We start from the raw sequence: 57,671 nt of genomic DNA on the forward strand, positions 1-57,671 counted from the left end.
TGATGGAATCACACTTTTGCAGCAGATTAAAAACGATAGTAGTTCAAATCATATTCCTGTGATTCTTTTGACAGCCCGTACAGCTGATCCTTATATCACAGAAGCGTTTGAAATCGGTACAGATGATTACATTACCAAGCCCTTCAGCATGCCGCATCTCATTCAGAAAATTTCAAACATCATACAGACGCGGAAACGATTGGAGGAAAAATTTGTGCAGAATTATCTTCTTGGAGCACAGGGAACAGATCTGCCTGAAAGAACTCGTTTCTTGGATCAGGTATTGAAGGTTGTCGAAGAAAATCTGGGCTGTGAAGATTTTGGAGTGCAGGATCTTACAAAAGCCATCGGCGTGAGCCGCTCTGTTTTGTACCGCAAGATTAAGCAGCAAACGGGACTGAATTTGGTTGAATTTATTAATATGGTACGTCTTAAGAAAGCAGCCTATATTTTAGTGAACGATACTGGTTTGAGTATCAGTGAGGTGGCTTATCAGGTTGGGTTCAATGATCCAAAGTATTTTAGCAAAACATTTAAGAAATTCTATAAGGAGAGTCCACGTACCTATGTTGAAAAATTCGGTATCAAGGAAAGTAGCAATTAAGAAATAAGCAAAGGTCTTCCTAATTTGGTAAGCATCAGCAGTCCTAAAAGCAGACCGAAGTTTTTTTTGCAGGCAAAAAAAAAGGTTTTCAAACGGGGAGAATGAAAACCTTCAATAACCAATTATAAACCTAAATTATGATGCAACAAATATAGTTGTTTTTAATACTATTTTAAAAATAATTCACCTTTTAAAAACTGTTTTGTGGCTAGTCAGCTACAGGTTGTTGTTGCTCTGTCGCTGGAAGAACCAGCGCATAGCTTATACGCTTTTGACCAGCTTATGAATAACGTATAAAATGGTCAATCCCAACAGCGCAAATATGCCGTAGCCTAATCCAATCTGAAACTGCGAAGAAGGGTTTACCAAGCTTACGGTAATGTAACTGAGTGAAGAGGTAAGGAGGTAGGTAATTCCGCCAACCAGTCCACCGGCAATACCTGCCGACAATGGAAACCTACCCAAACAGTAGCTAAAATAATTGTTAAAGATAAATCCTGCAGTGCAATGTACAGCAAATGCGAAAAATGTTAATGTATATAGGTTTGACAGGTAAGGTGAAACGATCAGCATACAGACAATCAGGCTGATCTGAATAAAATTGGCGATTCTCAACTTTGGGACCAAGGCTCTTTTAATAAGGGCTTTACCAATAAAACCACCACACATCCAAGCTAAGCCCATAATAAGTGAGGTATAACCGGTTGTAATCGCACTATATCCCAGTTGATGTTCAATAAAAAAGGGACCACTGAGATTGTAGAACATGACGAGACCGTAGGATATGCCGCACATGACTATACCGAACGTAAAATCGTTGCTTTTAAGCATCATTTTAAATTCGCCGATCAGGTAGTTGATATGGAGTGGTTTTTTCTGTTTGATTGTTTCGCCAGAAAAGATCAGTTCAAGGATGAAAAGTATGGCACTGTAAACGGCTAGAACCATAAAGTTAGAACGCCAACCAAATTGTGTTTGGAGATAGCCGCCAATAAAAGGAGCGACAATCGGCCCGATAGACCAGACGATGGTCATAATGCTGAGGTAGTGTTTGCGCTGCTCGCCTTCATAGACATCCACAAAATAGGCTCGTTTTGATATGACCACAAATGCCGATAAGATTCCCTGAAGGATGCGCATGAGGTAAATAACCCAAATATCTTGCGTGCTTGCTGTGATCCAGAAACTGACAATGAAAAGGAAAAGAGATATCAGGTTGATGCGATATCTTCCCCAAGCGTCAACTAATGCTCCTGTAAAGAACTGAGCAACACCATAGCTGATTAGAAAAAGCGAAAGTGTTAACTGGATTTTGCTTTCGTTCAAGCCAAGCTCCTGGGCCATTTGTGGCATCGACGGAAGATAAATGTCGGTGGCAAGTCCCGTAATCGGAACAAGTGCAAATGCTAGTATCGTCGGGATAAAAGATTGCTGTGGTTTAGTGTTTTTTTCCATCCTGTAATTTTTTAAATTTCCCGTCTCTATGGACGTTTATGCTGCCAGCCACTTTTTTCTCTTTGGCCATGTAAATATGATGTCGACAAAAGTAGCTTCATTGCCTGTTTCGAAAGATATAGAATTCAAACAAATTATTGTGAAAATCAAACAGACTTATTGCGGAAGGCTAAAGGTGGTACACCAGCATGTTTTTTGAAATAATTACTGAAGTTCGCCGGTTCTTCAAAGCCTAAGGCATAAGCGATTTCATTGATGTTCCAGCTGCTATGTTGAAGGAGTGCCTTTGCTTCCTGTGTGATGCGCAGTGCGATGAGTTCTTGCGTAGTTTTTCCTGTATTTTGTTTCAAAGCCCTGTTTAGCGAATTGACATGGATGTTGAGCTGTTGCGCGTAATCCGTTGCATTTTTAAAACGAAGTAAATTTTCGGTGTCAATCGGAAATTGACGTTCCAATAGTTCTAGGAAAAGATGGGAAATACGCTGATTTGCGTTTTGGTAAGGTGATATACCCTCATTTGGCGCTAGTTTTAACGTTTCTAAAACGAGTAACTGTAACTGATTTCGGATAATTTCATATTTGAACGAAAAATCAGATCGTAGTTCCGTATTCATACGCTGAAAAATGTGATCGAAAAGATCGACCTGCTCGTTCGTTAAGAAATAGACCGGGCTACCACTTGGGTTGAAAAAATGACTTTCGAGAATGTTATGGTTATAATGTTTGTCTTCCTGAATGAATTTTTGTGTAAAAAGACAGAACCATCCCTTTTGATCCGGATTGTCTGTTTCCCAAGAGTAGGGAACGAGCGGACTTGAAAATACAAGTGCGGGACGGTCAATAGGGATCCATTGATCGCCATAGTGCAATTGACCCTGGCCGATCATGAGGGATATTTTGAAGTAATCTTTTCTGTTGTAAGGTGATTTTAAAGGACAATGCTCACGTGAAAATACGTTAAAATGAGAAATTTGTTCGGGCGAGGAGCCAATTGGGTAATTGGATTCTCGAAATACCCGTTGATAGAAATCAATAATATTTTCGGAGGTTGCCATGATACAAAGTTATAAAAATCAAACATTTCATGCGACGTACTATTTCTCCTAATCGGTCATTGATTCGTAAAATATGAATTGGAAGAAAAAGAAAGGTCCCATCACGTCGTCAGCCATGACTAGCCCGAGTGATGAGACCTTATAAAAGGAAGCGATTATTAGGATCTCGATTTTAAAAATTCCTTGACAAATTCATCGTCGTTTAAGTCTGGGTAGTCTTTATATACACGATCAATTTCTTCTCGCTGTCCGATGGATAGATTTTCGTCGGGGTTTAGACACCAGATACCCTTCATCAGACCTTGTCTGCGGAGCACCTCATGTAAGCCTGGTATACAGCCATGGAATGCATTTGCTGGGTCAAAAAAAGCTGCATTACTGTCTGTTACAGCAATCGCTTTGCTTAGGAGATGACTCGCATGGAGGTTATTGGGGTTCTGTTTGTATGTTTTTATTTCCTGAAGGAGTTCAACAGCTTTTGCCGTCCAAACAGCCCAATGGCCTAATAGTCCACCTTTAAATTCTATGGCGACGTTTTCTCCCGCTACAGGGAAATTATACACGCTCATCAGATCGTTGACAATATTGTCATCATTGCCCGTGTACATGGCAATTTGATTTCGCCGGCTGGAGTTCGCTATAGCACGCATAACGTCTAATGTCTGGTAGCGGTTGAACGACGCACATTTGATAGCGACGACGCTGTCGATTTCGGCAAACTGCTGCCAAAAGGAATAGGAGAAAATACGGCCACCAACGGCGGGTTGAAGATAGAATCCAAAGACAGGAATAATGGCTGCTATTGCTCTGACTCGATCTAATATGGCATTTTCCGTCCAGCTCTGCAGGCCGCCCATACTCAAAAGTCCGATATCATAACCGTATTTAAGTGCAGTCGTTGCCTCCTGTACCGCTTGATCTGTGGCACCGCAGATGCCTGCAATTTTGATAAATGGTCGTTGGAGTTCCGCTTTCTCGACTTCTTCGCTAGCCCATCTCAATACAGTTTCAAAAAGGTTGATCTCGGGGTCACGGATTTCGAATTGGGTTGAATGTACAGCTACGGCGATTCCACCGGCTCCACTGGCTATGTAATATTGAGTCAGGAGCCGTTGATGTGCCTCGTCAATGCTGCGGTCCTCATTTAAGGCAAGGGGGTGTGCCGGAATTACCGTCCCTTCCCAAAGCAACTGTTGTAATTTGTTGTCTAAAGTGTTCATTAGAATTTTCCTTTTCGTTCTTGAAAATGCGTGTCCTTATTCCATAGTTCGCCGCCTTGGGTCAACCATTTGGCTGTAATGTCTATCGCTTCGCGTATGGTTGTTTTCGGATAGCCAAACAAACGATGGCATTCGGAGGCATTGTTGAGTAAAGCGGTTCCGGCGGGTTCATTTACAAATATCGGCCTGGTGTTGAAATGCTCGGCAAACCGCTCTGCGATCCATCGTGTAGAAAGGATTTCAGGTCCCGTGACATTCAGTATTTTGGCTGGAGACTGACAGTGCAGTAATGATCTTAAGGCAATTTCGTTGGCATCTCCCTGCCAGATGACGTTGACGTTTTCGGTTGTCAAATCTATCGGGAGCTGCCCTTTGACCGATTTGGCAATTTCTACGAGCACACCGTAGCGAAAATCCACCGCATAATTCAATCGGTAGATCAGGGTAGGTGTACCGTTTTTCTTCGAAAAATACTCGAATATCCGCTCTCTCCCCAAACAGGATTGCGCGTATTCGCCGACAGGCTCCGGAGTTCTTTCCTCAGAAACGCCGCCATTGCTTATCGGTACAAATGGAAGTACGTTACCCGAAGAAAAAGCAACAATGTTGGAATCTTGAAAATGAGAAGCCACCATTCCGGGAAGATACGTATTCATTGCCCAGGTAAAATCTTCATTTCCTGTAGTGCCGAATTTATGTCCTGCGAGGTAAATGACGTTCGGAACCTGCGGGATCTTTTTGAGTTCTTCCTCATTCAGTAGGTCACAGGCGATTGTCTTTATGCCTAGATCCTCCAGTTCCTGTTGAAGTTCCTTGGTTGAAAAACGCGAAACACCAATGACCTTTTTGTCTATTCCTGCAGCTTGAATGGCCCGCATGGTTAGTTTTGCCATGCTTGGCCCCATTTTTCCGCCAATACCTAGGAAAAGGATATCACCTTGTATCTTTTTTATATCTTCAATTAGATCTAATGATGGTGCAAGCAGCTGCTGTTCCAATTCCGCTAAATTGTTATGGTCCATGTCTGAATTATTTGATTAAATTATAGAGATTACTAAAAGCAAGAAAAACAAGTAATATGAGTCCGAGTATAGCCCATAATCGCGTTAAGGGGCTGTTTCTGAGTGCGCCCATAATTTCTTTGTCGTTCGCGATCAGAAAGAGGATAATACCGATAAAGGGAACCAAAAAAATGGTGATGCTTTGCGCAAAAACAATAAGCTCCAAGGGAAGATTTCCGAAGATAAGCGCGATGGCAGATCCAAAAATCATGACCAAAGAAATAAAGAGTTTCACTTTAGGGTGATTGAGATCGTTGCCGAAGCCAAAGGTGTCGCCAAGTAAGGATCCGCCTAAGACGGCATTGCCGATCAAGGAGGAAAAGGAGGCACCGAAGAGACCGATAAAAAAGAGGTGTGAAGCATAGGTTCCCAAAAGCGGGTCCAGTGCACGGCCCATCTCAGCGGCAGAATTTAACTTGATCCCTTGGGGATGAAGCGTATTTGCCGCACAGACCATAACGGCTGCACTCATGATGCCAAGAATAATAATACCTATTCGGCTACCGATTATCTGTCGTTCGGTACGCTGTTTGTTGGCCGATAATTTTCTTCTTGATTGAACAAGATAACTTTGATAAAATGCACCCACAATCGAAAAGCACGAGGCCGTAAAAGCAATTATTAAGCCTACTGATGAAGGTGGGATGCTGGGAATAAAACCTAAGAAAAAGTCCTGTGCGGGTGTCTTTATCATAATCGCGGTGGAAAGAAAGGCAAATAACATCAGGATGATAAGTCCAAGCATAAGCTTTTCCAATAGCGCGTAGAAAGACTTGAAGAACAACAGTAGGATACCGATTACATTAAAAACGATGATCCATATTTTGGGGTTTGTCCCCGTGGCTTCCGAAACGGAAATAGAGACACCTGTGGCATTCCCCGATTGAAAACAGGTTGCAACGAGGAAGATTCCAAGGCCAATGATAATGGACGTTGTTTTACCAAATTTCTGGCGAATTAAAACAAGTAAAGACTCGTCTCTCGCGATACCGATACGTGCCGCCATATTGGTGAAAACCATCATAAAAAAGATGGCGACGACGACAACCCATAATAGAGAGAAGCCATAGTCTGCGCCCATTTTTGATGTAATGGTCATTTTGCTGGGCCCGAAAACCAGGGCGGCGGTAATGATGCCGGGACCCAAGATGGATAGCCAGCTTTTCAATAAAGAGGGTTTTGGCTCGAGGTTATTTTCCATGAGATTTATCGTAATGAGGTTAAATGCTGTTGGTTGATTTTAGGTGCAGAATTTCCAAAGTGTGTGCGGATATAATTGGTGATTTCAATGACTTCTTCATTTTTCAGGAATGAAAAAGATGGCATTGCACTTTCGTATTTGACATTGCTTATTGTTTTGTCTTTCAGTCCATGGAGGATAACCTGCAATAGCGGTGCTGGGTCGCCTTTGACAAGAGATGAATTGGCTAATGGGGGAAAGGTATTTGTAAGTCCTTTTCCATCTGCTTTATGGCAAGATGCGCAATAGGCTTCGTATAATGCCTGACCACTTTTGGCAGGGGAGTTGGCCGTGTTGGCTGCAAGGGGTTTAATCATTGGTGCAGAGGCTTTATCGGTAATACGGAGACGGTAGATCACATCGTCATCGGGTTTTGGAAACCCCTTTTGCGGATTCCAGTCACGGTTGCTTGAACAGAAGTAAATGTCTCCATTGGGTAAGGTCAATACGGATCTTAGCCGGCCAAGTTGATCTTTGAATAGGATCTTCTCATCGATGATCTGTTGACCATCGGCGGATAATTTCAGGATACGTAAAGACTGATTTTTTAAAGTCGCGAGCAATAGACTATGTTGCCATTCAGGGATAACATTTGAACCGTAATACGCCATTCCGGATGGTGCAACGACTGGAGTCCACGATTTAATGGGCTCCTGTTTTGGGGAGTTTTTGGCAATAGCTTTTTCCTTTTCCGTGTCAATCATACCTTCGATCTGCGGCCAGCCATAATTTTTTAGAGGTTGGATCAGGTTGATTTCGTCCTCGATGGCATCGCCATGTTCGGATGTGTAAATTAAGCCTTTTGCATCATGGGTAAGTCCCTGCATGTTCCGAAATCCCCACGCATAGACATAGCTGTTTGCAATTGGATTGTCTTTTGGGATGCTCCCATCGAGATTGAGGCGTAAGATTTTGCCATTTAATGAGGTGCTGTCTTGCGCAAAGGTATCACTTGCGGCATCTCCTGTAGCCCAATACACTTTTTTGTCTGTCGAAACAATAACCCTGGAACCGTTGTGTCCCGTGTTTCCAGGAATCTGTAAAAGCAATTTTGGGTTTGACAACTTGCCTGTCGTATTATAATCGTAACGATATAAATTAGAGAAAATGAGACTGTCCTTTTTGCTGGTGTAAGAAAGGTAAAGATAGGCCTGTTGCTGTTCGGGTTGATACAGCGCCATTCCCAATAGTCCCAACGTGCGCTGGTGGTAAACGTCGGTGAGGCTGTCCACCAAAGTAACAGCTTTTGTTTTTGTATCCAGTCTTCGTATACTTCCTCCGATTTCAGAAAACAGAATGGCATCGTTGATCCGGTCATATTGTAAATCCCATGGCACTTGGAGTTTTGTAGCTTCTTTTGATAGCGATAGTATGCTGTGCTCCAGTTGGATGTTATTTATTGGCTTACTTTCTCTTTCCGTCTCGAAAGAACAGGAGGATAGTAGCGGGATCAGCGATACAAGCCAAATATAGGTTTGTTTTTTCATATAGGATCTACGGTTATTCCTTTGATTTATTTGGTTAGTCAAATGTAGTTGAATAAAAATAAATATACAAAAAATAAGTAAAATTGTATACAAAAATATTTTATCAGCCTAGGCTAAATACGATTTAGTTTATAATTACGCAGCTAAAAGAGCGGTGTTGTGGAATTGTCACGAACTTGTTAGCCAGCCTATTTTTGTAAAAAAGTAAAAAAAATATTGAATTGTATACAAAAAATATATATTATTGTATTCACTATGATAATTATGGAAATGCAATTTAGACCATATTAGGGTCGAGCGTTATGTTTCCTGAAAAAATACCAATAAACTAAAGAGCTTATAAATCATTTATTTAACCACTTTAACCTGAGTATTCATGATACTAAAGCAGATTAAAATCCGGGATGTAATAAACAGGAGTTGCCTTTTGGTGGGGCTACCTTTTATTTCGATGGCTGCATTGGCAAATGTACCTTCTTCCCTTAACAATGGAAAGATTCCGATCTCGGATGTTTTAAACCCTTCGTCGGGTTTAGCTAAATTTCAGCAGCAGCTTGTCGGGCAGGTGCTGGACACCAAAGGGCAGCCACTGTCCGGTGTAGAAGTGCGTAACCTTAAAAATGCAACTGTTACCGTTACGGATCAAGAAGGTCGTTTTAAATTAACGGGTTCCGTTTCAGATCAGATTCAATTTCGGTTAATCGGTTTTAATACAAAAGTGGTGTCGGGGAAAGATGTGCAGGCTTTGGTGCTTGATGCGAGTGAAAATGCATTGGATGAGGTTGTTGTGGTAGGGTATGGTAAGCAGAAAAAAGGCAACTTGACTGGTGCTGTGGCCAGTGTCAATTTTGATCAATCGACCTCGAGTCGGGGTCTTTCCAATGCCTCGCAGGCATTGCAAGGTGTTATTCCTGGTTTGGCCGTAAGTCAAAACTCCGGAATGGCCGGAAATAATGCAGCGGATCTTTTGATTCGGGGATTGGGGACGGTCAACAGTGCTGGACCGCTGATCGTGGTCGATGGAATGCCCGATGTCAATATGAACCGTGTGAATGTGAATGATATTGAAAGTGTGACCGTACTAAAAGATGCTTCTTCCGCTGCAGTATACGGTTCCAGAGCGGCCAATGGGGTTGTATTGATCACGACAAAGTCTGGTAAAAGAAACAGTAGGACGGCTATTTCCTTTAGTGCCAACAAATCGCTGGTGAAACCTACCCGCTCTTTTGATTTTGTCAATAATTATGCGAAAGCAATGACGGCTACTCAAAGGGCACAGGCCTATAATACGGCCGCATCTGCATTCAATTTTAAGAATGGAACCATCGACGAATGGTTGGCTTTAAGTATGATCGACCCGAGATTATATCCAAGTACCGATTGGTGGGATGTTATTCTCCGCAATGGTCAAAGTGGGAATTATAATGTTTCCATTAATGGAGGGACTGAAAATAATAATTACTATTTGTCTGTCGGTATGCTGGATGAGAAGGGGATACAGATCAATAATGATTTTAAACGTTATAATGCCGCATTTAACTTCGAAACCAAAGTAACCAATACCATCGGTGCTGGGGTCCGGTTCTCCGGAAACTGGTCCGATTACCGTTATAACTACGAAGACGGTATGACTGCCAACTCGACAAGTGGGATGGATTTGTTTACCTCGCCAGCAGGTATATTGCCTTATGATCCTATTACCGGTTTTTATGGCGGTGCAATGTCTTACAATGAAAGTCCGCAGGCCAATAATATTTATGCAGATTACATGACGCGCAACCAGAACCACATGAATCAAAAGCAGGCTTTGGTGAATGGTTATTTAAACTGGAAGCCATTTAAAGGATTTGAGGCTAAAGTGGATTATGCCCTAAATTATGATACGCGTTTTCAATGGAAGGCAGATATGCCGACAAAATTATATAACATCCGGACAGGATTGTCTATCCGGGATCTTGTGCCGACAAATGATGGGATATATAATACAGACCGGAACAATTACAAAACCCAGCTGAACTTCAAATTGAGTTACGATCATAAGTTTGGCGCTAACCATGATTTCTCTGCTTTGGCCGTGTATTCAGAAGAATATTGGAATAATCGTGTTTTAGCAGGTAGTCGCTTAGATCGTTTGCACCCTAGTTTACATGAAATTGATGGCGCTTCTGAAGACGTGCAAAATGTGTCGGGATCATCATCGGCAGAAGGTTTGCGTTCTTATATTGGACGATTAAATTATACGGCCTTCGGAAAGTATATGTTTGAAGGAAACTTCCGGGTAGATGGTTCTTCACGTTTCTTGCCGGGTGATCAATATGGTTTTTTCCCGTCTGCGGCAGTGGGCTGGCGGATCTCAGACGAGGTATTTATGTCGGCATTTAAGGAAAAGATCAGGATGAGTTCGGCCAAATTTAGAGCTTCTTATGGTTCTTTGGGAAATAATAGTGGTGTAGGATTGTATGAGCAGAAGCAATCTTTGGTCTCTAGTCCTTATTATTTGATTGACAATAGTACAGGAACAGGGTCTGTTGTGAAGGGGTTGATCAATAAGAAACTGATCAACTATGACCTTACCTGGGAAAAGACACGTGTGTTTAATTTGGGTTTGGATCTTGGATTCTTTAAAAATAAACTGACTGCGGAGCTGGATTATTACGAAAGAAAGACGATCGGTATGAACAGGCCTTCGGATGTATCTATGCATCTGACGGGTTTATTCACTGCCCCCCGACGTAATATTGGTGATATGATGAATAAAGGGCTGGAAGCAAATGTTACCTGGAATGACCGAAAGGGGGATGTGGGTTACATGCTGAACTTTAATGTTGGGTATAACAAGAACAAGCTGCTGTCCTGGAATGAGCAGTTGCAAAGAGGTTCGGTATTTATTGATATGCCTTATAATTTTATCTATGCTTTCGAATCGTTGGGCATTGCTCAGTCTTGGCAGGATGTTTATAATGCTGTTCCTCAGGGCGCTTCCCCGGGGGATATTTTGTTGAAAGATGTCAATGGTGATGGCAAATTGGATGCGAATGACCGTGTGGCATATCCAGCTTATCAACTGGGTAGACCAAAGGTGAATTACGGATTTAGAGGTTCGGTGGACCATAAAGGTTTTGACTTTTCTTTCCTGTTGCAGGCTGCCACAGGAAGAAAGGAATTTTGGATGAACAAAGCGAATTCGAACTTTTTAGGAACGGCAAATCAGGCTATTACTGAGGACCAGTGGAATAATATGTGGAGCCTGGACAATCGCGATGCTGATTATCCTAAGTTGCTTCCAAGTACATTAGGATCAACGAGTCCAAATGCGTATTTGAGCACATTTTGGCTGCAAAACATGTCTTATTTAAGGGTGAAAAATCTGCAGCTTGGCTATACTTTTAAGAAAGAATTACTGATGAAGCTGGGTATCCAGAAGTTACGTGTATTTGGTTCGGTAGATAATTTAGCGGTATTGACGAGCTTTAAAGGCTTAGATCCGGAGAAAAGTACCTATACCAATGATGCTTATCCGATGACGAAGAGTTTTGTAGTTGGACTGAATGTAGACTTATAATATTTGAACTTATGAAATCGATATATAACATATTGTTTATTTCTTCTTTGCTGCTTCTTGGTTTGTCCGCGTGCCGCAAAGATTTGTTGAATCAGAATCCAACAACAACGCCAAGCTCCGAAACGTTCTGGGTGGATGAAAATGATGCGCTTGCTGCTTTAATGGCGAACTATTCCATATTTAGGCCTTGTTTTGATCGCGACTATCATTTTGATGGACATGGAGATTTCCTTAAAATGTACAATACTGGAGCGGCGCCTATTTCATTAACGGTCAATAGTCCGATGAATTATGGCTCCGGTGCATCGGCAATGTATAGAGCATTGTATGGATCTATATTCAGTTCTAACTTTGTGATCGAAAATACCAATGCGCGTTTGTTGCCCGTAGCAAAAACTGATGCTGTAAAACAAACCCTGGAAACTATTGTGGCGGAGGCCAAGTTGTTGCGCGCCATTGCATACTTTAGATTGATTTCCCTATGGGGTGATGTGCCTTATTTTTATAAATCGGCGCCAGCTCCCATAGAGGCTGATACGGTGCGGAGGATGCCGATTGCACAGCTGAAGGATTCTATTATGGCTGATTTGAACTATGCGGTGGACAAATTGCCCAACAAGGGGTCTGCAATTGGTCGTGCCGGTAAGCCTGCTGCATTGGCCTTTCGTGGTAAGTTTCAACTGTATTGGGGTTCGTGGAAGAAAAATGGATGGCCTGAATTGGATGGATTTGTACAATCTGCTGCAGAGGCTAAAACGGCATATACTGCGGCCGCTGCGGATTTTAAACGTGTGATCAATGATTTTGGCATCAAAATGTTTAGAAATGGTGATCCAGGTCAATGGGGTGAATTGGGGAAGGCTGATGTGCTCCCAAATTATTACTATATGTTTATACCTTCTACGGGCAACTTGAGCCAAGATGAGGAAATGGTCATGGTACTGACGCATGGTGGTGTGGGAACAAAACAAAGTGAGGAATACCAGCGGGTATGGACGGGGCCATTGGTGTCTTTAGGACAGAATCAGGCGATTCCGCGCTATGAATTGGCCGACCGTTACCAATCTACCATTACGGGAGATTTCTTGCCAAAGATGGTTCAGCTAGATCCAGTGAAAAATCCTGCAGCACGTACTACGGCAAATTCAGCGGTGAACCCTGAATCGTACCGTAATCGCGATTATCGTATGAAAGCGACTTTGTTGTGGGATTACGAATTGATTATGAGTATGAGCCCTACGGAGACCACAGGTTATATTCCCTTTGTCTACAAAACTTGGGGAGCTGCGGTGACAGTTAACGGTGTCTCCTACAAAACTTCCTTTACCGATAATACCACAAATCTCTCGGGATTACAATCGCGTAAATTTGTGCGCAATTATGGCGGTGTGGCGCGTAGTGATGGAAATTACAATTGGCCTTTGATGCGCATTGCTGACGTATACCTGATGTATGCTGAAGCAACCAATGAGATTGGTGGTCCACAGGCGGATGCAATTGATTTGGTTAATAAGGTCAGGCGTCGTGGTAACCTACCTGCGCTTGCTGGAGCTAAAACCTCGTCTCGAGATGCATTTTTTGATGCCATAGAGCAGGAAAGAATTGTTGAGTTGTTTGGCGAAGGACAGCGCGCATTTGACTTGAGGAGATGGCGTAAACTGGAAACAGTGTTTGGCAAACCTTATGGTGACGGAAAATGGTTCCAGGATAGTTTTGGAAATAATTGGGAACGCTTTTTCTTCAATGAGTCTGAATTGACTTATCAAAAGTGTTATATCTATCAAATTCCGGAAACAGAACGTTCGCGGAATCCGAATTTAACACAAAATATACCTTGGAAATAATATGGTAACACTTGACTGTAATAAAATGAAATATACATTATTTTTAATCGGTATGCTGTTCGTTAGCTTGTCCGGTTGTAAGGATGATTATCCAATGGATGAGGATGGTTTGTTGATCACGACCAGGTCGGAATGTTATGTCAGTAGTTTTGAACTGTTGGGCGCCGATTTTCAGACGGTACGGACAAAAGCTGCGTTGGTGGATACCGTTGAGCAAACCATAAAAGTGGAGGTGCTCTTCGGTACGGATTTGAAAAATCTATACCCACAGTTTTCATTGGTCACCGATGCGGTGTTAGATCCTAAGATTTTAGGAAAACAAGATTTTTCCAATTTGGATACGCCACGTGAATGGACTGTCGTGTCTGGAAATAGAAAGGTTCGTAAGACGTATAAAGTTTATTTGACAGTACAAAAATAAGTAAGCTGATGAAAACAAATTATTTAAAAATAGGGCTGTTGTCCATCGGATTTGGGCTCTTGTTGTTAGGTTCTTGTAAAGAAGAAGCTTATGAAATTCCAACAGCAAAAGATGGTTTGCAAAACGATATTATTAAGCGCTCTTTAGGGCCAAATGTGGTTGGGGCTACCATAGACTTTGCTTATGCTGCGGCGATTTTGCCAGATCAGGGGAAACTTGCATCAATTTCTGTAGAAGCCAGTATTGCGGGTGATGAGGGTACTGTACTTGAAAACAAATCGTACTACACCAGTAGTACGGGGGCAGATATAGGTGTTGTTGTTGGCGACCCTGCTACAGTAAATGGGAATAACATGGAGGTGAAATTTACAAAAGATACCTCCGCTTCAACGCTGCGTTATAGCTACAAAATACCGGCAGCAGCAAAAGGTAAATCGGTCACTTTTACGTTCAGGGCGAGGTCCAGTAATGGGCAGGAAATTGCCTTGAAGACCGAAGCTTATGCGATTCGTAATATGGATATGGCTTTGGACTTGATCGGGAAAGATGGCGCGGCCTGCTTTTTTTCTGTGGCCGACCTAAAATGGTATACTGCTACCGAAGCGGCAGCAAACCCGGATAAGATTGATTTGGTCTATTTGTACCGGGCATTGCCAACGGTGACTTATGCACATTCTTTGGTTGCTCCCACGACGGATGCCAGTTATTTGCCGAGCTTCACCTTACCTGTGGGGTTGACAAATAAAACAAAGATCGTGAAGGCTTGGACGGTGCGCGATCAACAATTGGCACGATTGCAATACAGTGTATTTGTGGACGATGTGGATTTGAAAGATAAATCGTTCGAAGATGCGCCAGATTTTGCCATTAATTTAAAAGCTGAATCAGGAATATGGCTGCAAACGGCTGACGGTAAATACAATGCTTATGTATTTGTCAATAGCGTAAATAATACGACAAAAGAAATGAAGATCAGTGTAAAAAGGTTGCAAGTAAAATAAAGATATGGGTGTAAGGATATGGCTAAAAGTTAAAGGTACTATGCTGGGGATCGCTTTTATGGCGATCCTTGGAACGTCCTATGGGCAGCAGGCAAAGGTTACTTCGATAAAGGGAAATGGACAGCGCCTGCAGGTGCAGGTGGATGTTCCGGCGGCCGGTGTCTATACCTTGGTTTCTGAAGGTGAGGTTACCGATTTGGATAAAATTAAGGCGGCAGATAAAACAGGTATGATGACGCTGTATGCGATGATTGATGTTCGCGCTGCACGATCGACCAAACGGATCGTATTTGACAGCTTTAAAGGTGCGAAGCAAGATCTTGGTAAATTTTATTTTGAGAAAGGGAAGCAGATGGTCGGCATGCAATTGCCAGCTTATTTTAAGATTAAAGCTGTTTCGATCAATGCCTTTGTGCCTCCGGTTGCGCCAGCAGCAGCAGAAAATTATAAACCAAAGATTGTTCCTCCTGCAGGTCACCCGAGACTATGGGTTAACAAAGAATCATTGCCGGTCGTTAAGGGGCGGTTGGAAGAAGCGGAGCATCTCGAAGCTTGGGGGAAGGTGAAAACACTTGCGCAACAACCTGTTCAATTTATTTTTGATCCGAATAAGGAAATGTTTTACGATGAAAAGCTCGAGCGCGCTATTGAATCAAAAGCGTTTTATTACCTCATGTCCGGTGACGAAAAAATAGGCAGGGAAGCGGTCAGGCTGGCCGATCAATACTTGACGATGTTGGAGTTCGGGAATGTTTCCTATGGTGATATTACACGCGAGTTGGGACGTGCAATTTACACGGGTGCACTGGTGTATGACTGGTGCTACGCATTATTGGATGTGCACGTTAAGACCAGTCTGCATAAAAATATGATGCGTCTGGCGCAAGATATGGAAATTGGCTGGCCTCCCTTTTTTGGTATCGAAAGTATTATCAATGGGCATGGGAATGAGGCACAGGTGTCGCGCGATCTGCTGGCAATGAGTATTGCTTTATATGACGAGGATCCGGTACCTTACAAGTATACTTCGTATTCTATTTTGGAAGAGTTGGTACCCATGCGCAAGTTTGAGTATCAGTCTCCGCGCCATAATCAAGGTGTTGATTACGGTGGCTATCGTTTTGGGTGGGAAATGCATGGAGCCTGGTTATATTATCGCATGCTCGGTTATCCGGTTTTTGATGATAATATTAAGAATATGCCCTATTATTGGCTATATATGCGCACGCCTGACGGAAAAATGTTACGCGACGGCGATATGTTCAATGTAAAGTATAACAGCAGTGCTGATTTTTATTGGAAAAATCCACAGACCATGCTGCTTTGTTATGCCTATTCAGGCAATCCGGTAATTAAGGCTGAGTTTGTCAAGCAGGGCGGTTTGCCCGATAATCCGATCTTGTTTCTCCTCTTGGATGATCCAAAATTGAAGCCTGATTTTGACCGTGAGAAAATGCCGTTGACGAAAGATTTTGGACCTATTTTAGGGTCGATGGTTGCCCGGACAGGCTGGAGCGAAGAGAACGGAAGTTCCGATGTGGTTGCAGAGATTAAGGGGGGCGGTTATCATTTTGGCAATCATCAGCATGCCGATGCAGGTGCACTGCAGATTTATCATCATGGTATTCAGGTTGGTGATCTTGGTTTGTATCTTTCGTATGGTTCCCCTTATGATTTTAACTTTAATAAGCGTTCGGTTGCGCACAGCATGCTGTTGGTGCGTGATCCTGCGGAACCGCTTTTATTCAGGACCAAAACAAATGATGGGGGGACTCGGTTTAGTCAGCGTTTTCCGCGTACGGTTGACGAGGTGTTAAATGATTCCTGGTACCATACGGGAGAGATCAGGGCATCCGCATTTGGTAACGATCCCATTCAGCCGAGCTATAGCTATTTCAATATGGATTTAACGGCGGCATATACGGCTAAAGTGAAATCCTATGCAAAAAGTTTCCTGTTCTTGAATTTGAAAAGAAAGGATGTGCCGGCTGTCATTGTCTTATTGGATGAGCTTAAGACCAATGATAAGAAATTCGAACCCTATTGGCAGATCAATACGCTTGAAAAGCCTGTACGAAGTGAAACAGGTTTTGTGTTGACCAGTAAATTTAAAAACGCAGCCGGTTCTACTTATGTTGATTTGCTGAAGCCACAGTTAAAAGAGTGTGCGGTGAAGTTATATTCGGGTGATTCAACTGCTTTTGTTTTTGGTGATCTTTATCAGGTCAAGTCTCCATGGCCAGAAGCTAGGGGAACACGGATTATGGTTTCACCCAAGCAGGAAAGTGATCAGGCCAGTTACGCTTCGGTTTTTCAGATGACGGAGAGTGGCTCTTCAAAACTACCGGTGTATTCGGAGGAAAAAGCGAATTATTACCTCATAAGAGTGGCTGATCGTTTACTGGTGGTGGCCAAACCAAATCAATATCTTGATGAGCCCATTGAATTTGTGGTGCCGGGAGATCAACAGTATGAAGTTGTTGTGGTCGGTTTGAAAGATGGTTTCTGGAATATGAAAAGTTCATTAAAAAATAGTAGCTTTAATATAAATGTCCTGAAAGGAAATCATACCACCAGTTGGAAATCTAAAGCCGAAACTATTTATTTGTCGCCGGGAAGACAGTATGGAGCCCAAGAGGGAAAGATTAATTAAAGAATACATTGTTTAAATTTTTTTAATGATTTTGTATTCTTATTTTTGCATAAAATTGTATACAATATGAAAGAGGATTCGCTTGCCTATAAAGTTTATTTAGAAGTACGTAAGAAAATTTTGTCCAGTCAGCTGGCTGGCGGGGCAAGATTGGTGGAAAGTGCTTGGGCGGATAAGATGGCGGTGAGTAGAGTTGCTGTTCGTGAGGCTTTTATGCGTTTAGCAGGGGAGAGTCTGGTTGAGTTTGGTGAAAAAGGTGGCTGTTTTGTGAAGAAAATGACGGTCGAAGATGTGAAGGATATTCGTGAGCTGCGTGAGCTGTTGGAGATAGGTGCATTAAAGATTCTGTTTTCAAAGAAAAGTAAAGAGCTTATCGAAGATTTGGAACTGATCTGCAACGATTTTTCTGACATGGTCAGTAAAGGTTATTATGGTGGTGCTTGCGAGGCGGATGTTCGTTTTCATGAGCGGATTATTGAGGGAACCTGCAATTCAAGGTTGATTGCTATTTACAAGAATAGTAACATCCCCTTATTCCATATGAAGCTTGGCGCTATTATGGGGCAGATGGAAGATTACCTGGATACGGAGAAGGAGCATCGCGCTATTGTTGATGCGCTGAAAGCGGATGACTGGAATAAAGCTTATACCACTTTGGTTCATCATCTGGATCGGGGCGAGCAAGAAGCCTTGGAACTGGTTTAATATTTTTTGGATTTTTATAGTGGGTCTATTGTTTACAATAGACCCTTTTTTGTGTTGTCCCACTGCAACAATTGCCCTTTTTCAGCTTCTGTAATCATAAGTCCCTGAATGCCTTTTGGGTCTAAAGCACAATTTGTTGGATTCTTCCCCGGCGTGGGTATTTTCTCGGTCGTCTTGTTTTTGGTATCAATGCATAGGATATGTTGCGATCCATAAATCGCTGAAAAAAGATAATTGTCCTGCGTGAGAGCTATGCCGTCCGGACCGATACTACCGCCTGTTTCTATGAATTTTTTGATGTTTTCTACCTGTTGTGTCAAGCTGTTCCAGTGCATTTTCCAAATCCATTTTGTGCCTGTTTCAGCGACAAAAAGCGTGCAGTTGTCTGCTGCAAAGGCCAATCCGTTTGGGTAAAAAAGGCCTGTGTGGATCTTCGTAAGCGCACCATGTTTATGTAGACAGCAGATGTAGCCTGTGCCATCTTCGAGGTCATTTCCCGGGCAGGAGAATAGGAGGTTCCCTTCGGTATCAAAACATAAGTCGTTGGGCATTTTTAATGGCTTTCCTGCGATTTCCCTGACTATTGTCGTCGTGGTTTTGTCGAAGGGATCATAGCAACGGATGCTGTTTTGTTGTGAATCGCAAAACCATATTATGCCGTTTTTATCGATTGCAATTCCGTTGGGATGTCCATTCACAGCTATTCTGCTATACTGATTGTCTTTGTAATAGACCAAGTTTCCTGCTTCTTTCTCCACAAGCCATAGGCCACCCTCCCGGTCGAAAGCAGGGCCTTCTGGAAAAAGAAGTCCTTCAATGAGAATATTCATTTTTAAAAATTTTAAAATTTATTTTAAATGTATACAAAAATATTGTAATTTGGTATACATAAAATAAGGTGTATTTAAATACAAATTATTGATGACTGCAACATGTGTGGTGGTGATCGTCCAATTATAACAATAACAAATAGCAAAACTTTTAATAGGCATGCAAGAAAATGAAAAATCAGCCGCGATACTGCGGGAGAATGCAAGATGGATACCTGGTGGAGTGGTATCGTTAAATCGGAAGTCAGATCCGAATATCTGCTTCGTCAAAGGGAATGGTAGTTTGGTCGAAGATATTGATGGGAACAGCTACATCGATTATCAGGCTGGATTTGCAGCATCCTTTCTGGGGCATAATGATCCTGATGTGAACGCCGCAGTATTACAGACATTGCAGGAGCAGCAGGTATTGATGGGGGCTGGGCCCACGTTACTGGAAGGTGAGTTTGCGGAGCTTTTTTGTCAGTCTGTTCCTTCGGTGGAGAGCGTTCAGATTACAACTACAGGGTCGGAAGCGACTTACCATGCGATCCGTATTGCCCGTGCGGTAACAGGGCGTGATCATGTGATTGTTATGCAGGGGGGCTACAATGGCTGGCATAACGATGTGGCCTGCAATGTGATCAGTCAACGTGCAGATGTTGGCTCATATCAAAGTCCGGGAGAATATCCATTCGATTCATTAAGTGCTGGCGTTCCCAAAAATCACAGCGATTTAGTACACATTGTCAACTACAACGATTTGGAAAGTGTGCTGTATGTGGTTCAAAAATATGATGTTGCCTGTATTTTGTTGGAGCCTATTCTTCAGAATATCGGTATTGTAAAGCCAAAGGAAGGTTACCTGGAAGGCTTACGCGAGATGGCGGACGAGCATGGGTTTCTGTTGATCTTTGATGAAGTGAAAACTGGATTTAGACATGCGCTGGGGGGCTATCAGTCGATTTGTGGTATTCAGCCGGATCTTTCAACTTTCGGAAAGGCGGTTGCAAACGGCTACCCATTGGGTGTTATTGCAGGAAAGAAAAAATACATGGATTACTTTGTAGATCCTGATAAGTCGAAGCGGGTGATGATTGCCGGTACTTTTAATGCTTTTCCTTTAACGACTGCCGCGGCAATTGCAACATTGAAAAAATTAGGCAGCTCGGAGCATCGAGTTTATGAGCACGTAGAAGCACTTGGTGTGCGTTTGGAACAAGGATATAACGAAATATTTCCTAAATTAGGCGTACCATTTTATGTCGCACGTCAAGGATCTGCCTTCTGTACATATTTTATGGACCATGCGCCAGTCAATTTTCATGATATTTTGGATAACCACAACTTTGAACTGGATACCCAATATCGTAAAAAGCTTATTAAAGAAGGGATTTTCAATTTCCCGGCACCAATTAAACAAGGAAGTATCTCCTTTGCGCATACGGAGGATGATATTGATCGGACTTTAGAAGCAACTGAACGCGTAATAAAAAGTTTGTAAACCCTAACTATGAAAATAACCGCTATTGAAACCTTTGTGTGCCATGCGCGCATGCGAAATTGGATTTTTGTCAAAATTATTACCGATCAGCCCGGACTTTGGGGCTGGGGCGAAGCCACCTTGGAATGGCATACGCAAAGTGTGGTCGGAGCAATCAAAGATATTTCTCAATTGTTGATCGGTGAAGATCCGCGTCGTATTGAATACCTGTGGCAGATGATGTATAGACAACATTTCTGGCATGGAAACGGGATCGTTCGTGGCACGGCCATCAGTGGTATCGACATCGCCTTATGGGATATTCTAGGTAAAATTCACAATGTCCCTTGTCACGAGTTGTGGGGAGGCCGTGTGCGTGATTATATCCGTTTGTATTGTCATTTAGGTGGAGGTCGCATGGAAGATTTTTATGAGACTGCTCCGGATGATGCCAAACGATTTGGTGATCTTGCGCTAAAAGCTGTTGATGAGGGTTTTACCGCTTTTAAATCGATGGCTGTTCCAGAGACAATGTCGTTGGAAGGTCTTCGTCCAATTAAATATGCTGAAGCTTGCGTGAAGGCCATGCGTGACGCTGTCGGCGACGATATTGATATTATGGTGGATTGCCATGCACGGCCAAGCCCACGGATGGGGATGCAATTTGCGAAAGCATTGGAGCCTTATGGCCTATATTTCTTTGAAGAGCCATGTTGGCCAGAGTCCATGGAAGATATTGCCTTGATTCAACGGGCGGTGACGACACCTATTGCTTCAGGCGAACGTTTGATCGGAGTGCATGCATTTCGGGATATGCTCGAGAAGCGGGCAGTGAGTGTGATTCAACCTGACATTACCCATTGTGGCGGTCTCTCTGAAGCGCGTAAGATCGCAGCTTTGGCTGATGCTTACCGTGTATCTATGGCGCCACATAACCCTCAGGGACCTGTGAGTACGGCCGCCTCCATTGAGCTGGGATTTGCAACACCATCCTATATTATTTGCGAAAGTGTGCATAAGGACGTTGAATGGCGCCAGGACGTGGTTACCGAAGGGTTTACAGTTCAAGAGAAAGGGCGGATTGTTCTGCCGAATAAGCGCGCCGGTTTGGGTATTGAAATCAATGAAGAAGAGGTAAAGAAGCATCCTTTTCAACAGGAAATATTGCAGCGAACCTTCTATAAAGACGGTAGTGTAGGGGATTGGTAGTCTAAAAATAGCGATAATGGAGGAATATAAGAATAAAGTCGTATTGATCAGTGGGGGACTTGGTGATATCGGAAGGGCTATGGCTGAAGCATTTTTGACCCAGCAGGCAATTGTATGCATCTCGGATCGGTTTGAACCACAGGTGGCGAGAGCGCGGTGGCCCTTGTTGGATGATGCTGGAGCACGTTTGTTTTATGATCAGGTCGATGTTGCAGACGCCAGGCAGGTTGACGCCTGGGTACAACGCATAAGGCAGGAGTTGGGCGCAATATCCATCTGTATCGCGAATGCCGCATGTGTCACTATTAAAGATTTCAGCACGTTAAGCAACGAAGAATGGAAGAATGAAATGGCCGTTAATCTCGACGGTTCATTCTTCCTGGCGAATGCCTGTGCGAAGTCATTTGTGGAGACTGAGCTTGCGGGCTCGATCATTTTTATGGGTAGCTGGGCTGCACATGCTGTACATCAAAATTTACCGACCTATAGTGTCTCTAAGGCGGGCCTGCGTATGCTTTGCCAGGCCATGGCTCTTGAATATGCGGCGTACGGAATTCGTGTCAACGAAATTGCACCAGGCTATGTCAATGCCGGGTTGAGCAAAGTGGTCTGGTCATCAAACGCCGAACTTCAAATGAAAGCAAAGGCTGTGGTGCCACTTGGCCAGATTATAGAAGCCGAAGAGGTTGCTAAACAGGTGCTATGGATCTGTTCGGACAATTGTAAACATATGACTGGTACCGCAATTGTGATGGATGGTGGACTGTCTTTGATTAGACCTTAACGTATGAAACAGAAAGACCTCTTGAAAGAAACGACGGGTAGTTTGTACGGACGATTTGGACTTAGCCAATGTGATATTACTCCACCGATCGGCATCTATTCCCGTAATTGGGGGGCGGCTGCATTTGACCAGGCAACGGCTGTTCATCAGCCTTTGATGATGCATTGTCTATATATGCAATCCTGCGATGGCTTGCCTGCAATTCTGCTAACCGCTGATTTAGGCTGGTGGAAAAATGCAGCTGATGAACAGAATTTGCGATTAGCATTGCTCAGTCATTTTAATCTAGCTGAATCGCAGCTGATTTTTGCGCTATCGCATACCCATGCGGGGCCTAGCATCTGTTCGACAGATGCAGCGCAACCTGGAGGTGAACTGATTTTGCCGTACCTTGAATTCCTCAAACAACAGGCGATATCTTGTGTTGAAATGGCACAAAGTGGTTTATTTAAGGGGAGTCTAACCTGGAACTATGGTGTATGTGATTTGGCCAGCAACCGCGATCTGGAAGTGGATTCTCATTATCTGATTGGTTACAATCCATTGAAAGAAGCAGATACAACCTTGTTGGTCGGACGGCTGTATGATGAAACTGAAAGTTTAAAAGCGGTTATTTGTAATTATGCCTGCCACCCAACTAGCTTTGCTCACGAGAACGATTTGCTCTCACCCGATTTTGTGGGCGAAATGCGAAATACAGTAGAGCGCTCCTTATCCGTGCCTTGTCTTTTTTTACAGGGCGCGTCAGGTGATTTAGCTCCACGGAGACAATATGTAAAGGATCCAGCACTGGTCGAAGCCAACGGAAAGCAGTTGGGTTATGCTGTTCTCGCAACGCTGGCACAGGAACAGCATGGTCATAAAAACTGGGTTTTTAAGGAATCCTTGATTTCCGGGGCTCCACTGGCCTGTTGGGGATTTCGGGAACAGACTGCTCCAATCGATCTTAAGCAAAGGGTATTATCCGTCAAAGTGCCTTACAAAAAGCTGCCTAGTCCCGAAGCAATTTTGAGTGAATACGAACGCTGTACGGATCGTGTTATGAAAGATCGCCTTTGGCGGAAATATAATACCCGTAAATCCATTGGAGATCAACAGGAAGCTATTATTCCGGTGTGGATCTGGAAAATGGGAGATGCTGTGTTGGTGGCGCAGGCCAATGAAGCCTATTCCTGTTATCAAATCGAAGTGAGAGCCCAATTTCCAGATCATACGATCGTTTTTATCAATATCGCGAATGGCTATGTGGGGTATCTCGCACCGAAGGAGCTTTATGATAAGGATATTTATGCTGTGTGGCAAAGCCCCTATGCCAGCGGCGGTCTTGAAATACTTATTGAACAAACTAAATTAGGAATTCAAACATTATTGACCGATGAAACTCGATTGGATTGATGTCGTTATTTTTGCCGTATATATTATTGGTATAGTGGTATTGGGCTTATACGCTTCGAAAAAAAACTCCGCCTCGAAGCGGGATTATTTTCTTGCGGGTGATAAGCTGCCCTGGTGGATGATTGGCGGAAGTATCATTGCCGCAAATATCAGCAGCCATCATCTCGTTGGTGCTATGGGGGCTGCTTATAGTCGCGGTTTTGTCGCGATCACCCTGGAATGGGGAGCGATTCTAATCGGTTTTAATGCATTATTATGGATATTTCTCCCTTTTTATATCCGCAACGGTTTCTATACGATTCCTGAATACCTTGAAAAAAGATACGGCAACGCTACCCGCGTGCTTTACGCTATTTTGATCCTGTTTACCTATGTTTTTGTGGAGATTGGAGCTGTTCTTTATTTGGGCGGTCTGTCGCTGCACGCTTTATTCGGCATTCCTATTTTATACAGTATTTTTGGAATGGCAATTTTGACCGGTTTATATACCGTTTTAGGCGGTTTAAAAGCGGTGATATGGACGGAGATGGTACAGCTTGTCATTTTGGTGCTGGGCGGAATAGTATTAACTTTTGCCACCATTGATGCGGCAGGAGGTTTTCAGTCTGTGGTAGAATCCTCCAAGGATTGGAAAATGTTTTATCCCGCATCTGATCCTGACTTTCCCTGGACCATGTATTTAGGTGGACTGTTGTGTATCAGCGTGTTTTATTGTGCTACGAACCAATTTATTGTGCAGCGCGTATTGGCGGCAAAAAATGAATGGCATGGGCGCATGGGTGTCATCTTTGGTGACTATCTTAAATTTTTGGTTCCCTTGATTATTACTATTCCGGCATTGGTGGCTCCAAAATTCCTACCGCATCTCGATCAGCCCGATTTGCTATTTGCGACACTCGTGGAAACCTTATTGCCCAAAGGTTTGGTTGGTTTGGTGATGGCAGGGTTAATTTCGGCCATCATGTCCCATATTTCAGGAGCGATCAATTCCTGTACAACGATTCTGACCGTCGATATCTATAGCCAGTATATTAATAAAAATGCAAGTGACTACGAAGCAGTCCGTTTTGGTAAGCGCGCCGGAGTCGCTATTATCGTGCTCGGAATCATGAGTGCGGTTGTACTGATCAGTTATTCGGATAAACCAGTTTTCCTTTATTTGATGAATCTATACGGTCTTTTTACACCAGGCATTGCAACGATGTTTTTAATGGGGGTTTTTTGGAAAAGAACCACATCGCAGGGTGCTTTGACAGCAGGTTTACTGACAATTCCCCTTTCTTTACTTTTGGAATACACCTTACCTGAAATGCCTTTTTTTAATAGAACAGGTATTGTATTCTGGACTTGTATGATTGCTTGCGCAGTAGTCAGTTTGTTGACACCTGCGGTCTCAGAAGCAAGGTTAAAAAATCTTGTGTTGACGGGCGATTCTTTTCAGGTGCCGGATCAGGATAAAGCCGCTTACCGTGGATTTCGAAATCCGACCCTATGGTGGATAATTATAACGGTGTTGGTGCTCTATTTTTATGTACGTTATTTTTAGCTTAACTTGTTGAAGTGTTAAACTTTTAAAACTTATCCAGATGATCGAGCCAATACTGAAAGAATTAAATACCAAGATAGAGAACATTTTTCCGAAAATCGTTGCAATACGCCGACATATCCATCAGCATCCTGAATTGTCTTTCCAAGAATACGAGACAAGTGCCTATATTCAGCAACAACTCGGGGAATTGGGTATACCATTTGAGATTGTCGCTCAAACAGGAGTTGTGGCTGTGCTGACCGGTCAAAAATCGGCAAGTGATGATATTGTGGTATTACGGGCAGATATTGATGCTTTACCGATAGACGAGCAAAATGATGTGGGATATAAATCGAAGAATAGTGGTGTCATGCATGCTTGTGGCCATGATTTTCATACGGCTAATCTATTGGGGGCAGCATCTATATTAAATGATTATAAAACGGAGTTTTCCGGTAAAATTGTTTTGCTATTTCAGCCTGCTGAGGAAAAGATTCCTGGCGGAGCGATTCAGGTTTTGGAATCTGGGATTCTGGAATCTTTCGGTGGAACGATTAAAGCTGTGCTGGGTTTACATGTAAGTCCCCGTGTTTCTGTAGGAAAAGTCGGTTTACGTTCCGGGCGATTTATGGCTTCGAGCGACGAGTTCTATTTCACCATTAAGGGACGTGGTGGCCATGCTGCGGAGCCACATCGGGCTGTTGATCCCATTATGATCGGCGCGCAGTTACTCACCACCTTACAGCAAGTTGTCAGTCGGAAAGCCAACCCTGATGTACCATCTGTATTGACCTTTGGTCGTTTTATTGGAGATGGTGCTGCCAATGTTATTCCCGAGGAAGTTAAATTAGCCGGAACATTTCGTACAATGGATGAGGTATGGCGCAAGGAGGCGCTGGAAATGGTTGCTGAAATAGCGGCAACGCTTCCTGTATCGCTTGGTGCAAAGGTAGAAGTTGAAGTCCGGCATGGTTATCCCGCGCTTTATAATGATCCCGCGTTAACGCAAAAAGTCAAAACAATTATTGCAGAGACGATGGGGAATAGTGTGCCACAAGATCTCGAAATCTGGATGGCAGCCGAGGATTTTGCTTATTATTCTTATCGTTATCCTGCCTTGTTTATGTTGATAGGCACAAATAATGACGATTCTGCCACACAATATGGTCTTCATAATCCACAATTCAATCTGGATGAAAAGGCTTTCGAAACATCAATCGCTGTTTTAGTCAATGCAGCTATTTCTCTTTTGAATGAATCAAATGAATAGAAAAAAATTCTTGATGTCCTCCTTTGCATTTGGATTATCCTATGCCGTTAATGCGAATAATAAGGTGTTCTCAGAGCATGATAACGTAAAAAAGATAGGGATTATAGGGTTAGACATTACACACGCTGTTGCTTTTACAAGAGCGATTAATACGGCTGCTAACAATCATCCCTACGGAAAATTTAAGGTTGTTGCGGCTTATCCCTATGGAAGCAAAACAATCCCCTTAAGTATCGAGCGTATTCCGAAAATTACAGCGGAAGTGCAGCAGCTCGGTGTTTCGATTGTATCAAGTATTGCCGAGCTATTGAAAAAAGTGGACTATGTGTTTTTGGAGACTAATGATGGAAATCTTCATCTGGAGCAGGCACTTCAAGTAATCAAAGCTAAAAAACCTTTATTTATCGATAAACCAATAGCGAATTCCTATAAGGACGCTTTCCAAATTTTTCAATCAGCAAAAAGCTATGGTTGTCCTGTTTTTTCATCAAGCTCCTTGCGTTATATTACCGGTCTTCAGGAATTAGATAGGACTAAGGTAATAGGTGCAGATGTCTATTGTCCGGCAGTAACGGAACCTTCACATAAGGATCTGTATTGGTATGGCATCCATGGGGTCGAAATGTTATTTGCATTGATGGGACCGGGATGCCGCTCAGTAAAGACTATTCAGGAAGAGGGTACCTCGTTTTATGTTGGGGAGTGGGCGGATGGAAGAATTGCCTCACTTCGGGGTATTCGCGAGGGAAAGGATGATTTTGGAGGAACGGTTTTTTTGAAGGATCAGATTGTCCATTTGGGACAATTTATGGGATACGGCCCATTGTTGGATAAGATCCTTCCGTTTTTCGAAACGGGTGTAAGTCCGGTTGACGAAAAGGAAACCCTGGCAATATGCGCATTTATAGATGCAGCCGAAGAAAGTAAATTAAATGGCGGAAATGTTGTTCAACTTCAAAAATAGGGGGCGAGCCTGCTTAATAATTACTCATCACCGTAATCAACAATGGACTATTAAAAATTGAGGCGGGTGATATGACCGTTTCATTCAGCGGAACGCTGTTACCATAACGCTCTTTCAGCTTAGCTTTCACTTCGGGGCTGCTTAAATCAAAATCTTTTAGTTTCTCAAGTTTCCCAACTTCGATGCCTGCTCCACGCTGGTATATTTTCCAGATCAATTCCGAGCAATAGATCTTATCGTCTGACCATTCGAATGTCGCGTCGTAATTTTTGCCGATAAAATCTTTGCCGATTGCTTTCATTTTGGCCAGTTTCGAATTGCTCAGTACCTGGTCTGCATTTTTGAGGCGCTTGACCGCGTAATGCTGCTTTTCGCCACGCGCAATCCAGTGTTCTAACTTAGTTACAGTTACGGGCTGTACGGCTTCCAGTACATAAGGTTTACCGTTCTCATAAAAAATAATCCCACAATGGGAATACGGAGAACGCGTTGCTAATTGGATGGCCTTGCATTGCGGTGAAATAGAAGACTGAAAGATCATATCGCCATCGTTGAACTGGGGTAGTTTTGAATTAGCCTTCGATTGCTTGGGAGCCATTGACTTTTTTTGCGCATGAACTGGCAATGTCAGCGCTGCGATGATCACAAGATAACTAACAAGAGATATCAGGTAAATAAGTGTCTTTTTCATTGTTTTATTTATGATTTACTGAAATAGTTTAATGATTTTCTTTGATTTGCTCCTTTCGGCGAGTTGAAAAGCAGATAATACGTCGGATTCATATTGATATACTTTCTCCGTGGTGGCACCTTTCTGCAAAAGATAATCTATGGCAATGTTGTTTTTCATTAAGATCGCTTTTCCAAGTAATGTACATTGTGTGAAGCTATAATCCGCTTTAACTTCATCTATACCCAGACGGTTCAGACTATTTAAAGAGGTTTTACGGATAAAATCCATATCGTTTTTTTCTATTGCCGCCTTCAGTACGTCGAAATCATCGACTTGTCTGTTTCTCGTCAGAAATAAGTGATGAAATTGTTTGGCAATAGCATACTGATCCTTTTCTAAAATCCGATGAATGGCATTGCTGCTAAATTCCTCTACTGTGGAAAATCCATGCAGCTGACTAAAAAATAAAAGTATATTTTCAAAAGGGAGCTTGGTTGCCTCCAACTGCATTAGGCCACCCAAATCGTTCGTGTCGAATAAGTTCTCCATGTGTTTGAGGCTGTCCAAAGCGATGAATTGAAATTCAGGTTGGTAGTCCGCGAGCCAATTGGAGGATTTGGATATGACAAAGTTGTTATCAGTAACCCTATAGTTGATGGCGTTAGCCGGTTCGGCATAGTTGATTATTGTTATTGTGCTGTCTGATAGTTCATAATATTTTGAACGAAGATGCTCCGCCGTTGCGGTCGGGAAAAGCCTGTTGAGATTGATCTGTATGGCGTATACGCCCATGGTGTCCACCGGCAAATTATAACAAAGCGTCCCTTGGTCCGTAATGTAAAAGGGTAATCTGTTTCCTGGCTGCTGCTGTGACTGAAAAACGATCTTGTTTTGATTTGCAAACAACGATGTTGCGAGACCGGTCAGTAAGCAAAGCAAGCAAAGCAAGCAAAGACCTGTTTTTAACCACAGGCGATTCATCGGATAAAATGCTTGCATAACTAATCGTGGTATTGTTCTAAAAACTGATTGATCTGATTGGTTAATCCAAACGATTCGGTTTCCAATAAATTGATCTCAGCTTGTATCTCAAGTGTAGTCGGCGATAAAGTTTGTTTTTGGTAGACCTGAATGTCCAGTTCCAAAACCGCTAATTGTAATGCTAGAAGCTGTTTACCTTCTGTTGTATGGAGTTGTAGTTCATTAAAAGCATGTTTTAATCGTTCCAATTCAGCGATTGATTTTTGGATGTCATTTTCATCGGCCTTGCCAAAGTTTGGATAGGCTTCTCCCAGCGTACGAAAAGCATCGAGGTATTCTTCCTCGGACATTTCATAAATATTCGAATAGAGCATATTGTACGCATCAATGGCGTCATAGGTATCCGCATCCATTAAGTCTTCGCGATAGTCCTCGACCAATTGTTTGATGTCTTGAGATTCAATCTGTAAAATTGACTCAATATCCTGTTTGATAAGATTGGCTAATTCCATGCTTTATGCTTAAGTAATTCAAATTCTTTGCTAGCACAATTGTGGGCTGACAAAGAATTTTGTGACTTTGGTATAGACAAAGATCATGTTTTATCGCAAAATTTCAATCCCTATAATCAGCTAATTTTTATTGGAACTGTCTCTCAGCGTTTTTTTATCACCTGAACATCTCCTATAGGCCTATGTAGTCAATATTTCCATCACATTTTTCTGTCTTGTAGGACGTGTTTTTCTTTCTATCCGTTAATCAAACGAAGAGCGGGAAACCGTAGTAGCAAACAGGGATCAGAGCGGTATCAAATTCGACCTTTTAGCATTGTTTGTTCAGTGCTTGTTCAGTGATCGTTCAGTGTTTGTTCAGTGATTACTCAGTATATACTGTATAATCACTGACTAATGACTGTCTAAATACTGATTAAAAATTGTTGTTAGATATGACTTGGTATCCGTATGTTTCGATTTAATACTTATCTTGATTAGCTATACGCTAATCAGGAAATCAGTTTCATGTTTACTATTTAGAAATGAGAGATGAATTTTTCGCTACGCTGTTTTATTTAAATTATTTTACTGATATACAGTGTTATATGTGCTATTGTTTGATTTTATGAGTAAAAAGTACTCAATATATTTTGCAAGCTTAAATTTAATCTTCATATTTGTTGAGTAAAAAGTACTCAATAGTAAAAAGCAAAATTAAAAGCTATGATTGTATTAAATAAGCATCAGATAGTCACAGAGCAATTTCCAAATGGGGAGACAAAAGTGAAAGATTTTGATCAGTTGATCTTAAAGAACAATCTCATTGAATTTACTTATCAGGAGGATGGAGATTTAATCCGCTTGCTTTTTGTCAAAAAGCGATTGGATGAAGTACCCACCGAATCTTGCAGATTACTGATCCGTTATATGCCCTATAGCCGTATGGATCGCAAAATTGAGGGTGATTTATTCACATTGAAATATGTGTCGGAGTTTATCAATAGTTTGCAATTTGATGCAGTATCTGTTGTCGAGCCGCATTCCAATGTGACACTGGAGCTACTGGCGAACAGTGTAGGGATTTATCCAGCATTGGACTGGTTGCCACAATTAATGGAAAAACTTGATTTTTCGGAATCAGATCGGATTGTTTTCCCGGATAAAGGAGCTGCGGCACGTTACATCAACAGTGGCTATGAAAATAGCTGTGTTTTTGAGAAGAAGCGGAATCCACAAACAGGTCGGATCGAAGGGATGGAACTTAAGGCCGGAGATATCCCGCTCGGCGCAAAATGTATTATTGTCGATGACCTGTGTTCGGCAGGGGGAACATTTCTTTGGGCCGGGAAAATATTGAAAGAAATGGGAGCTAGTGCAGTCTATCTTTTGGTCACGCATTGCGAACCCCGAATTTTTAAAGGGAACCTGCTGGATGATGATTCACCGATAACCAATGTCTTTACCACCAATTCTATGATGGATACCAAGCACCCCAAAATAAATTATATCAACTTAACGACTGAAAGCTATGTTTAAATCAATGAGCATGAATCCAATACTTTGGACAGATGGTTATAAATTGTGCCATAAGGATCAATACCCTGCACATACGCAATGGGTTTATGAGACTTGGACACCGCGCATGTCCCGCATAGAAGGCATTAGTCATGTTGTATTTTTTGGATTACAGGGGGCCTTGGCCGAAATCACGAATTCATTTGATGCAAACTTTTTTGCTCAACCGGAAGAGGAGGTCGTGGCGGCTTACGAAGAGGCAATAGCAGCTGTTTTTGAAAATACAAACGCAAAGTTCGCATCGATGCATGAATCGAAACATATTCGCGACCTACATCGACTGGGGTACCTTCCAATCAAAGTAAATGCTTTGCCGGAAGGCAGCCTGGTGCCTATTGGCGTGCCAATGTTTACCATTGAAAATACACATCCCAATTTTTTCTGGCTTCCGGGTTATCTGGAAACACAATTATCGGCCTATATCTGGTCACCGATGACAGCAGCGACAATTGCAGATCGCTATAAAAGATTATTGACGGATTTTGCCGAGAAAACGGGCGACGTCAATAAAGTCTTTACCCAAGCCGGTGATTTTTCCATGCGTGGCATGGGCTCTCCTGAAACGGCTTATCGTACAGCTGGGGGGCATCTGTTGAGCTTCGGTGTTTCAGCTACGCTTTCCGTTAGGGAGTATCTGAAATCCTACTATCATGCAAAAAGTGATGTGATGATGTATACCCCGTCTACGGAGCACAGTGTGATGTGTTCCTACGGTGAGGATGAAGTGGAGGCATTTCGGCATCTGATCACCAAGGTATACCCAAGTGGAAATATTTCCATTGTATCGGATACATATGACCTCTGGAATGTAGTTGACAACGTATTGCCGAAACTGAAAGATCTTATTATGGCTAGGGAAGGAAAAGTTGTTATTCGCCCCGATAGTGGTGATCCTGTAAAAATTATCTGTGGTGATGTTGCATCTGATCGCAGTACCGTTCGGAAAGGTATCGTCGAACGTTTATTTGAACTTTTTGGCGGTACGACCAACAGCAAGGGATTTAAGGAGCTGGATCCACATATCGGAGTGGTTTATGGTGATTCCATTACAGTGGATAGAGCCGATAAAATATGTCAAGGTTTGCTCGATAAGGGCTTTGCTTCTACCAATACCATATTGGGAATAGGCTCTTATACCTATCAATATGTTACACGCGATACTTTTGGTTTTGCGTTAAAAGGAACTGCCGAAATTGTCAATGGAGAATTTAAAGCAATTCAGAAACGTCCGGCTACAGATACGGGAAACTTTAAGAAGTCACAAAAGGGTATGGTGGCTGTGGTATTCGAAAATGATGAATTTCGTTTAATAGATAACCTGAATCCAAAAACTATAGCTGAACTGGAAAGTAGAAACCTACTCCAAACCTGTTATTTGGATGGTGAATTTACGCACACAACGCGTTTTGAAGAAATAAGGAATAGATTGAAAACTGAAACAATTCGAGTATATGGAAAATAGCGTAAACAAACCGTTTTTCATCCAGGATGAAAACGTGGCACAGTATGCACAATTGATGGCATCCTGGATTGCTCAGCAAGTGAAATCTGCCGGCCGCCAGGGACTTGTATTAGGAATGAGCGGTGGTATCGATTGCAGTGTTGTGGCCTGCTTATGCCGTCTGGCACAAGTAGATGTTCACTTGGTCATGATGCCCTATGGCAGCGATATGAATAATAGTAAAAGTCATCAGCATGCGATGGAGCTTATTCAGAAGTTTGATTTTCCGTTTCATGTGTTTGACATTCAGTCTGCTGTGGATGCATTGGCAATTCATCAAGAACAATTTGTCGCAGAAGCCACAGCCGCTAACCGCGCCTTGAGCCTTGCAAATATTCGCCCACGTGTTCGCATGACATATTTGTATCAGTTTGCGCAACTGGGCAGCAGATTTGTTATTGGTACGGGGAATATGGCCGAAGCTACGGTAGGTTATTTTACGAAATGGGGCGACGGCGCCTACGATCTGAATCCGTTGGCAATGGTCACCAAACAGGAAGTATATACCTTGGCAAAATACCTGGGCGTACCCGAATCTATTCAGTATAAAAGTCCGTCTGCAGGCCTTTGGGAAGGACAGACAGATGAAGATGAACTGGGAATGACTTATGCACAAATCGATGGGTTTATTTTGAAAGGTACATCGGGCAACCCGGTTATAGATGAACTTATTCGTAAACGTATACAACAATCTGCGCACAAGTTTGCAGCAGTGCCTACGTTCAAGGGTTAATTTTAACTCGTTAAGGCAATCTGCTAGTTATGGCAATCGACGCAAGCACTTCATAGCAGCTAACAAGAGACAAAAACTATGCTTTAATGAAGATGATTTTTAACTGGAAGAAAAGTTTAATGGCTTCATCGTTTTGCGTAATAAATGCGGCGTTGAAATAGATATTGATGAAAGAAAATGAATAGCATGATAACACCATTTGATCAGATTGTCGATGTGCAGCATATTGCCAGCGGCAAAAGTGATAATATACCGGCAATGCTGGAATTGTCAGAAAAGGAGCAGGTCAGGCCTGCAGCTTTGGACGTGAAACGGACGCTGCTTTTGGCAATAGATGTTCAGAACGATTTTATGGAATCTATTGGGAGTCTTGCGGTCGATGGTTCCAAAGCAGATGTTCAGCGTCTAACACAATGGATGTACCGTAATTTGGGCTCCCTGACACAAGTGATGTGCAGTCTTGATTGTCATTCGATGATGCAGATTTTCCATGCCGATTGGTGGCTGGATACGGAAGGAAATCATCCAGAGCCATTTACCATCATTCGCTATGCTGATGTCCGCGACGGTATCTGGCGTGCTGTGAATGGCCATACAGCCTTAGCGCTGGATTATCTCCAGCATTTGGAAGCCGAGGGGAAAAAAAAATTGTGTATATGGCCATACCACTGTTTGGAGGGAACTTCGGGTGCACAGCTCGAGAGTCAATTTACGAATATGCTCTATTTTCACAGTGCTGTGCGTCAGGTAAAACCAGTCTTGGTTTACAAAGGACAGGATCCGAATACGGAAATGTATGGTATTATTAAGGCCGAATATGATGGCAATAAATTTGTAAACCATGCTGTGCTTGAAGCAATACGGGCACACGATGCCATTTATATCGCGGGAGAGGCATCAAGCCATTGCGTATTGGCTTCGGCGGTGCAGATTTTGGAATATTTTGAACATGATCGGTCCATCACCTCCCGTATTACCTTATTGATAGACTGCATGTCGCCGATTGCCGGATTTGAAGAGCAAACCCTCCTGCAGTTTGATGCTTTAAAAGAAAAATATGGGATACAGATTAAATTGTCAACCGAAGTAAATTTGTAGTACATGGCAAGCTCAGCAAAAAAATATGTATATGAATATCCGAGGCCTGCTGTAACGGTTGACTGTGTGATCTTCGGGTTTGATAAAAACCAGCTTAAGGTATTATTGACCAAACGGGCAATAGAACCTTTCTTGGGAAAATGGGCTTTTCCGGGCGGTTTTATTCAGGAAGAAGAAACTGCCGACGACTGTGCGCTTCGTAAACTGCAGGAGGAGGCCGGTCTCAAGGATATTTTCCTTGAACAGCTTTATACATTTTCAGACTTAGCGCGTGATCCGCGCGGAAGAGTGATCAGCATTGCTTATTATGCGCTTGTCAAGCCTGAAACGTATATTTTGGAAGCGGGTGCGGATATTGAAGCTGTAAAATGGTTTGGCATTGATGAAAATAAAGACCTCGCTTTTGACCATAAACAGATCTTGAATACCGCCATCGAAAGGCTCAAAGGGAAAATACGTTATCAGCCGATCGGTTTTGAGCTTCTGCCCGAACAGTTTACCTTGCCCGATTTGCACAATTTGTATGAAACTGTTTTGCAACGGTCAATTGACCGTGGGAATTTTCGAAAAAAAATCCTCAGCATGGGTTTATTGATCGACCACAGCGATAAGCAGAAAGATCGGTGTGCCAGGGCTGCGAAGATTTATAGTTTTGACAGGGTAAAATATAAAGAACTTATTGAATCGGGGTTTTATTTTGAAGTATAAGTAGAACAGGTGGAGCAGGCAGAAATGAAATACTGCCTGTTCTTATCCTGTCTAGTTCGTATAAGGTCATCTATTAACAATCGGTGCTGTTTTATTCTCCTGATCTGTTGCTATTCGTGAACAGCAACGAAATCAAGCCGGTGCTAACCCTGAAAATCACCACAATCATGTACTTCAAATTGATCGATCAAAGATTTCTGGGCGTAGTATTTTGCGATACGTTTATTCTTTAGCAACAACGAATCCCCCTTGATTTGTAATTCGAAAATAGGCTCTTTCTCTACTCGCTTGAAGATAAATTCATTGTGCTGGGTCTTTATGATTAGGCCTGTGTCGTTGCGGATAGCGGTAAATTCTTTAATCTGATAGATTTCATTGGAATCACAGACATTGACCAAAAGCAGTTGTTTTTTATTTATTTTGATTTCTGCAAGATCACAGGCATAACATATTCCTGAAAATTCGATACCATATTTCTTGAAACTATTTTTGCTCTCCGGCTGAAGAATATCAATCGGATAAAGCTGATTAAAAAGAGCCAGGTCATCATTGGATGTGGATTTCATCGCCTCCTTTTTCTGTAAAGTGTCTATACTGGCGGGGGTACTAACTGCAATGGCTGTTTTTTTAGCCTCATTCTTTTGTTGGCAGCTAAAAAGCAATGCTATACAGGGTAGAAAAATAGTTTTTATAGTGAACTTCATGTTGTTTTAGGTTAGTTGTATTTTTTTGAAATTGGTTATACTTGTTTTTTATTCGATCTCGACCCATTTCTTTTCAAAATAGATCGTGCATACCGGTATATCGGTCGAATCGATGAATTTAGCTTGCACAAAATCACCCTTTGTATTCACATATTTTAGTTTTGAGCCTTTACTGTCTAAGCCAGAGGTATCGTAATATGCACCCAGTTTGAGTTGAAATGGATTGTGTTCCACATCGTTGGTAAAGATGGAAAATAAAAGTAGTTTTTTTGAGCCTATATCTGCCTGCTCATAGCCAAAGAAGCGATGGTCTAAACGTATATTGGAATGTAGGCGTATGATGCTGTCTTGAGAAGCTAGGTTTACATAAGCTGTGGTGACTTCATCAGATTCCAGTACACTTTGCGCATTGGCATGGTCAATGCTATCCAGTGTGGCGTGTTTTGGTAATGCGGTGTCTTTTAAGACAGTATTTTTGACTGGCCTTTCCGTCGTTTTTGCGGGAGCTAGGTGTGCTTCCTGTGGCTTTGATTTTTCCTGACAGGCAATTTGCAATGAAAGAAGTATCAATGCGCCGAAATAATAACTGTATTTGAAATGATTCATTGTTCTTTCTGTTACAAAATCCAAACCAAAGTTGCCTAAAATTGGCTGAGAAAAAAATCCCTATTTTCCGCTAATCGAAAAAATCGATAAATACGGTATTTTTACAGCATTCGCATGATTCTTGTCGTATGGAATGGATTACTGCGATACAACGACAAACAGAAAAATTAGCGCATGGCACATCGTATTTATATCTATAATGTAAATCTCAAGACCAAAGAAACATATCCTTCTTATCTGGCGGAATGGAATTATGAAATTCCTTTCCTGATGCTACCTTTATTTTCCGCCAATATCCGGTCCAAAGGCAGCCAGCTTTATGCAAACAAGGAAGATGGGATCGCACGACTGCGCTATTTTTATGCGTTGTTGGCTGATAGGTATCAATTGCATTATAAAAAAATATATTTTGAGCCTGTCAACAGGATGTTTGAATTTTTGGAAGAGCTACCTTTTGATGCCTTTCAGATTGATGGACGCGATGTTTTTACTATGAATGAAGAAAATGACGCGGAGCAGGCCAAAGATTGGGTGGCGGAAATAAGAATGAAGGCCGCTTTGTATGAACAAGCGGTCGAAGAACAGTCCTTAAATCCGCTGGACCCGCTTGTGAAAGAGTCTGGTTATACTTCATTTTTAGATGCTCTTCAAACTGATTGGATTGATTATGGCTTGGGCTTATGGGCAGAAGAGCTTGTTCAGGAGAAAGGAGCAGAGGTTTTCGAAGCGGAAGGAAAACAAGGATTAAAAAATGCTAAAGGTGATATTTTGCTCGACGCGATTTATGATGAGATATTTGAATTCAATGACCAGGGGATTGCGGTAGTTCAATCAAATGGACAATATGGTTATATCAATGCTAGCGGCGCTGAACTGCTGTCCTGTCAATATAGCGACGCTTTCGATGCCCGGCATATCAATGGTAACAATTACGCTGAAGTGGAAGTGGCAGGAAAACGTGGGGTACTGCATATGGATGCCAAACAGCTAAGTATACCTGCAATCTATGATGAACTCGACTGGATCGCCTATGGATTTATAAACGCAAGACAAGGCGATAGCCACATTCTCCTTTCGGCTGAAGGAGGATTGATTATTTCAGATCCTGCACCCGAGCCTTTTATGTATGACTATAACAAACTGTTCTATAACCGGCAAAAAGGAACGATAAAAAGGAAATATTACCGAATGGACGGTCAGTATTTAGGGACTTTTCTAGAAGGTAGTCTGGAGCCGCTAGCCAATCGATATTTTTGGATTAAACCCAATAAGTTACAGCCAAAAATTGCCGTCATTCAACCCGATGGTAATATCTTGGATGAAGAAATTGATCGGATTATCGTGTTGGATGGCTATCAAAGTATTGCCTATCTCAAAAATAAAAGATGGCAGATTTACTCGCTTGAACAGGGGGTATTTCGACTGATGGATAGCCTGATAGATAAAGTAGCAGTAGATAGCATACAGCAATACCGTAAAGATATTTTTGTCGTAGGCTGTGCCCAAGGACAGGGGATTTATGATGCTCATCGAGGGGAATGGTTACTTGAACCTGCCATTGACCATCAGAAAATCGAACATTGCTTTTTGGATTTTATGCGCATACACTGTGCTGCGGGAACGCGCTATTTCGATACGAAGCTTAACTTTTGCAGTGAGCTTTACGATTATATTTGTTCGCCTTTTCATTATCCAGCTCCTGAGGCAATCTCAGGCGAACTCCTGTTGCTTTTTAAGGGAGAGAAGATCTTTCATCTCGACCTAAGTCGGAATGTGATAGAGATACCCGAAACAGCATTCGGGCATTTATATACAGAACGTTATCAGCTACAGGGGCGTGATCAAAGCTATTTTGTGCAGTTTTATCAAGCCTGGACGAAACGCAAGGGTGATGGATATGAACAGTATTTCGATAATGACACACTGCTTGAAAGGGGGAAGAAGCTCGATGCTGAAGGGAAGGTCTTCGAAGCCATTCGGCTGCTCAAGATCGCAGCCGATCGCGGCAGTGCAGACTGCCAATATTTCCTTGGAAATATATATACAGATGCAGGCTACGAAGGGATGGATATCGCAAAGGGAAAGTTCTTCTATGAACAGGCAATGGCGCAGAACCATGCTCAGGCATGGAATAACTGGGCCTTTCTCTATGCGACAGCGCATGGTGTTGAATTGGATATTTCGAAGGCCTTAAAAGGGTATCAGCAAGCTGTTGCGCTTGGAGAGGCGCAAGCCATGAGCAACTTAGGGAATTGGTATTACGAAGGAGCCTATGTGGAACAAGACTATGTCTTAGCTTTAGATTACTTTAAACAAGCTGAAAAAGCGGGTATCCCCAATGATGCGCAAATGGCAGAAATCTATTATCAAAAACAAGATTACGCAAACTTATTGCGTTATTTAAAAAAGGATACCACAAATCAATTTGCTGCTATTTATTATGGATTGCTCTATGATCAGGGACTGAAATTTAAAAAGGACAGTAAAAAAGCGATCCACTATTTTGAGCGTGCCAATGACTACGGCGTTTACGAAAGTGCCACAGCGCGCTTATTGGATTATTACAAGAATGATCCTACATTTAGAGATCAGGAAAAATTTGTCCATTGGTTAGGTTTTGCAAAAACCAATGAACTGGATATCGAACAGGATTTATTGCAATGGGATAATCAGTCCGAAGATTCAAATGCAAGTTCTTCCTTTTTTAGTAAACTATTTAAAAAGAAAAAGTAAATCATGTTATCATCAGCAAATATAGATTTTAGTGGCATTCTGATCGACTTGATCATGATTGTTTTTTTTGGATTTGGAACGATTTATACGTTAACGGTAGGTATTGTTCATATCGTAAAGAAGAAAACACGAACCGCGGGGTATTATTTTCTGTCGTTTTTTCTGTCGGGCCTTATTGGCCTCCTGATTGCAGGATTGCTGGCCTTTTTGTGGGCGATGTCATTGTCGTAAAGTGAAGGCAATAAAGTGAATTTAGCACAAAGATCTTTTGACTGCCAGTCAATAGATCTTTGTGCTATGTAATTCCATCAATGGTTTTTGGCGTTGACAATATGCATGAGGTGGTGGTTACAATGCCATGCATACAGGCCTATATTGACCTTTAAAGAAATTAGTCTTTTGGTAACGGGGTGAATAAACCCCCTTTCAAGTTGTTCAGCTGAAAGGCTTTTCAGCAGTATGACCCAACGTTCATGTAGACCTTCAAGCAATTTTACCGAACTTTCTATGGGAATTATTTTGGCGTCGGGAAGTTCGGCCCATAATTTTTCTTCATATAATTTGATGGTTGGATCTTCTTCCGTTAGGGCCAATTTGAACCGGACAAAGCTATTCATATGGCTGTCGGCACAATGGTGAACGACCTGACGTATCGTCCAGCCGTCAGGACGGTAGCGCTTCTCTAGCGCACTGTCCGTAAGGTCGCCGACTTCGGATTTTAACCGAGCCGGAAAATCTGCAATTGTCTTGATCCAGTCATTCAACAGGGAGCTGTCAATTACATCGGGTATCGCGAAACGACCTATGGGGTATCTGAGTTTTTCTAATTCATGTTGCATAACCTAAAATTACTTAAAATAGATGCAAGGTTCCTAATCTTTATGTTCATGTTTTCGATGAATATTTTTTTTCGATACGTTCTTGTGCAAGCTGTAATTTGGATGCGATAAAGAATTGTGTTAATTTCGGCAAAAATGCTAAGATCAATGATCCTCCCGTTTATGTGGAGGATCATTGATCTTAGCATATAAAAGCACAAGAAATGAAAAGTCTAAAAGAACTGATTGATACAAGTAATTCGGGATGGAAGCTGGTTGAGGGCTGGTTGAAGGAAGCGACAAATTCATATGAAGTGCTTCCTCAAAACCCTAAGCGGGCTGATGAGGAACTTTTAAGGGCACAAATTACGACGAAATCTCCGATGGGGGCCATTATTCATCAAAGCGGTGGTATACTGATTGATGGTGGCTGGTTGCGGATTTTAGGCTCCGGTTCGCCAAAGCTGAACCGTGGAATTATGGAGTGGAATAAGGGCAAGAGTTTTGACAAGGAAGGCGAAAAAGGAGGATTTCTTCTTATAGCTGACGATGTTTTGGGTGGTTATTTTGCCATCAATGCCGGCGCTCTGGGAGATGCTATTGGACAGGTCTATTATTTTGCTCAAGATACCTTGCAATGGGAAAGTTTGGAATGTGGCTATTCGGACTTTGTTTTTTGGGCTTTGAAAGGGGATATCAGACAGTTTTATGAAACATTTAAATGGAAAGACTGGAGTGAAGACGTCAAATCGTTGAATGGTAATCAAGTTTTTTCGTTTTATCCTTTTCTATGGACTGAAGAAGCACGGGATTTTCGTAAAGTAGATCGCAAGCCAATGGCAATCGATGAGAACTACCATTTTACGATGGAATTTGCTGGCAGACGCTAATCGTTATTTTAATACGACAAACCCTTCAGCTTAATGCTTTAATAGGGTGATAGGACAATATGTATATTGTCCTATCACCCTATTAAAGCGAGAAAAATAACCCTGAATAAGATTTAAACGGATTTATTTTGAAGGCTAAAGCTAACTTCATTCAGTTTGATCAGTTGTATTTGTATTCCTTCTGCAAGACCAAGCTGCGTAGCGGCTTCTTTTCCCAGTTTAAGTACATGAAATCCTCTGCCTCGGTAGGTAAAATTGCATTCATATTCTCCGGCATTGATCATAATCCTTAATTTTTGGGATTTAGTGGGAAATAAAGGTTTGAATTCTTTTGTAATCCTTATTTGCGATTTCTTAACATCATCTGCAGTAATCTTGTTGCCCTCTGAAGGAAAAAGCATGTTTTTCGGTGGTGTCTGTACTGTGGAGGCTTGGGACTCGGCTTTTTGCTCCTGAATTTCCTGAACTTTTGGAGCCTCATTTTGTATCGGTTCAGAACTTGTTTTATCCTGACGTTTCTTCTCTTGGCGCCCTTTCTTTCTATTGTTTTGATTTGCAGTTTTTGCCGCAGTTTCTGTAGGCGGTACGGAAGGAGTAGGAGTAGAAGGAGTTTTGTGCTCAGTTTCCGCTGCTGGAGCCGGGCTGGCCATTGCTAAAGGCCGTTTAATGATATTGCGGATGTAGTAGTGTTTTATACGCGATTTGTCGGTGTTTCGCTCTTCAATTTCAAAATCTTCCTTGTAGGCTTTAAAAAGGTGGGACATCTTGTCGTATCCGTAATTTCGCGCGTCAAAATCAGGTTTCCTTTTATTGAAAAGACTTCCGATTTCGCCTAGGAAAGCCCAGCCATTTTCATCAGCTGTATCATCAACAGTGTCTTTTAAAAGTTCCAGGGTTTCTTCATCCAGTACCGCTATACTTGCCGGATTGTCAACCGGGGCAGGTTTGGGCTGATTTTGCTGTTTTTTCTTTGTGACTGTTTCTTTCTTTTGATTTTTTTCGAAAATTTCCACATAGATAAACTTGTCACAGGAGGCGATAAAAGGCTTAGGTGTCTTTTTCTCACCTATACCGATTACGAGCTTGCCTGATTCCCGGAGGCGGGTGGCCAAGCGGGTGAAGTCGCTGTCGCTCGATACAATACAAAATCCGTCCACTCTGTCCGAATGCAGAATATCCATGGCGTCAATAATTAATGCGGAATCAGTAGAATTTTTGCCTTGGGTATAACTGTATTGTTGTATGGGGGTAATCGCGTGGGTAAGAAGTTTGTCCTTCCATTTTTCAACATAAGGGTTGGTCCAGTCTCCGTAGATGCGTTTGATGGTTGGAATCCCGTATCTTTTGACTTCATTCAAAATCTCTTCGATCTTTCGATAAGATACATTATCCGCATCGATTAGTATTGCGATTTGCAAATCCCCATGTTCTGCCATATATGTTTAGATTATTTTTTCAATATTTGAACTCTTTTCTATTCGCCTGACCTTTCTCATCCGAATATATTCGTTAAAAATACAGTATTGTTAAAGAATTTCTTGAATTTTTTAAGAATTAATTTGAACGCTATTTTTTGGAAACATGCGATTAGTTGCTTTTGTTTGGGCCTAAGAGGGAAATTATTGTGTTTGAGGAGCAGTGAAATGATTTGAAGGACGGTGAAAATAAATAAAAAAAGGTTTTCAAACGGGGAGAATGAAAACCTTAAATAACCAATTATAAACCTAAATTATGATGATACAAAGATAGTGTAAATACTACACCTGTGCAACTATTCGTTGTTATTTTTTTTAAATGCCTTATATTTTGTAGCTGGACAGCTACAAACCACCTGTAGCTGTGCGAAAACTAGTCCATCATGAAGCTCGAAGGTCTATATTTCATCACAGCATAAAAGCTATTGGTGAACGCTTGTACACTTTTATAACCGACTTTATACGCGATTTGGGAGATGGTGAATTGTTTTGTGCTAAGAAGTTCCAAACTCTTGATAATGCGGAGTAACTGCTGATATTTTGCAAGTGTCATTCCGGTTTCCTTTTTAAAAAGGCGCTCTATAGTTCGGAGCGAAAGATTGGACAATAGGGCAATCTCGTCTAATGTGAAGGCTTCTGTGTAATGGTCATGGAGGTGATTTAAGACGGCTTGAAGTCTATTCTCCTGAGGAAGGGTGATCCCAAGTTGGAGCAATTGTGCGGCAAAATAGGGGAGTTCATGGAGTAAAGCACCCAGGAAAACTTTTTCATGTTCATCTTCTTCAATCAATTTCGACCATTTTTCACAATACAAAATCATTTCCCGTAATACTTTAGGCGCAGAAAATAGCTGCACCTGATTGAAAAACAACTGGTCTTGTGCGCCGTCAAATTGTGGAGTATCAAAAAAAAGTACCATAAGCTTGATGCGTTCAGAGTGGGAGTTGGTCTTATGTACTGCACCGGAGGGAATCCAGGCAACGTGATTTTGGGGGAGTAAATACATTTTTCCTGCGACGGTAAGGTATTGGAAACCCTGTTCGACATAAATCAACTGGCCTTTGCGATGACTGTGCAGCTCGTTGTCGTGTATCCAGTTTTCTTCAAACCAGACAAAGGTTGATTTCTGGATGCGTTCAATTGTCAATGTATGATTTGTTTGATCCATGTCGTTTTAAATTAAATTAATGGCAAATTTAATTAAAATTTCAGGTATATCTTTGCGAGCGATCATTACATGTATAGCGCGATTTTATTATGAAAGAAAATATAAAAGTATCCACAGCTGTTTCTTGGACCTGGTTATCCATATTGGTTGTTGTTATGGTCTCAACCAATCTGCGGTCACCAATTACAGCCGTTGGCCCTGTACTGGGGCAAATCAGTGAATATTTACAATTAAATAGTTTTCAAAGCAGCCTATTGACGGCAATCCCCCTTTTTATGTTTGCGAGCTGTTCTGTCGCAGTAAGTCGATATTCGCATAAACTGGGCATGCATCGTTTTTTATTGTTTGGTTTAATGCTGTTGAGTGTAGGGATTGTGCTTCGGGTCTGGGGCAATATGCCAACGCTGTTTGTGGGATCTTTTTTAATTGGACTTGGGATCTGTGTTGGCAATGTCGTTACACCTGGCTACATAAAAACCAGTTTTCCAAAGCAGATTGGGCTGATGACAGGGATTTTTGCGGTAGCAATGAACCTGACTGCGGCTTTTGCTTCGGGTTTTAGTTTACGATTGGGTGAATGGACCGGTCTTGGTTGGCAAGGCTCACTGGGTGTTTGGGTGATTTTAGCCTTGTTATCACTTATTGTTGTTTTTTTTGATGGTTTAGGCCGAAAGAAAGCTCAAGGTATTACTGAAAATAGACAAGCGACAAGTGGAATCGGGCATATCTTTAGGTCAAGATTGGCCTGGTATATCAGCCTATTTATGGGTATTCAGTCCCTGATTTACTACAGCTTGATTTCTTGGTTGCCCAAAGTATTGGTCGATTATGGTATGCCAAAGGAGGATACGGGCTGGTTGCTGTTTTTGATCCAAATTGCCATGATTCCCATTATGTTCATTGGACCTATTTTGGCTCATCGGATGAAGGATCAACGTTTAATGGCAACTGCTGTTGCGATAGGGATGCTTGGAAGTATCTTTATATTCTGGCATTACAAGCTTCAGGGAATTTATGTTGCCGCCATATTGCTGGGACTTTCCAATGGACTGTCTTTCAGTTTGTCTATTCTCTTCTTTACCCTGCGGGCCAGATCAACGGCAAATGCAATCAAAATATCGGGCATGGCGCAGTCTGTCGGCTATTTTATTGCGGCTTTTGGTCCGCCGATCTTTGGTAGGCTGCACGAAATAGATGCTACCTGGAATTACTCGTTCTACTTTTTGGCGGGGAGTATCGTACTTTTATTGTTTGCGGGATGGAAGGCCGGCGAAGATAAGTATGTAGCGGAAGATTAAAGATAAGGCTACATCAGGCATAGGTGTTTAGCTGATGTAGCCTTATTCAATTAGCTCTTAAGCGCTGGCTTTCGAATTTACCTGTTAATCTTTGAGGACAGAAAATTCGATGTATGTGGCATTGTTCACATCGTGAAAAATACGTTGGGTAGCTTTACGGAAGTCAGCTTTGGTGGCTGTATAAGACGGTAAAAATACCTGTGGATTTCGTTCTGCCAACGGAAACCATGAGTTTTGTACCTGAACCATAATGCGATGTCCTTTTTTGAAGGTATGCGCAACGTCTGGCATTTCAAAATTCACCTTTTCGACCATACCTGGAGTCAAGGCCTGTGCTTTATCAAAACCATTTCGGTATTTCCCCGCCATGATCTCACCACGTACCATCATTTGATATCCAGCCATTGTTTTTCCTTGATAACTTGCAGCATCGTTCGGGTATACATCAATCAGTTTGACAATATAGTCCGCGTCTGTTCCTGTTGAAGAGACTTTGAGAAAGTTTTTGATTGGGCCTACTATCGTCAGATCCTCCGTCAACGGTTCCGTTTGATAAACCATGACATCAGGGCGACTAGCTGCGAAACGTTGATCATCTACCATATACTCCCGTGTTCGGTTTTGAATTAACCCACCTTGATGCGGAACAGGTTTATTAGGGTCTGTTACATATTCATCCCAGGAATCTGTACGCTGAACTTTGTCAAATCCAAGTTTCCCCTGAGGTTGGAAGTATAGTTTTTTTGTCTCTACGTTTTTTGGCGGCCATTGTTCGAAATGTTTCCATTCGTTGCTGCCTGAAACAAAAATGTTAGCTTCGGCAGGGGCGAAGTTTCCTTCATCTTTTAGGTAATATTTGAAAAACGGCTGTTCAAATTGTTCCTGATAAGTAATACTGGTCTTTTTCTCAAATTGGATATCACCTAAATAGTTTCCTTCTGCACGAACCCAGCCGCCATGATACCAAGGTCCCGCGACTAAAATCGAGTTGTTTTTTTTGCTTTTATCCTCAATCGATTGGTAGGTCTTAAATGTTCCATAAGCATCTTCCGCGTCAAAGAAACCACCAACCACCATTACAGCTGGTTTTACCTCCTGTAAAGAATTGGTGATTACACGCGATTTCCAAAAATCATCATAGTCGGGATGTTTAAACAGGTCATTCCAAAATTGTACGGAGTCACCAAAGTATTTTTCTTTGAGTTCCCGCGCTGTTCCTGCTTCTGCAAAAAAGTTATATTTATCGGCTTCTTTGATCTGAATTTTGCCCTTAAATTGATCTGGTGTGATGGGTTTTGGCCGTGGGACACCAAAGGTTGACATGAATGTAAATGCATCCTGAAGAAACAATACGCCATTATGGTGGAAGTCGTCGCCGATAAACCAGTCTGTTACGGGAGCCTGTGGGGAGACTGCCTTCAAGCTCGGGTGTGTTTTGACCAATCCGACGGTAGAATAGAAGCCTGGATAGGAAATCCCATAGAGCCCGGCTTTGCCATTATAGTTTTTGAGATTTTTCTGTAACCATTCAAGCGCATCATAGGTATCCGTACTTTCATCGATTGCTTTTTTATCTTTGCTGTAGGTGGTCGGACGTATATCTTCAAAATCACCCTCGCTCATCCACTTGCCACGGACATCCTGGTAAACGAAAATATAGCCTTCACGCATCATTTGGGGGAAGTTTCCCAAGCTTTTTTTGTATTCGTTCTGCCCATAAGGAGAAACCGTGTAGGGTGTTCTATTGAGTAAAACTGGGTATTTCTTGGATTTGTCTTTTGGACTGTAGATCGCAGTAAATAATTTTTTCCCATCTCGCATGGGGATTGCTACTTCGGTCTTTTCATAATGATCTCTAACATAAGCCGAGTCGGCAGCTGTTTGAGCATGTAACTGGCTTGCGCTTAAAAGCGCTAAAGTTAGGCACGAAATTGTATTTTTCATTCAGATAATTATTTGTTCAGTACATTCTTTGGTGTAAATTATAATTTTACACTTGGTTTCATTTTTTGCAATGCTATGGATACTCTTATGCACCTTGGGCTCTATGCGCTACAGTTAAATTTGTCATCGCGTTATCGTTTGGCAGACTATTTCTCCAGCTACAATGAGCGGATCAACAGCTGCTAGTTTATAAATTGAACGATAGATTCATTGCCTGTATTTAGATTTTAGGCTAAAGTTAGTGCTACTAAAACCATTTTCCAATTTTATTGTCATATTTATAGCGAATAGAAAAAGAAAAATTGACCAATTTTTGAGAAAGAAAAACTTTTTTTGGATTGAATTTGGATTAGTTTTCGAATCTTAATATATTGAGTAAAATTAAGGAGAATTATTTTTTGGGTTAACAGCTTTAGCTAAAAACGTTAAATTTCAATCAGATGGATTAGTAGAACACTAAATAATAATTCATTTTCAGATTATTTCTTTAGGTTTCGAATGGGGTTTGTATCGGTATTTGTCACGATTTTATAAATTAAGTGCGGGGTGGTATGAAATATGTTTTTTTAAGCTAATTTTAAGAATTATTTTATCATAATACATCAATTAAATAACAATTTAAGTATATAGAATTAATATGGGACAACAAGTGAAAGATGCCAATGGAAAATTGGGTATTCTTATTCCGGGATTAGGTGCTGTGGCTACAACATTAATCGCTGGTGTGGCATCTATAAACAAAGGTTTTTCAAAACCAATCGGATCTGTTTCTCAATTGAGCAGAATCCGTCTGGGTAAACGCACTGAGAACAGAAATCCATTAATTAAAGATTTCGTCCCTTTAGCAAAATTGGAAGATGTTGTTTTTGGTGGATGGGACGTATATGAGGATAACGTATACGAGGCTGCATCAAAAGCACAGGTATTGGAGCAAGGCCAATTGGATGCTGTTAAGGCCGAATTGGAGGCAATCCAACCAATGAAAGCTGTGTTTGACCGTAATTTTGTGAAAAATTTGGACGGAACGCACATCAAATCTGAAAAAACTCGCCGTGAATTGGCAGATGCAGTACAACGTGATATTCGTGAATTTAAAGAGAAAAACGGATTAGACCGTGTTGTATTGGTATGGTGTGGATCTACTGAGCGTTATATTGAAACAAACGAAGCCTTTTCAACTTTAGCTAAATTAGAGGAAGCACTAGACAATGATGATCAACGTATTCCACCAAGTATGATCTATTGTTATGCGGCATTGAAAGAGGGAGCTCCGTATGTAAATGGTGCACCAAATTTAACATGTGACGTTCCAGCTATTGTTGAGTTGGCGCATGAAAACGGTGTAGCAATTGCAGGTAAAGACTTTAAAACAGGCCAAACATTGATGAAAACAATTGTGGCACCTGGTCTTCAAGCGAGAGCTTTGGGTGTTGAAGGTTGGTTTTCGACGAATATCTTAGGTAACCGGGATGGATTAGTATTAGATGATCCTGAAAATTTCAAAACAAAAGAGGTTTCTAAATTATCGGTATTGGAAGAAATTCTGGATGCGAAAAAGAACCCTGAGTTATACGGTGATCTTTATCATAAAGTACGTATCAACTATTATCCTCCACATGGCGATAATAAAGAATCTTGGGATAACATCGATATTTTCGGTTGGTTGGGTTACAAAATGCAGATTAAGATCAATTTCTTGTGTCGCGATTCAATTTTAGCTGCTCCAGTTGCGTTGGATTTAGCTTTGTTTATTGATTTGGCTCAACGTGCGGGTATGTCGGGTATTCAAGAGTGGTTATCATTTTACTTGAAATCTCCTCAAACAGCTCCGGGATTACCTCCTGAACACGATATCTTCAAACAATTGATGAAATTGCAAAATACATTGCGCCACATTATGGGTGAAGATTTAATCACACATTTGGGATTGGATTATTACCAGGAGCTAGTAGATAGTATTCAATAAACTACCTTAATAAGAGAGGGGAAACAATTGTTTAAAAACAGTTTTTCCCCTTTTTCTTCAAAATCTTTACGATATTGAAGATTTGTGATATAACCCTCTGTAGACTTTTGCGCTTACGAACGCTGAGATAGTGACGGGGGTTTTGCTTTTTTATAAATGATTTTATTTTGCAATTAAAAGAAATGGAATTTGCAATTATAGCGGCGGGAGAAGGTTCTCGATTGCGAAAAGAGGGATTTAATTTACCGAAACCCTTGCTACCATTACATGGAGTTCCATTAATTGAGCGATTGATTCGCGTGTTTGTTAAAGAAGGGGCGCAAAGAGTTCATGTTATCATCAATAAACAATCTCCAGAGCTGAAATTGTTTTTGGAAAAAACAACGTTTGAATTACCTATTGTGCTAATAGAGGAAGATACTGCAAGTTCATTGCATAGTTTTGCCTTGCTTGTCAAAAATAACCCCGATTGGTCGTCCTGTTGTCTGACAACAACAGATACGGTTTTTAGACCACATGAATTTCATGCCTATTTGGAAGCATTCCAGCAACATCAACATGCAGATGCTTTTATGGCAGTCACTCCTTTTGTCGACGATGAGAGTCCGCTCTATGTGAACACAAATTCGCAGCTTTTGGTGGAAGCTTTTTTGGATACAGCGACCGCAGAAACGAAGTATGTTTCTGGCGGAATTTATTGCTTCCGAAAAGCAGCTATGAATTGTGCATTAAGCTCCGTTGAAGCCGGTAATTCCAGAATGCGTAATTTTCAGCGTGCTTTATTGGAAAACGATTTACAAGTAGAAGCATTTGTATTTGACAAGGTGGTCGATATTGATCATTTAAAAGATCGTGTCGTCGCGGAACAATTTTTGAGTGAGGAGGTTAGTTAGTAAAATGAGCGATATGATTTCTATTTTAGGCGTAACTCGAAAAAATCGCTTTTCACCCAACCATGTGGGGAATGATGCCGCTATATTTAATGAAGTAGTTTTAAAACTGACTGAAAAAGGTGCTTCGGTGGAGGTATGTAATGAAGATGAATTTTTGTCTTCACCATCCGTGAAGCAGGATAATATTCTGACTATGGGGAGAACGAAGACTTTAGTGAAAAAGTTGCAATCTCTTCAAAATAATGGAATCAATGTTTTGAATTCAGGATTTGGAATTGAAAATTGCTTTCGGAAAAACATGACCCTTAAGCTTTTAGAAGGTGGAGTTCCTTATCCGAAGAGTATCGTGATCTCTACCGTTGCAGATATCCAATCTATTTTTGAAAAACTGAAAGGAAAGGGTGTATGGATCAAACGTGGCGATTTTCATGCGATTCATAAGGAAGATGTTACCTTTGCTGCAAGTCTGAAAGAAGCGCAACATATCTTGAATGAATATGCACTTCGTGGGATTAAAGAGGCTGTGATTTCTGAACATCTTGCCGGAGATTTACTCAAGTTTTATGCAGTGCGGGGAACGGATTTCTTCTTTTATTTCTACCCATATGAACACAATCATCACAAATATGATTTGTATGAACAAATTAATGACGAGGTAGTACATTTTCCTTTTGATCTCGACAATCTAAAAGAAGTTGCCAATCGTGCTGCGGAAGTCCTGGATGTACATATCTATGGCGGCGATGTGATTATTGATGCAAATGGAGACTTCCATATTATTGACTTAAACGACTGGCCAAGTTTTGCGCCATGTCGGGCAGAGGCTGCTGAGGCCATTGCTCAAATGGTTTACCATAAATTTACTGAAAAGAACCACAATGCAGAAAGAACAAGTTAATGTAATCGAAGAAGATAATTTGAGTGCATTCGAACAATCTTTAAAATCTAATGATACAGAAGAGCGAATTGATATTTGGTTTTATCGACCTATAGGTTATCGCATCGCGCAAGTCTGTGCCAAAATCGGTATTACACCCAACGCTGTGACAATTATTAGTATTTTCTTTGGCGTTGCGGCGGGTATTTTATTCTATTACCCTGCATTATGGATTAATGTGATTGGCATGCTTTTATTGGTTTTTGCCAATTCTTTAGATAGTGCTGATGGACAGCTGGCAAGAATGACAGACAATAAAAGTCGCTTTGGTCGTATCTTGGATGGGTTTGCTGGAGATTTTTGGTTTGCTTCTATTCATATTGCGATCTGTTTACGTAGTATTAATGAAGGATGGCCACAATGGCTATGGGTATTCTGTGTACTTGCAGGTGTATCGCATATGCTTCAGTCGGCAATGGCTGATTATTATCGTAATGTGCATTTGTATTTTATAAAGGGTAAAGCTGGAAGTGAGCTGGACAATACACGTGATTTGAAAGTTGACTATGACGCGTTGTCTTGGCGCAAGAATTTTTTCAGCAAATTTGTATTGAATGGCTACATGGGCTATACACGAAACCAGGAAAAGCTTTCTCCAAAACTGCAAAAGCTGCTGCATATTGTGAAGAATCGTTATAAAGATGAATTGCCAAAACAATTGATGGTCGACTTTAGAACTCAAAATAAACCATTGATGAAGTATACAAATATTGTACAGTTCAATACAAGGGTGATTTTCCTATTTGTCTGGTTGTTTATCGGTCAGCCTTGGATTTACTTTTTCTTTGACATGTTTGTCCTAAACCCGATATTGATATACATGTGTAACCGACAAGAAAAGGTAAGTGGTTATTTTGTTGATAAATTAACAAATGATCCAACCTATGGGTAGTAAGATCTATAAAGTACTCTTTATGCTAATCGGTATAGGTACACTGGCCTATATGATTCAAGCAATGGGAATTGATGAGATTTGGAACAACCTCGAAAAAATTGGCTGGTGGTTTTTGCCCGTCCTCGGTAGCTGGGCAGTACTCTACTGGATGAACGCAATGGCATTTAAGGCAATTATTCAGGAACCCGAATTGCCACAGACGGACGTACCCTTTTGGAAGGTCTTACAGTTGACAATATCGGGGTATGCCATTAATTATATAACGCCATTTGTTGCGTTAGGTGGTGAGCCTTATCGTATTATGGAGCTTAAAAACTATGTCGGTGGTTCGAAGGCAGGCTCTTCCGTGCTATTATACGGTGTCATGCATATCTTGTCGCATATTTTATTTTGGGTCGCTTCTGTTTTTCTAATTCTTTGGTTCGTGCCGGCAAGTACAATGGTTGATGTGGCCTGTGCTGTGATTTTTGTGATGGCTATCATTTGTACTTGGCTATTTACGAAATTTTATAAGAAGGGAATTACAGTTTCACTATTGAAGGCTTTGTCTAAACTACCTTTGGTAGGCAAGAAAGTTGGTCATTTACTGGAGACGAAGTATGAAACGTTGAATGACGTCGATGAGCAGGTGAAAAACCTTTTTCAAAATCGTCGCGATCGTTTCTATACGGCCCTTTTTTGGGAATTTGTAGCACGTGTTGTGGGCTGTTTTGAGATTTATTTTATTGGTTTAGCCTTAGATATCAATATTGATTTTATTGATGCTATGATCATTAGCTCAGGATCTTCCTTATTTGCCAATCTTGTTTTTTTCTTTCCAATGCAATTGGGAACGCGGGAAGGTGGGTTAGCAATGGCTGTGATGAGTATAGGATTGCCTGCGAAAGTCGGTATTTTTATGGGTGTTGTGACACGAATTAGGGAAATTGTCTGGATTATGATCGGTTTGGGGTGGATGAGTTTAGTAAAAAAGAAATAACATGAATAAGTTTAATATTAAAGGGATTATTTTTGATTATGGTGGAACCTTAGACACTAACGGGGGCCACTGGGGAGCTGTTATCTGGTCGGGTTATGAAAAATATCAGGTTCCTGTAAATTTGAACGCTTTTCAGGAGGCCTATACCTACGCGGAACGTCAGATGGCTTTACAGCCTATCATTAAACCGCAGTTTAATTTTTTAGAAGTACTTGAAGCAAAGCTCAATGTACAATTTGATTATCTTATTGCTGCAGGGTACGACCTAGATCGGTCATTAGCTCATAAAATAGCCTTTGACGGTTATTCGCTGGCAAAGAATACAGTTGAGCAGGTAAAACCACTGTTAAATTCACTTCATGCAAAATATCCAATTGTCATGGTGTCCAATTTTTATGGTAATTTAAAATCAGTACTTGACGATTTTGCTATCCTACCTTATTTTCAGTCTGTTGTGGAGTCTGCTGTCGTCGGTGTACGCAAACCTGATCCTGCAATTTATGCTTTAGGTGTGACTAAAATAGGTCTTCCTGCGCAAGAGGTATTGGTTGTGGGTGATTCCTATAGTAAAGATATGGTGCCTGCCAAAGAAGTTGGATGCCAGACCTTATGGTTGAAAGGGCAGACTTGGGGCGAGGATAAATTGCAAGATACTTCAGCTGCAGACCAGCAATTTACAAGTATCTTTGATTTAATCGACTTTGTTTAAATAAAGATTCTGACGATATTCTTTAGGCGAGATTCCAACATTTCGCTTAAAGAATTTACCAAAAAAAGATTGATCCGAGAAATGCAATTTCAGCGCAATTTCTCCGATGGAAAGCCCCTGGCAAAGTAACGATTTTGCTTCCTCCACTAAGACGTTCTGAATAAGTTCTATCGCTGATTTTCCGGTTAGTTCCTTCGTAATTACGGATAGGTGTTTCGCTGTGATACCAAGTTCCATCGCATAAAATTGCACCATGTGTTCTTTATGAAACGACTTTTTGAGGAGCAAATGGAAATTGGCAAGTATCTCTCTTTTTCGAGAGGGAATAGCTGGTGTATTTCGCATATTTTGGCTTCCTAGACGGGCTATTTCGCAAAATAATATTTCCGTTAATGACTTTATGATCTGATTTTTGAAAAGATAGCTAGCCCCTTGTCGATCGTAATGAATAAACTGTTTAAATAAATTGGATAAGTTCGTTGAATCTTGGTTCGATAGTGACCAGATGTAGCTGTCATTTAAGGCAAGAGACTTTTTGGTGACCTCGAAGAAATCTTCCTGGAAATCCAGTTTGAAGCTAAAATCCAGCGTAAAGAAAATCAAATAAACCTCACAATCCCAAGACTTGACGACCGAAGAGCCATTAACTCGCGAAGAAGGATTGGTTAACAATAGCTGATTTTGAGCAACTTGTATCCGTTCATTATTAATGATGAAGGAAGTTTCACCTTTTTTTATTAAACAGAGTGAATAGAGCTCACCTTTTGATAAAATGTGCTGCTGCTCTGAACTAAAGACGGGTTTTGATTTGTTGCCTTTAAAATGAAAGACATAAAAGCCCTTGTTTTCGATGGGAGTTTCCTTTACAGACATGTTTATTTTACGATAAAATCAAAATAGGTTTTACGATAGGGTTCATCTTGCAAGGTGTAATGCCACCATTCCTTATCATAAGCTTTAAAGCCAAATTTAGCCATCGCTTCTTTTAAGATCTTTCGGTGCTCTTTCTGTTGGGCTGTCAGATTCGCGTATTGATGATGTGAGACTGCACCGAAAAAATCAAAAGGTCCACCCATGTCAATCTCTTTTTGATCTTTTAAGTTAATGAGCGTTAGATCTACTGTACTGCCCCGGCTGTGGCCCGATTTGGAGGCAATAAAGCCTAGATTAAACAAATTCTTCTTATTGATAAGCGGGTAGAACTCCTTTTTTGCAATTGTATCATTGGTGTTTAAGGACCATGTTTTAAAGTTGTCAACAGCACGTTGCGGGCGGTAGGCGTCGAATATTTTCAAGCCAAGACCTTTTTTATTTAAATGGTTCTCGACCTGCTGTAGTGCTAGCGCTGCGCGTTTAGTTAAAATAGCGACTGGTTTTTCATAACCTTTAATCGGCCTTCCGGTGAAGTTGTGACTGCCAAAATAACGCATTTCTAAGCTTATCGTGGGGATAATGTCCTTGACGTATACAAAATCTGAAGGCATGATCTTTTCCTGCCCACGGAGGCAAAGTGTGAAAAGGCTTAAGCCAAATGTAAGACACAAGTTGAATTTCATGGAATGAAGATACAACTTGTGTCTTAATTAATATAATAAAAACGGTGATTCTCGTCTGTATCCATAGGTATAAAACCCAGTTGGGTTTATGGAGCAATTTGCTACCAGTCCGATAGACATGCGCTTAGTGATCAGCTATTTTTTTTTTCAGGTAATTGTATATTTCTATCTGTGAGCGACATGGTGCCTCTTTATTCTCGACGTAATGATTGCTCAGGGAATTATTGAGTATCCGCGCTTTGACATTATCTTTGAGCTGGATTTGAAGCATTTCTTTTAAATCCTCCTTGATTTTTTTGCTTGTTATTTTTACCGCGGCTTCAATACGATGATCCAAGTTTCTTGTCATCCAGTCCGCTGAGGAAATAAATAGCTGCTCTCGACCAGCGTTATAAAAATACATTACACGTGCATGCTCCAAATATTCATCTACGATTGAAATGGCGTTCATTTGCAATTTAAACGTTTTTTGATTTGTTGCACAGTAGATTCCCCGGATAATAAGATCTATTTTGACACCAGCTGTTGCTGCGTCATAGAGCTTTTTAATCATCTCTTTATCGCTGAGTGAATTTACCTTGACAATGATGTATGCTTTTCGGCCAGCCTTTGCTTCGGTAATTTCCTGGTCGATATAGTGCAGAAGTTCTCTACGCATATCGGTTGGGCAGATCAAAAGGCTTTTACAATTTTTGATAATGTCAGCCGGATTTGATTTGGGCCGTCTCAGGTAATTGAAAACCTTATTTATATCGGCAATAACATCCCTATTACTCGTTAAGAGACAATAGTCTCCGTATAATTTCGCCGTTTTTTCGTTGATATTTCCTGTGCTGACAAAACCATATTGGATCGTTTTCATCCCAATACGTTTTTTTATCACACATAGTTTTGCATGGACCTTTTTATTTGGGATACCGGTAAGTACTTTAATGCCTTCGAGTTCAAGTTTCTCTTTCCAGTCCAAATTGTTTTCTTCATCAAATCTTGCACGAAGTTCAAGCATCACAGTGACTTCCTTTCCGTTGCGGGCTGCGTTAATCAAGGCATTTGCAATTTTTGAACTCGAGGCTAAACGGTATGCCGTAATCTGGATCGTTTTTACATCGGGATCCATTGCTGCTTCCCGAAGTAAATCGATGATCGGTCTAAACTCATGATATGGAAAGGAGAGCAGTACATCTTTTTTTAATATAGTATCCGTTACACGTTCGTAGTTTTTGAAATATGGATGTGGAAAGGACGTTCGTTCCAAGGGCTGATTGTAGCATTTAAACACATTGGGAAAATCCATGAAGTGTTTAAAGTTATGTATTTTTTGTCCTGGAATGATGCTGTCTTTTTTTGAAAGGTTAAGTTTCTTGATCAGGAATTCTACCAATTTATGGTCCATCTCTTGATCAAAAATAAACCGGGTAGGTTTACCTTTTCTTCTGTTTTTTACCCCTTTGCTTATCTTCTCAACCAGCGTCGTGTTGATATCATTGTCAATGTCAAATTCGGCGTCTTTTGTTACTTTAAAGACATGTGCATTGAATACATCAAAACCGAAATAGGAAAATATTAATGGAAGATTAAACTTGATAACATCCTCCAAAAGTATAATATGCTTTTCATCTTTTGGCGAAGGTAATTGTACGAAGCGTCCATTTTGACTGGTCGGGATTTCGATGAGTGCAAATTTGGTTTCATACTGCCATTCCTGTTTTCCCATCGCAATACCCAAGTAAAGGCTCTTATCCCGAATATAGGGCATAGGTCGTATATCGTCCAATATCAAAGGAATGACGTTCGATTCGACCTCATCCTGATAATAGTCGCTCACAAACTTTTGTTGTTCGGGATTCAGTTCCTCACTGGTCTTAATATAGACATTCTGTTTGGCCATATCTTTTTGGATACGATTCCACGTACTGTCAAATTTCTTTTGCTGCTTGATTACCCGGATATTGAGCTCTTCCAATATGAGCTGTGGGTCTTCGTAGAAGGATTGGTTGGCACTTTTGTCTTTCAGGTCTATAGCCCGTTTTAGACCTGCAACACGTACACGGAAAAATTCATCGAGGTTATTGGAAAATATACCTAAAAATTTGATTCTTAAGGGTAAAGGGACCGTCTCGTCCGCAGCTTCCTGAAGTACTCTGCCATTAAAGCTCAACCAACTAACGTCTCTAGGAATAAATTTTTTCGCCATAGCTAAATATACGTAAATTTAAAAAGCAAAACTATAGCTCTACAGGGGATAATCGAACTTTTTTGTGTTAAAGAATTATTAAGTTATTTTTTGTTCATGTGTGTAGACTGTAGTTTTAAAGGTGCATTTTTGACACTGCTCTTCTTTCCTGGAAATAACCGCTACAAGGTGCTGCACTGCATGGCAAAAAAAATCCCCCAAAGGTCTATTCGGACTTTGGGGGATATGTCATTATGTTTGGTTTCGTCTATTTCTTCTTTCCGTATTTTTTGGAAATTTGAATCGCTTTGTATTTCGTCGTGTCAAAATGTGGCGTGTCAATTGACAAGCTTGTCGGATAAGGAGCACTTCGATCGAAGAAATACACGGTTGTTGTACTTCCATAATCATTAA

At 41.4% G+C, this 57,671-nt stretch carries 49 protein-coding genes (2 of these 49 running past the window's edge); 29 read left to right on the top strand and 20 right to left on the bottom strand.

The window, feature by feature from the left end; genetic code table 11:
• A protein-coding gene (locus tag ACHWSC_RS22200) for a two-component regulator propeller domain-containing protein (protein WP_394678216.1) crosses the window boundary here: on the top strand, window positions 1–604 show its final stretch. The gene continues 3,572 nt to the left of window position 1, outside the view; the window shows 604 of its 4,176 coding nt (coding positions 3,573–4,176); the start codon falls outside the window, past its left edge; it ends in the stop codon at window positions 602–604.
• 261 nt (window positions 605–865) lie between these two features.
• Here the strand turns inward: ACHWSC_RS22200 and ACHWSC_RS22205 are convergent, their stop codons facing one another.
• The 6 genes from ACHWSC_RS22205 to ACHWSC_RS22230 all read right to left on the bottom strand — a co-directional run bounded on the left by ACHWSC_RS22205 (window position 866) and on the right by ACHWSC_RS22230 (window position 8,122).
• A complete protein-coding gene (locus ACHWSC_RS22205) occupies window positions 866–2,059 on the bottom strand; it encodes an MFS transporter (RefSeq protein ID WP_394678217.1) in 1,194 nt (397 codons plus the stop codon).
• Window positions 2,060–2,205: 146 nt separating this feature from the next.
• Window positions 2,206–3,114, bottom strand: a complete 909-nt coding sequence (locus ACHWSC_RS22210; RefSeq protein ID WP_394678218.1) for a helix-turn-helix domain-containing protein — start codon at window positions 3,112–3,114, stop codon at window positions 2,206–2,208.
• Between the two features lie 158 nt (window positions 3,115–3,272).
• Window positions 3,273–4,334, bottom strand: a complete 1,062-nt coding sequence (locus ACHWSC_RS22215) for a dihydrodipicolinate synthase family protein (protein ID WP_394678219.1) — start codon at window positions 4,332–4,334, stop codon at window positions 3,273–3,275.
• A complete protein-coding gene (locus ACHWSC_RS22220) occupies window positions 4,334–5,356 on the bottom strand; it encodes an NAD-dependent epimerase/dehydratase family protein (protein WP_394678220.1) in 1,023 nt (340 codons plus the stop codon). Before ACHWSC_RS22220 ends, ACHWSC_RS22215 begins: the two co-directional genes overlap by 1 nt.
• 7 nt (window positions 5,357–5,363) lie before the next feature.
• The gene (locus tag ACHWSC_RS22225) at window positions 5,364–6,596 is read right to left on the bottom strand and encodes an Nramp family divalent metal transporter (protein ID WP_394678221.1); all 1,233 of its coding nucleotides are present in this window, start codon (window positions 6,594–6,596) and stop codon (window positions 5,364–5,366) included.
• 5 nt (window positions 6,597–6,601) lie between these two features.
• Complete coding sequence (locus ACHWSC_RS22230; RefSeq protein WP_394678222.1) at window positions 6,602–8,122, bottom strand: PQQ-dependent sugar dehydrogenase; 1,521 nt, start codon at window positions 8,120–8,122, stop codon at window positions 6,602–6,604.
• Between the two features lie 376 nt (window positions 8,123–8,498).
• Between ACHWSC_RS22230 and ACHWSC_RS22235 the strand changes: the two genes are divergently transcribed.
• The 6 genes from ACHWSC_RS22235 to ACHWSC_RS22260 are packed head-to-tail and all read left to right on the top strand — an operon-like array spanning window position 8,499 to window position 18,308.
• Window positions 8,499–11,684: a SusC/RagA family TonB-linked outer membrane protein gene (locus ACHWSC_RS22235; protein WP_394678223.1), complete on the top strand. Its 3,186-nt coding sequence runs from the start codon at window positions 8,499–8,501 to the stop codon at window positions 11,682–11,684.
• 11 nt (window positions 11,685–11,695) lie between these two features.
• Window positions 11,696–13,528 (top strand): RagB/SusD family nutrient uptake outer membrane protein, encoded by a 1,833-nt coding sequence (locus tag ACHWSC_RS22240; protein ID WP_075991895.1) that lies wholly within the window; start codon window positions 11,696–11,698, stop codon window positions 13,526–13,528.
• 25 nt (window positions 13,529–13,553) lie between these two features.
• Window positions 13,554–13,949: a hypothetical protein gene (locus ACHWSC_RS22245; protein WP_046676362.1), complete on the top strand. Its 396-nt coding sequence runs from the start codon at window positions 13,554–13,556 to the stop codon at window positions 13,947–13,949.
• Between the two features lie 8 nt (window positions 13,950–13,957).
• Window positions 13,958–14,950, top strand: coding sequence for a DUF4466 family protein (locus tag ACHWSC_RS22250; protein ID WP_394678224.1), 993 nt, complete (start codon window positions 13,958–13,960; stop codon window positions 14,948–14,950).
• 4 nt (window positions 14,951–14,954) lie between these two features.
• Window positions 14,955–17,603, top strand: coding sequence for a hypothetical protein (locus ACHWSC_RS22255; RefSeq protein ID WP_394678225.1), 2,649 nt, complete (start codon window positions 14,955–14,957; stop codon window positions 17,601–17,603).
• Window positions 17,604–17,648: 45 nt separating this feature from the next.
• Window positions 17,649–18,308, top strand: a complete 660-nt coding sequence (locus ACHWSC_RS22260; RefSeq protein WP_294349129.1) for a GntR family transcriptional regulator — start codon at window positions 17,649–17,651, stop codon at window positions 18,306–18,308.
• 32 nt (window positions 18,309–18,340) lie between these two features.
• On the opposite strand, the gene ACHWSC_RS22265 is transcribed toward ACHWSC_RS22260, so the two are convergent.
• Entirely contained in the window at window positions 18,341–19,138 is a 798-nt protein-coding gene (locus ACHWSC_RS22265) for an SMP-30/gluconolactonase/LRE family protein (RefSeq protein WP_394678226.1), read from the bottom strand.
• A gap of 160 nt (window positions 19,139–19,298) precedes the next feature.
• Here ACHWSC_RS22265 and ACHWSC_RS22270 point away from each other — a divergent pair, with 160 nt between their 5' ends.
• Genes ACHWSC_RS22270 through ACHWSC_RS22300 form a run of 7 tightly spaced genes read left to right on the top strand, consistent with a single transcriptional unit; the run spans window position 19,299 to window position 27,750 of the window.
• Window positions 19,299–20,621: an aspartate aminotransferase family protein gene (locus tag ACHWSC_RS22270; protein WP_394678227.1), complete on the top strand. Its 1,323-nt coding sequence runs from the start codon at window positions 19,299–19,301 to the stop codon at window positions 20,619–20,621.
• A gap of 9 nt (window positions 20,622–20,630) precedes the next feature.
• The gene (gene dgoD, locus ACHWSC_RS22275; protein ID WP_088160977.1) at window positions 20,631–21,809 is read left to right on the top strand and encodes a galactonate dehydratase; all 1,179 of its coding nucleotides are present in this window, start codon (window positions 20,631–20,633) and stop codon (window positions 21,807–21,809) included.
• Between the two features lie 16 nt (window positions 21,810–21,825).
• Window positions 21,826–22,593, top strand: coding sequence for an SDR family NAD(P)-dependent oxidoreductase (locus ACHWSC_RS22280; protein WP_394678228.1), 768 nt, complete (start codon window positions 21,826–21,828; stop codon window positions 22,591–22,593).
• Window positions 22,594–22,596: 3 nt separating this feature from the next.
• Window positions 22,597–23,988 carry a hypothetical protein gene (locus ACHWSC_RS22285; RefSeq protein WP_394678229.1) on the top strand — a complete coding sequence of 464 codons (1,392 nt, stop codon included), beginning with the start codon at window positions 22,597–22,599 and terminating at the stop codon, window positions 23,986–23,988.
• Window positions 23,969–25,534: an SLC5 family protein gene (locus ACHWSC_RS22290; RefSeq protein ID WP_182984211.1), complete on the top strand. Its 1,566-nt coding sequence runs from the start codon at window positions 23,969–23,971 to the stop codon at window positions 25,532–25,534. Before ACHWSC_RS22285 ends, ACHWSC_RS22290 begins: the two co-directional genes overlap by 20 nt.
• A gap of 40 nt (window positions 25,535–25,574) precedes the next feature.
• The gene (locus tag ACHWSC_RS22295; RefSeq protein WP_075991904.1) at window positions 25,575–26,786 is read left to right on the top strand and encodes a M20 family metallopeptidase; all 1,212 of its coding nucleotides are present in this window, start codon (window positions 25,575–25,577) and stop codon (window positions 26,784–26,786) included.
• Window positions 26,779–27,750: a Gfo/Idh/MocA family protein gene (locus ACHWSC_RS22300; RefSeq protein WP_394678230.1), complete on the top strand. Its 972-nt coding sequence runs from the start codon at window positions 26,779–26,781 to the stop codon at window positions 27,748–27,750. The genes ACHWSC_RS22295 and ACHWSC_RS22300 overlap by 8 nt, the downstream gene beginning before the upstream one ends.
• A gap of 13 nt (window positions 27,751–27,763) precedes the next feature.
• Here the strand turns inward: ACHWSC_RS22300 and ACHWSC_RS22305 are convergent, their stop codons facing one another.
• Genes ACHWSC_RS22305 through ACHWSC_RS22315 form a run of 3 tightly spaced genes read right to left on the bottom strand, consistent with a single transcriptional unit; the run spans window position 27,764 to window position 29,916 of the window.
• The gene (locus ACHWSC_RS22305; protein WP_394678231.1) at window positions 27,764–28,441 is read right to left on the bottom strand and encodes a YiiX family permuted papain-like enzyme; all 678 of its coding nucleotides are present in this window, start codon (window positions 28,439–28,441) and stop codon (window positions 27,764–27,766) included.
• Window positions 28,442–28,456: 15 nt separating this feature from the next.
• Window positions 28,457–29,422 (bottom strand): hypothetical protein, encoded by a 966-nt coding sequence (locus ACHWSC_RS22310; protein ID WP_394678232.1) that lies wholly within the window; start codon window positions 29,420–29,422, stop codon window positions 28,457–28,459.
• Window positions 29,423–29,424: 2 nt separating this feature from the next.
• Window positions 29,425–29,916 carry a hypothetical protein gene (locus tag ACHWSC_RS22315; RefSeq protein WP_075991908.1) on the bottom strand — a complete coding sequence of 164 codons (492 nt, stop codon included), beginning with the start codon at window positions 29,914–29,916 and terminating at the stop codon, window positions 29,425–29,427.
• Window positions 29,917–30,621: 705 nt separating this feature from the next.
• Between ACHWSC_RS22315 and ACHWSC_RS22320 the strand changes: the two genes are divergently transcribed.
• From ACHWSC_RS22320 to ACHWSC_RS22340, 5 genes are all read left to right on the top strand, one after another.
• The gene (locus ACHWSC_RS22320; RefSeq protein WP_394678233.1) at window positions 30,622–31,434 is read left to right on the top strand and encodes a hypothetical protein; all 813 of its coding nucleotides are present in this window, start codon (window positions 30,622–30,624) and stop codon (window positions 31,432–31,434) included.
• Between the two features lie 10 nt (window positions 31,435–31,444).
• On the top strand, window positions 31,445–32,935 hold the full coding sequence (locus ACHWSC_RS22325; protein WP_394678234.1) for a nicotinate phosphoribosyltransferase: 1,491 nt from the start codon (window positions 31,445–31,447) through the stop codon (window positions 32,933–32,935).
• A complete protein-coding gene (gene nadE / locus ACHWSC_RS22330; protein WP_075991911.1) occupies window positions 32,925–33,707 on the top strand; it encodes an NAD(+) synthase in 783 nt (260 codons plus the stop codon). Before ACHWSC_RS22325 ends, nadE begins: the two co-directional genes overlap by 11 nt.
• A gap of 186 nt (window positions 33,708–33,893) precedes the next feature.
• Window positions 33,894–34,805, top strand: a complete 912-nt coding sequence (locus tag ACHWSC_RS22335; RefSeq protein WP_394678235.1) for a hypothetical protein — start codon at window positions 33,894–33,896, stop codon at window positions 34,803–34,805.
• Between the two features lie 3 nt (window positions 34,806–34,808).
• Window positions 34,809–35,513: an NUDIX domain-containing protein gene (locus ACHWSC_RS22340; RefSeq protein ID WP_394678236.1), complete on the top strand. Its 705-nt coding sequence runs from the start codon at window positions 34,809–34,811 to the stop codon at window positions 35,511–35,513.
• A 143-nt stretch (window positions 35,514–35,656) separates the two neighbouring features.
• Here the strand turns inward: ACHWSC_RS22340 and ACHWSC_RS22345 are convergent, their stop codons facing one another.
• Complete coding sequence (locus ACHWSC_RS22345; protein WP_394678237.1) at window positions 35,657–36,217, bottom strand: hypothetical protein; 561 nt, start codon at window positions 36,215–36,217, stop codon at window positions 35,657–35,659.
• A 48-nt stretch (window positions 36,218–36,265) separates the two neighbouring features.
• A complete protein-coding gene (locus ACHWSC_RS22350; protein WP_394678238.1) occupies window positions 36,266–36,823 on the bottom strand; it encodes a hypothetical protein in 558 nt (185 codons plus the stop codon).
• Window positions 36,824–36,997: 174 nt separating this feature from the next.
• On the opposite strand from ACHWSC_RS22350, the gene ACHWSC_RS22355 reads away from it, so the two are divergent.
• Both ACHWSC_RS22355 and ACHWSC_RS22360 read left to right on the top strand, forming a co-directional pair.
• Complete coding sequence (locus ACHWSC_RS22355) at window positions 36,998–39,556, top strand: SEL1-like repeat protein (RefSeq protein ID WP_394678239.1); 2,559 nt, start codon at window positions 36,998–37,000, stop codon at window positions 39,554–39,556.
• Between the two features lie 3 nt (window positions 39,557–39,559).
• Entirely contained in the window at window positions 39,560–39,787 is a 228-nt protein-coding gene (locus ACHWSC_RS22360; RefSeq protein WP_120334747.1) for a hypothetical protein, read from the top strand.
• A gap of 77 nt (window positions 39,788–39,864) precedes the next feature.
• Here the strand turns inward: ACHWSC_RS22360 and ACHWSC_RS22365 are convergent, their stop codons facing one another.
• Window positions 39,865–40,395: a YfiT family bacillithiol transferase gene (locus tag ACHWSC_RS22365; protein ID WP_075991918.1), complete on the bottom strand. Its 531-nt coding sequence runs from the start codon at window positions 40,393–40,395 to the stop codon at window positions 39,865–39,867.
• A gap of 203 nt (window positions 40,396–40,598) precedes the next feature.
• On the opposite strand from ACHWSC_RS22365, the gene ACHWSC_RS22370 reads away from it, so the two are divergent.
• Entirely contained in the window at window positions 40,599–41,264 is a 666-nt protein-coding gene (locus ACHWSC_RS22370; protein WP_075991919.1) for a DUF2625 domain-containing protein, read from the top strand.
• Between the two features lie 113 nt (window positions 41,265–41,377).
• On the opposite strand, the gene ACHWSC_RS22375 is transcribed toward ACHWSC_RS22370, so the two are convergent.
• Window positions 41,378–42,700 (bottom strand): NYN domain-containing protein, encoded by a 1,323-nt coding sequence (locus tag ACHWSC_RS22375; protein WP_394678240.1) that lies wholly within the window; start codon window positions 42,698–42,700, stop codon window positions 41,378–41,380.
• Between the two features lie 412 nt (window positions 42,701–43,112).
• The gene (locus tag ACHWSC_RS22380) at window positions 43,113–43,907 is read right to left on the bottom strand and encodes a helix-turn-helix domain-containing protein (protein WP_394678241.1); all 795 of its coding nucleotides are present in this window, start codon (window positions 43,905–43,907) and stop codon (window positions 43,113–43,115) included.
• Between the two features lie 89 nt (window positions 43,908–43,996).
• Here ACHWSC_RS22380 and ACHWSC_RS22385 point away from each other — a divergent pair, with 89 nt between their 5' ends.
• Complete coding sequence (locus ACHWSC_RS22385) at window positions 43,997–45,205, top strand: CynX/NimT family MFS transporter (RefSeq protein WP_394678242.1); 1,209 nt, start codon at window positions 43,997–43,999, stop codon at window positions 45,203–45,205.
• Window positions 45,206–45,289: 84 nt separating this feature from the next.
• Here the strand turns inward: ACHWSC_RS22385 and ACHWSC_RS22390 are convergent, their stop codons facing one another.
• On the bottom strand, window positions 45,290–47,149 hold the full coding sequence (locus tag ACHWSC_RS22390) for a CocE/NonD family hydrolase (RefSeq protein ID WP_394678243.1): 1,860 nt from the start codon (window positions 47,147–47,149) through the stop codon (window positions 45,290–45,292).
• Between the two features lie 637 nt (window positions 47,150–47,786).
• On the opposite strand from ACHWSC_RS22390, the gene ACHWSC_RS22395 reads away from it, so the two are divergent.
• From ACHWSC_RS22395 to ACHWSC_RS22420, 6 genes are all read left to right on the top strand, one after another.
• Entirely contained in the window at window positions 47,787–49,115 is a 1,329-nt protein-coding gene (locus tag ACHWSC_RS22395; RefSeq protein ID WP_046675789.1) for an inositol-3-phosphate synthase, read from the top strand.
• 182 nt (window positions 49,116–49,297) lie between these two features.
• The gene (locus tag ACHWSC_RS22400; protein WP_394678244.1) at window positions 49,298–50,008 is read left to right on the top strand and encodes an NDP-sugar synthase; all 711 of its coding nucleotides are present in this window, start codon (window positions 49,298–49,300) and stop codon (window positions 50,006–50,008) included.
• A 13-nt stretch (window positions 50,009–50,021) separates the two neighbouring features.
• The gene (locus ACHWSC_RS22405; RefSeq protein WP_227550282.1) at window positions 50,022–50,906 is read left to right on the top strand and encodes a hypothetical protein; all 885 of its coding nucleotides are present in this window, start codon (window positions 50,022–50,024) and stop codon (window positions 50,904–50,906) included.
• Window positions 50,887–51,837: a CDP-alcohol phosphatidyltransferase family protein gene (locus ACHWSC_RS22410; protein WP_394678245.1), complete on the top strand. Its 951-nt coding sequence runs from the start codon at window positions 50,887–50,889 to the stop codon at window positions 51,835–51,837. Before ACHWSC_RS22405 ends, ACHWSC_RS22410 begins: the two co-directional genes overlap by 20 nt.
• Window positions 51,830–52,819, top strand: coding sequence for a lysylphosphatidylglycerol synthase transmembrane domain-containing protein (locus tag ACHWSC_RS22415; RefSeq protein WP_394678246.1), 990 nt, complete (start codon window positions 51,830–51,832; stop codon window positions 52,817–52,819). Before ACHWSC_RS22410 ends, ACHWSC_RS22415 begins: the two co-directional genes overlap by 8 nt.
• Window position 52,820: 1 nt before the next feature.
• Complete coding sequence (locus ACHWSC_RS22420) at window positions 52,821–53,528, top strand: HAD family hydrolase (RefSeq protein WP_394678247.1); 708 nt, start codon at window positions 52,821–52,823, stop codon at window positions 53,526–53,528.
• Here ACHWSC_RS22420 and ACHWSC_RS22425 read toward each other — a convergent pair.
• The 4 genes from ACHWSC_RS22425 to ACHWSC_RS22440 all read right to left on the bottom strand — a co-directional run.
• Entirely contained in the window at window positions 53,511–54,401 is an 891-nt protein-coding gene (locus ACHWSC_RS22425; protein WP_394678248.1) for a helix-turn-helix domain-containing protein, read from the bottom strand. The genes ACHWSC_RS22420 and ACHWSC_RS22425 overlap by 18 nt on opposite strands.
• A gap of 2 nt (window positions 54,402–54,403) precedes the next feature.
• Complete coding sequence (locus tag ACHWSC_RS22430; protein ID WP_394678249.1) at window positions 54,404–55,084, bottom strand: M15 family metallopeptidase; 681 nt, start codon at window positions 55,082–55,084, stop codon at window positions 54,404–54,406.
• 124 nt (window positions 55,085–55,208) lie between these two features.
• Window positions 55,209–57,278 (bottom strand): polyphosphate kinase 1, encoded by a 2,070-nt coding sequence (gene ppk1 / locus ACHWSC_RS22435; RefSeq protein ID WP_394678250.1) that lies wholly within the window; start codon window positions 57,276–57,278, stop codon window positions 55,209–55,211.
• 247 nt (window positions 57,279–57,525) lie between these two features.
• On the bottom strand, window positions 57,526–57,671 hold the 3' portion of the coding sequence (locus tag ACHWSC_RS22440) for a hypothetical protein (RefSeq protein ID WP_075991931.1). The gene runs 232 nt beyond the window's last position; only the last 146 of its 378 coding nucleotides appear in the window; its start codon lies off the right edge, out of view; its stop codon occupies window positions 57,526–57,528.

Source organism: uncultured Sphingobacterium sp. (assembly GCF_964277905.1).
Taxonomy (GTDB): Bacteria; Bacteroidota; Bacteroidia; order Sphingobacteriales; family Sphingobacteriaceae; genus Sphingobacterium; species Sphingobacterium siyangense.

Coding starts and splice junctions, on each gene's coding strand:
- ACHWSC_RS22205 (WP_394678217.1), bottom strand. CDS start 2,059: ATGGAAAAAAACACTAAACCACAGCAATCTTTTATCCCGACGATACTA.
- ACHWSC_RS22210 (WP_394678218.1), bottom strand. CDS start 3,114: ATGGCAACCTCCGAAAATATTATTGATTTCTATCAACGGGTATTTCGA.
- ACHWSC_RS22215 (WP_394678219.1), bottom strand. CDS start 4,334: ATGAACACTTTAGACAACAAATTACAACAGTTGCTTTGGGAAGGGACG.
- ACHWSC_RS22220 (WP_394678220.1), bottom strand. CDS start 5,356: ATGGACCATAACAATTTAGCGGAATTGGAACAGCAGCTGCTTGCACCA.
- ACHWSC_RS22225 (WP_394678221.1), bottom strand. CDS start 6,596: ATGGAAAATAACCTCGAGCCAAAACCCTCTTTATTGAAAAGCTGGCTA.
- ACHWSC_RS22230 (WP_394678222.1), bottom strand. CDS start 8,122: ATGAAAAAACAAACCTATATTTGGCTTGTATCGCTGATCCCGCTACTA.
- ACHWSC_RS22235 (WP_394678223.1), top strand. CDS start 8,499: ATGATACTAAAGCAGATTAAAATCCGGGATGTAATAAACAGGAGTTGC.
- ACHWSC_RS22240 (WP_075991895.1), top strand. CDS start 11,696: ATGAAATCGATATATAACATATTGTTTATTTCTTCTTTGCTGCTTCTT.
- ACHWSC_RS22245 (WP_046676362.1), top strand. CDS start 13,554: ATGAAATATACATTATTTTTAATCGGTATGCTGTTCGTTAGCTTGTCC.
- ACHWSC_RS22250 (WP_394678224.1), top strand. CDS start 13,958: ATGAAAACAAATTATTTAAAAATAGGGCTGTTGTCCATCGGATTTGGG.
- ACHWSC_RS22255 (WP_394678225.1), top strand. CDS start 14,955: ATGGGTGTAAGGATATGGCTAAAAGTTAAAGGTACTATGCTGGGGATC.
- ACHWSC_RS22265 (WP_394678226.1), bottom strand. CDS start 19,138: ATGAATATTCTCATTGAAGGACTTCTTTTTCCAGAAGGCCCTGCTTTC.
- ACHWSC_RS22270 (WP_394678227.1), top strand. CDS start 19,299: ATGCAAGAAAATGAAAAATCAGCCGCGATACTGCGGGAGAATGCAAGA.
- dgoD (WP_088160977.1), top strand. CDS start 20,631: ATGAAAATAACCGCTATTGAAACCTTTGTGTGCCATGCGCGCATGCGA.
- ACHWSC_RS22280 (WP_394678228.1), top strand. CDS start 21,826: ATGGAGGAATATAAGAATAAAGTCGTATTGATCAGTGGGGGACTTGGT.
- ACHWSC_RS22285 (WP_394678229.1), top strand. CDS start 22,597: ATGAAACAGAAAGACCTCTTGAAAGAAACGACGGGTAGTTTGTACGGA.
- ACHWSC_RS22290 (WP_182984211.1), top strand. CDS start 23,969: ATGAAACTCGATTGGATTGATGTCGTTATTTTTGCCGTATATATTATT.
- ACHWSC_RS22295 (WP_075991904.1), top strand. CDS start 25,575: ATGATCGAGCCAATACTGAAAGAATTAAATACCAAGATAGAGAACATT.
- ACHWSC_RS22300 (WP_394678230.1), top strand. CDS start 26,779: ATGAATAGAAAAAAATTCTTGATGTCCTCCTTTGCATTTGGATTATCC.
- ACHWSC_RS22305 (WP_394678231.1), bottom strand. CDS start 28,441: ATGAAAAAGACACTTATTTACCTGATATCTCTTGTTAGTTATCTTGTG.
- ACHWSC_RS22310 (WP_394678232.1), bottom strand. CDS start 29,422: ATGCAAGCATTTTATCCGATGAATCGCCTGTGGTTAAAAACAGGTCTT.
- ACHWSC_RS22315 (WP_075991908.1), bottom strand. CDS start 29,916: ATGGAATTAGCCAATCTTATCAAACAGGATATTGAGTCAATTTTACAG.
- ACHWSC_RS22320 (WP_394678233.1), top strand. CDS start 30,622: ATGATTGTATTAAATAAGCATCAGATAGTCACAGAGCAATTTCCAAAT.
- ACHWSC_RS22325 (WP_394678234.1), top strand. CDS start 31,445: ATGAATCCAATACTTTGGACAGATGGTTATAAATTGTGCCATAAGGAT.
- nadE (WP_075991911.1), top strand. CDS start 32,925: ATGGAAAATAGCGTAAACAAACCGTTTTTCATCCAGGATGAAAACGTG.
- ACHWSC_RS22335 (WP_394678235.1), top strand. CDS start 33,894: ATGATAACACCATTTGATCAGATTGTCGATGTGCAGCATATTGCCAGC.
- ACHWSC_RS22340 (WP_394678236.1), top strand. CDS start 34,809: ATGGCAAGCTCAGCAAAAAAATATGTATATGAATATCCGAGGCCTGCT.
- ACHWSC_RS22345 (WP_394678237.1), bottom strand. CDS start 36,217: ATGAAGTTCACTATAAAAACTATTTTTCTACCCTGTATAGCATTGCTT.
- ACHWSC_RS22350 (WP_394678238.1), bottom strand. CDS start 36,823: ATGAATCATTTCAAATACAGTTATTATTTCGGCGCATTGATACTTCTT.
- ACHWSC_RS22355 (WP_394678239.1), top strand. CDS start 36,998: ATGGCACATCGTATTTATATCTATAATGTAAATCTCAAGACCAAAGAA.
- ACHWSC_RS22360 (WP_120334747.1), top strand. CDS start 39,560: ATGTTATCATCAGCAAATATAGATTTTAGTGGCATTCTGATCGACTTG.
- ACHWSC_RS22365 (WP_075991918.1), bottom strand. CDS start 40,395: ATGCAACATGAATTAGAAAAACTCAGATACCCCATAGGTCGTTTCGCG.
- ACHWSC_RS22370 (WP_075991919.1), top strand. CDS start 40,599: ATGAAAAGTCTAAAAGAACTGATTGATACAAGTAATTCGGGATGGAAG.
- ACHWSC_RS22375 (WP_394678240.1), bottom strand. CDS start 42,700: ATGGCAGAACATGGGGATTTGCAAATCGCAATACTAATCGATGCGGAT.
- ACHWSC_RS22380 (WP_394678241.1), bottom strand. CDS start 43,907: ATGGATCAAACAAATCATACATTGACAATTGAACGCATCCAGAAATCA.
- ACHWSC_RS22385 (WP_394678242.1), top strand. CDS start 43,997: ATGAAAGAAAATATAAAAGTATCCACAGCTGTTTCTTGGACCTGGTTA.
- ACHWSC_RS22390 (WP_394678243.1), bottom strand. CDS start 47,149: ATGAAAAATACAATTTCGTGCCTAACTTTAGCGCTTTTAAGCGCAAGC.
- ACHWSC_RS22395 (WP_046675789.1), top strand. CDS start 47,787: ATGGGACAACAAGTGAAAGATGCCAATGGAAAATTGGGTATTCTTATT.
- ACHWSC_RS22400 (WP_394678244.1), top strand. CDS start 49,298: ATGGAATTTGCAATTATAGCGGCGGGAGAAGGTTCTCGATTGCGAAAA.
- ACHWSC_RS22405 (WP_227550282.1), top strand. CDS start 50,022: ATGATTTCTATTTTAGGCGTAACTCGAAAAAATCGCTTTTCACCCAAC.
- ACHWSC_RS22410 (WP_394678245.1), top strand. CDS start 50,887: ATGCAGAAAGAACAAGTTAATGTAATCGAAGAAGATAATTTGAGTGCA.
- ACHWSC_RS22415 (WP_394678246.1), top strand. CDS start 51,830: ATGGGTAGTAAGATCTATAAAGTACTCTTTATGCTAATCGGTATAGGT.
- ACHWSC_RS22420 (WP_394678247.1), top strand. CDS start 52,821: ATGAATAAGTTTAATATTAAAGGGATTATTTTTGATTATGGTGGAACC.
- ACHWSC_RS22425 (WP_394678248.1), bottom strand. CDS start 54,401: ATGTCTGTAAAGGAAACTCCCATCGAAAACAAGGGCTTTTATGTCTTT.
- ACHWSC_RS22430 (WP_394678249.1), bottom strand. CDS start 55,084: ATGAAATTCAACTTGTGTCTTACATTTGGCTTAAGCCTTTTCACACTT.
- ppk1 (WP_394678250.1), bottom strand. CDS start 57,278: ATGGCGAAAAAATTTATTCCTAGAGACGTTAGTTGGTTGAGCTTTAAT.